Source organism: Lacibacter sp. H375 (assembly GCF_037892425.1).
Classification (GTDB): Bacteria; Bacteroidota; Bacteroidia; order Chitinophagales; family Chitinophagaceae; genus Lacibacter.
The window spans coordinates 3,978,791-4,036,461 of sequence record NZ_JBBKTT010000001.1; the positions used below are offsets into that span (position 1 = coordinate 3,978,791).

Sequence of the window (57,671 nt, forward strand, 5' to 3'; positions counted from 1 at the left end):
TTCCTGTTACGCTTGATTCTATGGTTTATGAAAACCTGAAATTCGGCGCATTGCTTGGATACCCTACATTTAACCTGGATAACCGTGATAATTATTTCTACAAACATGTTTACCTGGGTTGTTTACGTGCCAACGATTTTATTTTCTCGTTGCCCGAGTTTGATGGAATGAACCTTATGGTTGCAGGCGGAAGCCAGGGAGGCGCATTGTCAATTGTAACTGCGGCGTTGGACAAACGTGTAAAAGCACTTTCCTGTTTTTATCCTGCGCTGAGCGACTTAAACGGATATCAAAACGGAAGAGCAGGAGGCTGGCCTCACATGTTCAATAAAAAGGAAAATGCGAGCAAAGAAAAAATTGAGACTTCTCGTTATTATGATGTGGTGAATTTTGCACGTTTAATTATTGTGCCCGGATTTTATTCTTTTGGTTATAATGATGAAACCTGTCCGCCCACATCTATGTACGCATCTCTTAACAGTATATCAGCCCCTAAAACTTTTTATATTGTTAAAGAAACCGGGCATACCAGCAGTGCGGAACAACGAAATCAACAAACGGAGTTTATAGTAAAAGCGTTGAATGCTTCTAACGTGACAAAATAGCAATGATAATGCGAACCCGGTATTTTTAGACAAAAAGAAATAAACAAGCAAAAATTATCAAATGCAAAACAAACTTTCTTTTTACATGCTACACTTTGGGCTGTTATGTCTTGCATCGATAGCCGGTTATTCGCAAACAATGAAAGTTGAAAAAAAACCAAACGTATTGTTTATTGCTGTTGATGATTTAAAGCCATTATTAGGATGCTACGGCGATGCCATTATCAAAACACCTAATATTGATCGTATTGCCAAAAGAGGTACAGTTTTCATGTCGAATTATTGTCAACAGGCTGTTTGTGGTCCCACACGTGCCAGCATCATGACCGGCATGCGACCCGACTATACCAAAGTATGGGATTTGAAAACTAAGATGCGGGATATGAATCCGAACATTCTGACAATGCCCCAGCATTTTGCTGCCGATGGATATAGTACCCAAGGCATTGGAAAAGTATACGACCCACGTTGCGTGGATAATAAATCAGATGCTCCATCATGGACGGTTCCGTTTTACAACTCCAGCAGCAATTATTTTCCAACCGAAAACGGACGACCGGCTTTGGGTCGGTATCAGTTAAAAGAAACAAAGGAATTAGCTGAAAAATATCGAAAGGAAGGACTTGAGAAAGGATTGAATCAGAAAGATCTTTCCGATTTTGTGGTAAGTAAAGTTCGACCCACTGTGGAATATGTTGATGTGCCGGATAACGCTTATGAAGATGGCGCTAATGCTCTGCAATCAAAAGATATTCTGGTTCAGTTAAAACAAAAAAATCAACCTTTCTTTCTTGCAGTTGGTTTTTCAAAACCACATCTTCCTTTTGTGGCACCAAAGAAGTATTGGGATATGTACAACCGTGATCAATTACCTCTCGCACCGCATCAGGAAAAACCGCTAAATGCAGTTGATATCGCTTTTCATGATGCGGGTGAAATACGTGCTTACACTGATATTCCACAAATAATCGAAACGACTAAACAGAAAAATTTTGGGCTCACGTTGCCCGTTGACAAACAAAGGGAATTAATTCATGGTTATTATGCAGCCGTTTCATACATGGATGCACAGGTAGGTATTTTGCTTAATACACTCGATTCATTGGGACTTACTGAAAATACCATTATTGTATTATGGGGCGATCATGGCTGGCATTTAGGCGATCATAATCTGTGGTGCAAGCACTCCAATTTTGAACAGGCAACCCGCACGCCGATGATTATTTCAGCACCAGGTATAAAACCTTCTGTTACAAATTCGAGTTCTGAATTTGTCGATATTTTTCCAACACTTTGCGAATTGGCTAAGATTGAAGTGCCAGTGCATCTGGATGGAAAAAGTCAGGTAGCAGTTATGAAAAATCCGGCGCTAAAAGTGAAAGAGTTTGCTGTAAGCCAATATCCACGAAGTATGAAAAAAGAACAAGCTGCTCAATTGGGGTATAGCAATACAAGTTTAATGGGCTATTCTATTCGCAATGATCGCTATCGTTTTACCGTTTGGATGGGAAATAATTTTCGCAGTAATCTGCCATACAACGAAAAACTTTTAGTTGCCACTGAGTTATACGATTACGAAAAAGATCCATTGGAAAAAGTGAATGTGGCAAGCGAAAAACAATATGCAGCTGTAAGTAAAGAAATGAAAATGCAAATGCTGGTTTTTTTCAAATCGCAGGAAAGAAGTAATTAAATATTTACAATCGAAACAGTCATGTTCATATTGCTGAATACTTTGCCAAGAAGAGCTGAATAAAATATTTGTTATGATGTTACATTCGCAACATAGTAGTTCAAACGGCAATCTTCGAATCATGGTGCATCATATTTATGGTGCACCATTTTTATCAGTCATGTAGAAGAAGTGAATGTTCTTATATCATCACCTGTGGTTTATTGCTTTTTAACTGTGCCAAATACAAGGAGCCTGGTTGTAATCCATCTTTTATTGCTTCCTTTCCATTCAACATCTGACCTGCCTTTCAAACAGCCATCATTTTTTTCACTTTTTAATTCCATTCAAAAAGTTTTGTAAGAAAAATAATGAAAGGAGTAAATCCACTATTTTTTTAATGCGAAAATGAAAATGGCAAGTACAGATCGGGTGAAAAAATAAATTCTCATTATAAGATTTCGTTTTTTTTGATGATATGAACATACATGCAAGAATTGCTGAATAGTTAGCTAATATCACGCCTTGGGTTTTCCCTTTCAAAAAAGAACTTCGCTTTCATAACAAAGTACGTACGCTATAGAATTGGCATAAATCCCAATTATAACAGAAAGTATATCCGTTTATCTGTTACAGCGTAAGTGCTCATCCAACACTATCTGAGTAAAATTGTTTTGCGCAGCAGCAACAGGAAACTGATCAGCAAAACAACAATGAACAGATACTACCCAATAATCACACATTAATAGAAAAGAGTTGTAAAGGCGATTGCCGTTCCATGGCTTTTCATTAACCATGTATTGATTATTTATTATAAACCACTAAAAATTGTTTCATGAAAAAACTTTTATTAGCACTTATTATTTGTTGTTTTTTACACGGTGCAAGGGCACAAACATTTAACAGCAGCACAATTCCTACGCTCTGGACAACATCGGGCTCAAACACTTTGTCCTTAAGCAGCACTCATTATAAAGGAGGAACTCAATCGCTAAAATGGGCAGCAATACACGACCAGGTGCTAACTGTTGATATAAACTATACTGCATCTCAAACCGGTTCAAGTAACGCAATCACACATTTTTATTTATACTCCAGCGGGGCCACAACCGACACACTATACCTGAGGTTTTTTGACGCCGACGGAAGTGTCAAGCGAACCGGTCGGATATTGCTCAATTTTAATGGCTGGCGAGATTACCATAGAAGCCTGGTTGAAGATTATGGAGGAAATAATAATTTGCCCGGGTTTAATCTTGATAAGATTGAGTTTACTTTTAAACGATCAGGATCTTTTGAAAGTGCAAAAAATATCTGGATAGATGAAGTGAAGTGGATTGGTGATTCCGGAAGACGTTTCCCCGGTCCGCATATGCAATTGGATCTTGATCAGTTTGATGTAACATCTTCGATGGCCGGTGGCTGGCCTTTAGAGAGCTGGTTAAACAGCCCAGATATTCCTGAAACGAGTCCTACTACTGCGGAGATTAACGGCATAAGTGCTGTAGCTTCAAGAGTTAGTACTGCAACCAGTCCATCCGGTTTGCCAAGTTTACAGCAAGCAATCAGTTATTATAATACAAGCAACATTTCCGAAAGCAATGGGGTAATAATCGGCAGAGGATTATTGTATCTGCATGATCAGGATACCTTGACAAAGCTCGCCGCTTATTGCAGCAGGTTTGCAAGGGAAGGCGATAGCTCTCGTTTGGTTTTATTTACAAAGTATCTGATTGATCAAGGTTTGGCAGAAGGTGGCAGAAATGTAATGGAAACAAATTCTTACACAAATGCAAGAAACTTCAGTAATTACTTTTTCGATGCGCTGGCTACAGGTTATTATACAGGATCAGTAAGAACTGATGTGATCAAGATGTTGAAATGGTCGAATGAGTACAATAAAATCTATACAAGTGGATTTATAATCAGGAATAACACTGATTATTTGTATGTGAAATGGAATCATGTTCTTCGTTTAGCGCTATTAGGTAACAGTGCACAAGCAACCAGAGATTTAAAATCTATTTCGAGATATATGGAGTTGTTTATGGAGCCGTATGATGGCGGAAGAGACGGATTAAAACCAGACGGGGTGAGTTTCCATCACCGATCGCAGTATGCGCATTACATGTATGCTTATGAAGCATGGATAGCCGCTGCTGACCAGTTTAAAGAAACACCATTCCGGATTTCCAGAAAAGCCTATGATCTCATAACGTTTGCTGTAAAATCGCTTTACCTCGAAGGTAATAAAGGCGTGGTTCGGTCTAATGCTTCTTCGGGAAGACTTCCGTTTACATCTAATATAGCAGTAGACGGTACGTTCTTCAAAAGGCTGATTACGGTGGGAGGAGATGTGCTTGGCCGGTCTCAGGATGATAGCCTCGCAGCTCATTACAATTACTTTTTTAAGAACCAAACTTATACAGGAGTGCCGGTTATAAATTTAGATGGTTTTCATCAGTTTAATTATGGTCAGATGGGTGTTAAGCGGCATCAAAAATGGATAGCAGTACAAAAAGGCTTAACTGATAAAATGTTCGGTTCAGAAATTTACTCTAGCGATAACCGTTATGGCAGATATCAAAGTTACGGGGCATTAGAAGTTTTATATGAAAATCTTGATACAACTGGTTACAGACCCAATGGAGCAGGATGGGATTGGAATGTGGTGCCCGGTGCTACAACGGTTCATCTGCCCTACACAAGCTTAAGGCCATATGCGGGAGGCACACGAACAGAATATCAGGCAGCCAGTTTTGCCGGAGCCTTAGCAGCAGGTGCTCACGGAATTTTTGCGATTGATTTTGTGCAGGATCCGAATAGTAATTATGATGGTAACAATCTAACTTTCCGTAAATCGGTTTTTACTTTTGATACAATAATGGTTTGCCTTGGTTCAAAAATTAGTGGAAATGGTGGAACCAGCGGACTAGTAGCAACTAATCTCTTTCAGTCAATCGATACGTTGAAGCATCCGGGTATTTATATCAACTCAGCAACGCTAACAACAACATCAACCTTAAATACAACGCTGTCATTATCTCAGGCAAACTGGATTGTTAACGCACAAACTACGGGCTTTTATGTTCCGCAAGGTGCTGGTGAAATAAAAGTCTTCAGAGGTAGTCAGACCACACCTCTGGAGTCGAGTAACTCAGGTTCTGCAACTGCAACAGCAAATGCAAGCAAAGCTTGGATCAGTCACGGTGCCAGTCCGGTTGATTCCGGTTATCTGTTTGCAGTGGTGCCGGGAACTACTCCCGTTAAAATGTCGGCACTTGCCGATTCGATTGAGCAGGGCAAGGTTTACGAAGTATTGGCTAAAACAAACAACCTGCATGTTGTAAAATACATACCTGAAAAAATTACCGGATATAGTTTTTTTGAGGCCGATACTGCCGTAAACATTGGTTTTATAAAAAGTGTAAGCAACCATTGTTTAATAACCGCCAGAGAATCGGGTGATACATTGATTTTACGAATTGCTAATCCGGATTTGAATACTGTTCCGAATGCAGAACCTACCATCGATTGGCTTTCAACGCCGTCAAATGTTTCTGTTACATTGTCGAGAAGATGGCGGGTGTTGGGAAGCGTTTCCTCCGGCACCGGAAATTCTGTGAATTCACTTAATAATTTTGACGATATCAAGCTCGACTTTGTGTTAAACCAAGGAAATTATACAGAGGTAAAACTTATAAGAGATGAATCTGAAATGGGATATGGTGTATGGGATGCAGGCGAGGATATCTGGTTTTACGATCTTTCTACTGTAACAGAAAATGGAAGCACAATATTTAGTTCTGCAACACCTGTCGCATCTGTCTCATCGTCTACTGCATATGGATTTCTGCCTTATCCACCGTCGCCTTCATTATCAAGAGTAAGCTTAGGCTCGCAAGGGAACGGAAGCTTTGAGCGAATTGGTTCAGGATTCAATAAAAAAATCAGGATTGTTGCAAACTCAGCAAGTTTGAACAAATTATCTGCTTACAATATTGGTGGCAGCAGTGTGACCAGTATGTTTTTTACACTTACGTTTGCACAAACAGGGACAAACGGCAACTGGATATTAGGTATTGGAAATAATCCAATTACTTCATTGTTTACCAACAGCACTAATTTGAGCTCAAATACGTATACCGACGGTATTTTCGGAGCACTTCGGTTTGATCTTGGTAGTAGCAATATCTCTTTCAAATACCGAAAGAAAGATGCTTCAAATACTGTTTCATTTGTAGAAGTGAATCAAACCACGTTTGTAAGAACGAACGAAAATTTCGTTGAATTTTATGTGAACAACTCAAGCTCATCAAAAAGCTACACACGCAGAGGGCAACCATATACTGTCTCAGCTGGTTGTTATCATTTGTGGGTTAATAACAGCAGGGTATCTCTGCCGGTTGTGAATTACAACATACCTTCTACCGAGCTGGCAATTGGCAACCCGGTGAATGCATTTTTTATCACCAGTACCGGTAACACATTGCCAAGCAATAACAGCGCAACATTAACAGTGGCTGATATGCAGGCGAGATATCAAAATGAAGGACAGTCGTCTTCAAACCTGCCCATTGTTAACGTAAGCGGTACAGGAAATTCATCAGACAGATGGCCGGGAGTTATTCCTAACATAGACGGAGATCTGCAAGTGTATCCTAATCCTGCATCTGGTTTAGTTAATGTACAGTACTATTCAACTGTTTCGAAACGTATACCGATTAAACTCGTTAACACGACCGGTGTAATTTGTTCTGAAAATATTGTTGAAGTAAAAGCGGGTGTGAATGTTTTATTGCTGAATCTTAAAACAGTTACACCAGGGATATATATCGTTCAGGCCGGTGAAAAAAATGTCAGATTGGTTGTTCAATAAGATTTATTTGGAGCAACGGGAGAGCCAGTCGAAAGGGCTGGCTCTCTTATAAAAACCCTGGCAAATATCTAGAACTAAGTAAAGTGAAAGTTTAAAGCTGTACAGGACTGTTATTTACATAAAGCATTTTTACGACGATTAACATTCGATCTGAAATGTTTGTTTAGTTTATGCTTTATACCAATTCATATAAAAGTGTGCTCTAAAAAGCTCATAATACCACGATTTAAAATATTCGCACTAGCGGTAGTCATCCCGACTGTAAAAGAGCTTCACTGCAAGGTGAGGCTTTTGTTTTTCTGAGCAATTGCTGTCGCCAAGATGCGAAATAGAGACGACCAGATTGGCAATCAAAGCAACCAACGCAACTCTTCAAACGATATATAATCACAAAAAAAGCCTGGCCACATTTTAAAGCATTGCCATTTGTATGTTGGTGCTTCAAAATGTAATCAGGCTCAAAAAAATAATAGTGACCAGACTGGTTTAAGAAAACTGCTCCTTTACGCCGGCTTTCATTGAAGCAGCTTTCTCTTTTCCGGCCTGCATCAAATCACCTGTCTCTTCTTTAAGATCTTCGTATTTGTTTACTAAACCATCTTTTACGTTGCGATACTTATCACCGACAGTTCCTTTGAACTTATTCAGCTGATCGTTTACACCGTTCATTAAGTCGGTGCTCTTTTGTGAAATTGCTTTCCTGGTTTCTGAGCCTTTATCCGGCGCAAATAAAATTCCCAATACTGCACCTGCAGCTACACCTGCTAAAAAGCCCGCTACTACGTTGTTTGCTTTCATGACTGTTTGATTTAAGTGTTTACTAAATAGTTGTAATTAGAATAACATCGAAACATGTTTAATAATGGTTAAAGCGCAATTTGTTCAATAACATAATTTTCTTAAACGCCAACCTGGTAGCGTATAATTGATACGTGATCATATCTTGCAAATTCTTATCGGGAATAAATTCTGCAAGCGCTTCTTCGTAGAGTTTATTAAATCTTGACTCACAGTTTTTGCAAATGGCTGCTATTTCGCCACCTTCGGTCAAACTCCTTTCATCATCGGTTATACTTTTTTCAATTTCTTTCCACGCCTGATCAGTATAATCAGCCTGGAGTGAGATATGGAAATGCATCAACTCATTGTTGATTTCGCTTGCATACTGACAACTCTCTACTGCCAAAGCCTGTAGTGCTGTTTTCAAATTGTTATTATCTATTTCTTCGGCTACGTCTTCAAATTCTTTGTGAACCTGATTCAGGAATGTAACCAGTCGTTTCAATTTAATCTGCAGCGATTTATTGATACTTAGCATTAAATGTTGCATACATCATTGTTTTATTGGTTAACAGGAATCTGCGAATACTCTTTGATTGTATTTAATACGCATTTCATTTCACTTAGTTGCCGTTCCAATATTTGCCTGAGTTCATTTCCCTCGTCAATTTGTTCAATGGCTTTTGTATAATTTTTTATTGCCGTTTCTTCTCCCTTGATGCAGGCGTGCAGGATGGTTTCTTTCTTTCCAAACTTGAACGACGTTTTTAAGTCCATCCAGGTACGGTGTAGCAGGCTTAAAGTAAACTGATCAATAGCCGAGGGAACTTTTAATTGAGAAACAATGTTTTTCAACTCACTGCTGTATCGGCCCCTCTGATAACCGAATCGTTCAAATAAAAGTGATAGAACATCGTCTCTTACTTTCTCCGATGCAGTAATGTACCCTTTTTTGGCATCTTCCAGAATAGCAATAAGATGGTAAACAGGTTGAATGTTGGCTTCTTTCGTCATTAACATGGCAAGTTATTTTTGGATTCCTGAATGGATTTATTTGTAAGGCAATTTGCATACCATAGTTGATCAGCTATTACTGGAGCTCACAATGGAGAAAAAGTGTGTAAATAACTTTCTACTTGTGTATCTATTTCCCCTCTTTTTGTGCAGTGGTAGTTGGCTGTTAGCAAAGCTCTTCTTAGCTACCAATGTTGGAAGCTGTTGGTGAATTATACACGTTTTATACTACCGGCAAAACAAACATTACAACTCCCTGCCTAAAATTGATGTAAAAAACCTGCAGTGCTTTAAACTTATTTATTACAGCTGCTGCACTCTCATTGGTATAAAATTCTTTTTTAAGACCTAAGTCAGACATTATTGAACACTTTCCGGAAGGGTTTAGGGAAAAGGAAACCTATCGTTTTAAAATGAATATGTAATTGAAGAAACATTTGAGTTAGCGACCCGGGAAAAGAATTTCAGACCTACTCAAAAAGTAAAACCTAGAGAACGTAGGTGACAGGTTGACGCCATTGTTTGTTGTACACCACATCAATAAAACATACCAGCCCGGGCACACTTTGTGAAACCCGGGCCGGTATAAATAGCTTATTGCGTTTACTTAACTTTCTTTTTCTGCAGGTTCTTGCTCCGCTTCCCAATTGATATTATTTTCTGCTATCCCGGAGAGCAAACTGTCGGCTTCTTTTTCTTCTTCCAGCGTAGTATTTAAAATTTCGGCAATATCTGTTTTACCCATTGTTTGAGCAAGACTTGCCAAAGTTCCATATGCGGAGATCTCATAATGTTCTACTTTCTGCGAAGCCATGATAATGCCTGCATCACGTGTCATTGTTCCTGCATCCGTTTCTTCCAGTATAGATGTTCCTTCTTTTAATAAACCTTCCATTCCATCACATTTTTTTGCCTGCGCCTTCTTGCCCATCAGTTCAAACACCTGTTCTAAACGTGCAACATGTTCCTCGGTTTGTGTTTTGTGCTCATCAATAGCATCTTTTAATTCCTGCGTAGTTGCTGCCTTACTCATTTTAGGTAATTCCTTTACGAGATGTTTCTCAGCCCAATAAAGATCTTTCAGTGCATCACCAAAAAGTTTTTCGAGTTGAGAATTTATTACAGCCACTTCAAGTGAATTGGAATTTTTACGCCTGGCTGAAGATGTCTTCCTGGTTTTTGTTGCTGGCATAGTTTTGTGTTTTAATGTTTTTAATAGATAAATGTATTGGTTGATGTCAAAGGATATGCCAGCTGTTTAACAGGTGAATGTTTGACCAGAACGCAGCCTGATTTGCTAACTCTCTTCACTTTCAATATCACGCAAATGTTTGATCCTGTCATGAGAATCTTTAATGGTGCGCATTTGTGTTTGGAGCATAAAACGAATATCAGCATCCAATTCACTATCCTCTTCCAACACTGTGCTGTATGCTCTTAGTGCAGCATCTTCCCCAAACTCACAAGATGACAAAACAGATTTTCGATCATCAGTGCTCAAGGTATTTTTCACATCCATCCATGCACGATAGAGCTTGCCTCGTACTGTTGTACTTTCGTCGGGTTCATCGAGGTAAGGCTGGAGTTCGCTGATAAATTGTTGGCTTTGTGCAGCCATATCTTTAAAAAGGGTGCGGAGATCTTCGTCTTCCTCTTCAAGAAAACCTGCTGCTTTTTCGTAACCGGCAATACGATCGTTATTAATTTCAACAAGGTCGGCAATTGCTTCCCGATTTTCTTTTGTTGTGTTTGCGTGTTGCATCTTAATTATTGTTTTAAATGAATAGATGATTCGTGTGAGGCATGGGTTCTACATTATATTTCCCGAAGAGGATCGTGAACTTCTTCAATCACAAGATTCGATGGTTCGCTGAGCCTTTAATAATGTATGTTGTATTGAAATGGAAAAAACCGTACCAGCTTTGCGGTTTATTTCCGGCGGCTCTGTTCAGGTATTCGCAAACCGGAAAAATGCTGTAATTACAAAAGACATTTTCATCATGAAAGAATAGGAAACAACTTTACTGCTCCACTTATGGCACAGTTTTTTCAGCACAATAAGTATTATGTTTCTGGAAGGGGGTGGCCTGCAAATCAGGTCTGAGAATACACCCCGAAATACCTGATCTGGATAATACCAGCGTAGGAAAAAAAAGAAACAACAGGGACTCTGGTTAACGCCAGAGTCTTTTTTCTGCAGCTAATAAAACATTCAGTTGCCCAATTATCAATCATAAGGGGGCAAAAACTCCCCAATAGCACCGAAATAGAATTCCTGCAAAAGAAAAGGCAACATCGAAACCTTATTGATTTATTGAAGGTAACAGCCTTGCAATGCAGCAAAGTGAAGCATTTTCTAAAATGTGTTGGTGTCAAATTTGTTTACTGTCACTAAATAAAGCTTACCGGATAGAGATAAAATATCTCTGGGGGTTAAGTAGTGAATCTTTCTTTTATAAAATCTAAAAACAGAAATTATGAAAAAGAACACAATCAGTTCTGTGTCAGGTGTAAAAGCACAAAAAGACAGGCACATGCGACCAGAGAATAAAGACAATCTTGATAGCAGACAAAATGAAGAACAGGATTTTAAAGGCGATGATATAACGAATAATAAAAAGGAAGTAAAGAGTCAAAAATCATTTCAAACCAAACCAAGGAAATGATTGAAGAGTGATTGCGTTGAACAAGATAATTAAAAACAAATGCAACAGCACCTGGTCAATAGTAGCTACATAGTGAATGATGTAGAAGCCTCCATTATATTCTACACAACATGTCTCGGTTTTAAGCTGAGTATTACCGCTGCCCCTGCATTTGCTGTTGTTACATCGGAAAACATGCGCCTGTTGTTAAATGCGAAAACAAGTTCTGCCGGCAGGTCTTGGTTTCCGTAATAAAATAGTAACAGTTCCTGGAGGATCGCAAATACTGCTGATTGCCCCTTCAGGCAATTTCATTGAATTGTTTCGACCAACTATGAATACTGAAATGTTAACCACGAATGATAACAAGAGCGAAAAAACACTAGTGAAAAATGAATAGAAAGTTTGCTTACATCGGAACCTATCCTCCAAGGCAATGCGGCATCGGCACATTTACCCGGAACAAGCTTTTGGCTATGACGGGTAATAAAAATGCTGAGGAAAGGCATGAGGGAGTTGTTATTGCTTTGGATGAAGATGGTCAGCAATACGATTATCCAACGGAGGTGGGATTTGTTATAAGGCAGAATGAACAGGACGATTATATGGAGGCTGCAACGTTCATCAATAACTGCGGTGCGGATATTTGTATTCTTGAACACGAGTATGGCATATTTGGCGGTGAAGACGGCGTGTATATTATTTCATTACTTCAGCGATTGAGAATTCCTTTTATCGCTGTTCTCCATACCATAGTGCGTGAACCATCTTACCAGCAAAAAAAAATATTGCAGCAGATAACGGCACTTTCGGCAAAGGTTGTGGTGATGACGCAAAAAGCTGTTGAACTGTTAACTGCTAATTACCCGGTCCGCAAAGAACAAGTGGTTATCATCGAACATGGAGTTCCTGATATGCAATTCAATCAGGCGGGTTGCAAAGAAGAGTTAGGACTTGCCGGTAAAAAACTGATGTTGACATTTGGTTTGATCAGCCGCAATAAAGGAATTGAAACAGTAATCAAAGCATTGCCACCTGTTGTTGCCAAACATCCCGATCTTGTTTACGTGGTGTTAGGCAAGACACATCCTGCAGTTGCACGGCATAGCGGTGAAGAATACCGAAATGAACTTACTGCACTTGCCCAACAGTTGCAACTTGACGAACACATTCAGTTTCTTGATGAATTTGTTGATGAAGAAAAACTCGTGAAATTTCTTTGCGCAACGGATATCTACAGTACGCCTTATCTTAACGAAGCACAGATTACAAGTGGCACGTTGGCTTATGCTGTAGGATCTGGATCAGTTGTGCTTTCAACAGCCTATTGGCATGCAGCAGAACTTGCTACAAAAGGAGTCGTACGTTTATTCGATTTCGGCGATGCGGAAGAATTATCAGCCATGTTGCTCGATTTGCTGGATCATCCTGAAAAAATGCACAGCCTTCAGGAAAAGGCAAAAAGCTACGGACGACAAACCGTTTGGTCTGCTATCGGAAAAAAATATATTCAGTTGACCGATAAGATCATTCAAGAGCTTGTTCCCGGTTTAGCAAAAAGAGCGGCAATGGATAGTCCTTTGCTGCCCATCTTTTCATTAGATCATGTTAAGCGGCTTACAGATCATCTCGGTATTATTCAACATGCTAAATACACTGTGCCCAATTGGAAAGAAGGCTATTGTTTAGATGATAATGCAAGAGCACTACTAATGACAGTAATGGCAGGAAAAGAAAAACCTTCTTCCGACCTGGCAATGTTAACGCATGTGTACCTGGGGTATATTCATTACATGCAAAAAGATACCGGTGACTTTTATAATTTTCTAGGATTTGATCGACAGCTGAAAAATACTGTGTGTTCAGAAGATGCATTTGGACGAGCTATTTGGGCATTGGGCTATTTGCTTGGTAATCCATCCAGAGAAACCTACGATGATTTGGCAAAAGAAATATTCTTCCGTGCTATTCCTCATTTCAACGAAATACGCTCGCCAAGAGCTATGGCCAATATCATGATTGGCATAAGTTATTACCTGCGCCATAGTCCTGCTGATCAGCATATGCGGAACTTATTGCGTAGTTATGCGTCGCAGCTTGCAAATCTTTACGAAGCACACAGCAGTCCTGGTTGGAAATGGTTTGAACCTTACGTTACATATGATAACGGTCTGTTGCCACTATCGATGCTGCATGCCGCTGTTGTATTTAAAGATGAACGTTTCAAAGAAATTGCGTTGGAAAGCACGGGCTTTCTCGCAGACATTACTCTCGACAAAGGTTATTTTTCGCCAGTTGGAAATACACAATGGTATGTAAAAGACGGAAAGCGCTCTGCATACGGGCAACAACCGGTTGATGCGATGGCGATGGTACTTCTCTTTCGTAAAGCGTTTCAAGTAACGGGGCAGGAGAAATATCTGCAACAGATGATGACAAGTTTTCGATGGTTCCTCGGGCGAAACGAACTTTTAACCAGTTTATATGATCCTGAATCAAAAGGTTGCTCTGATGGTCTTGAAAAACATGGCATCAACCGCAACCAGGGAGCTGAAAGTACACTGGCATATCTTATCTCTCGTCTTGCAGTTTCACGGGTGGTAGAAAAAAAGCAACCAATCGAAAAAGAGAAAACGATGAATGGAACAGGAACAAAATCCAGGGCATAACATGCGTTGATCAGGCAAGCTTTGTTTTTTTTAACGATGCCAACAAATCAGTGAGATCAATTGTGGCATAGGTAGAGGAGTAGTCAGACATTGCATAGGGAATAATAAGGCTATCGTTATGTATGATCGAACCACAGGAGTATACCACATTGGGCACATAACCTTCACGTTCCCGTTCATTCGGAGTAATCAATGGAACAGGCAAACGTCCAATCACTATCTCAGGATGTTCAAGATCCAGCAAAGAAATGCCAATGGAATATTCACGCACCGGACCAACGCCATGAGTTAGCACCAACCATCCATCCGGTGTTTCAATGGGTGAACCACAGTTACCCATTTGCACCAATTCCCAGGGATACTTCGGACCTTGTAACGGAGCTGACTTTCGCCACACGTTGATGTTATCAGAAAAAGAAATTGAATTATTAACTCCATCATTACGGCACAACATCACATACTTTCCATTTATTTTTCTTGGAAAAAGTGCCATCCCCTTGTTCTGTGCTATTTCACCATGAATCGGCATTACTTTAAAATGATAAAAATCTTTTGTAGTGATCAGCTTCGGAAGTACAGTGAACCCATCATATGCAGTATAAGTGGCATAATAAGTAATATCTCCATCATCATCTGTAAACTTCACAAACCTTGCATCTTCAATGCCTTTCATTTCAGCATTTGCAATAGGGAAGATCACCCTTTCAGAAATAGAAGTATCTACAGAAAAATCGATTTCATAATGAGAGGAAGCAAGCCACATTACTTCACCAAGCAACACAAGATCAGCGGTATTATTAAGTTCTACTTTCGCTTTTTCTACATACTCTTTTAATTCCTCGTAAATAAAAGTATCCGGAAGAGATTCTTTCATAATGCTATAAACAGCACTTCCACCATCCTGCATCTCTTTTAGCTTTTGAAGAAAGCTGTCTTTGTGGTAAGTGTGATTACGTATATGCTCAGGCGATTCAAGCATTCTTCCAGGTGGTTCAATAAGTATATCGTTTTTCTGATCTAATACACCTGAGCGGAAAACAACCGAAGAGATATGACCTTCTCCGGTTGCCCTGAAACTGATGATCACTCTTTTCTCACCGGGAGCCAATGCAGATTGATCTGGATCTTCCATAATTGACGGATTGAAAAAAGCTGCTGCTTCAATTGAATATTCTAATGTAAAATATGAACCGATCAATCCTTTCTGAGTTGTACTAAGCGAGGCTATATCAATACCTATCTCCGGTAACAAACGACTTACTCTTGCAAAATTCTTTTCAAATACACGGGAGATGCTCCTGTGACGTTTTGAAAAATCTCTTAATACCTGCACAAGCGTTTCCCGCTGTTCCCTTTCACTAAGCGCAAGCACACCCTGAATCAATGCTTTACCCCTTTGGTCACTATGATAGTGAAAACGGGCAATTACCCTGCTGGGATCAGGCTGAAAGAAGATATTCTTACGGATTGCGTTGATAAACATAAAGCAACATTATGCAAAATTTATTCCACGCTGCATTTCTTTAGGGGAAGGCGTGGGAAAAGCCTGCCGATTCGCTGACAATACCAGCAAAACACCGGAACTCAGAAAAAGGCAATATTATCCTCGTTATGTGGAATAAAAGATGAATAGAAGAATATGCTGCTTGCACAATAAAAGTTATTTACAATGCTTGCAAATTATTTTCAGTTCAGTTAAGTATTCACTTTTAGCATTTCAAAACTGAAATAAAATTGCTCTTCTCGTTTAATCGATCAGCCTTCACGCATCATTCATCTGTGCTATAAAATTTTATATCGCAATTAAACAACAATCAATAACATACAACTAAAAAATAAAAAAGCACCAATCAGCAATAGCTTTTGTCATTCATATATGGCACAGTTTTTTCTAATTAGTAAGTAAGAAGTTTCTCGAAGGGGGTGGCCTGCAAATCAGGTCTGAGAACACACTCCAATTACCTGATCTGGATAATGCCAGCGTAGGAAAAAAAGAAACAACGGAGACTCTGGTTAACACCAGAGTCTTTTTTTAACCTGCGCTAACGAACTGCTTCCTAAGTTATTGAGGATTGTGGCAGTATAATTGTTTAATTCTAATGAATATGAAGCTGTTATTCTTTATTAAAAGAATCGGCTGCTTGGTAACTGTGGAGTTTTTTCCTCGATCTGCGAATGAAAAATTTAGACTGCATAATCTGTTGCTCAAATGTGAGTGGCTGTTTGTATTTGTAAATGATATTGATTCATAAAACAGGTTATGTACATGAAAAAGGATGTAAATGGTAGCAGGGCTTTTGGCTCAAAGCAAAAACTAAAGGATACAGGAGATTATGCAAAGGCGATCATTGAAACAATGCACGAATCGTTGTTGATGCTAACTGGCGACTTATTTATAAGGCATGCCAATAAAGGTTTTTATAAAACGTTTTGTGTAACGCCTGAAGAAACAGAGGGATGTTATTTATATGACATAGCAAATGCTGAATGGAATATTCCTGAACTAAAAGAACAAATGAGCTTATTGCAAAGCAGGGATATCCCCTTTACACATCTTGAAGTAACACGTGACTTTCCGATGGTAGGCAGAAGAACTGTTTGGTTAAATGCAAACAAGTTTCCAATGAAGGAAGGCAAAGGGAGCATGATCCTCTTAGCGATACAGGATATAACAGAACAAAAAATGCTTGAAGAGCGTTTGAAGGGAAATGAAGAACGGCTTTACTTATTGCTGAGAAATGCTTCAGATATAATCACTGTGTTTGATGAACATGGCACAATAAAATATGAAAGCCCGGCTATTGAACCTGTACTGGGCTACAAACCCGAAGAACGTGTTGGTAAAAATATTCACACCGACGCAATTGTACACGCTGATGATCGTTCTATAAAAATTGAACTCTTGCAGAAAGCTATTGAATCGCCCACAGAAAATATTTCAGGTGAGTTTCGTATCAGGCATAAAGACGGGAGTTACCACATCATTGAAGCGATATTCAATAACATGCTGGAAAATAAAAAGATTAATGGTATCATTGCTACTTACAGGGATGTTACCGAACGTAAATCATTAGAACAACATAAAGACGAATTCATCGGTATTGCAAGTCATGAACTAAAAACTCCTGTCACGAGCTTAAAAGCATACTTGCAAATACTTGAAGAAAATATTTTAAAGGCAAATGGTTCACAGTCGGTCGATATTCTTTTTAAAATGAATAAGCAGGTTGACAGGCTTGCAATTTTAATTAAAGACCTGCTTGATTTCACCCGTATCGAAGGGGGCAAACTTAAGTTCAGGGAAGATATGTACGAATTGAACGAGCTTGTACTTGAAATTGTTGATGAAGTTCAGTTAACTACAAAACAACACAAGATACAAGTCCATTTATCACGCCCGGTGCTTATAGAAGGTGATCGTTACCGAACAGGGCAGGTACTTACAAATTTGTTGAACAACGCAATAAAGTATTCACCACAGGGAGATAGCGTTGTAGTTCGTACTAAAGTTGATAAGCAGTCAATAACCATCTCCGTACAAGACTTTGGCATTGGTATTGAGCATGGATTTCTAACGAAAGTATTCGACCGTTTTTTTCGTGTGAATGAAACACAGTACCATCATTTCCCCGGACTTGGTTTAGGACTGTATATAGCTGCTGAGTTTGTTAAAAGGCAGGGTGGACAAATTTGGGTTACCAGTGAGCCAAGGAAAGGGTCCGTTTTTTATTTCCTCCTTCCGATCTTATTATCTAAAGAGCCGGGGAATAAGTAAATAGGCAAGTGTTTATTGTTAGTGAATTTGATAAATTAAACGTGTATGCAACAACGAATTCTAATCGCAGATGATGATGAAGGTATCAGAGATATTTTCAAATTGATTCTGGAAGCAGCAGGATACTGCGTTGATTTTCGATCAAGTGGTGAAGATATTATCAATAATAAATTCATTGTACCCGACCTTTTTTTACTGGATAAGCAATTAGGCGATTACAGTGGCCTCGATTTGTGTGCTTACCTTAAAAAACGTGAAGACACCAGGGATATACCTGTGATCATGATCTCTGCATCGCCTGATATTGCTAAGCTGTCGATAGAAGCAGGCGCTGATGCATATATTGAAAAACCATTTGAGATCGATTACCTGCGAAACCTTATTCAATTCTATATAGAAAGACCATCTGTTTCTTCAACAGGGGAAACATCTGATGATGTTGTTTCGCAACCCACCAGCTGATTGATCTTTACCACCAACTTCCTCTGCAAATAGATAATAAGAATGCCGGGTTACCCCGGCATTTGAATGCGTACTACACACAAACAACAGACCCCGTTAAACACTGTCCTTACTGCTTCCCGGTTACTGCTGCCCTGATGAGTAGTCTATCGTTAAGCACCCACGCTTTTTCCCAACGCTAACGTTGGTAAAAGTGTTACATACATGAAAACAAACTATGGGCCATCTCGCCGTCGGGCGCCATGAAATCGATATTTTTTTTAACCAATACTCACCGGAAATAACAACAAGCCTGGTTTGAAAATGGCATCGTGCTTGTTCTTTTTTTAAAGAAAATAATTACGAACAATTAAAAAAACTGACGATGGCTAAGTATTCAAAAAAAGCCAGGCAGGAAGTAGCCAAAGCCATGCACGAAAAAAAGGCGGGGATACTAAAGTCAGGTAGCGGAAAAAAAGTTACCGACAATGACCAGGCAATTGCAATTGGCTTATCAAAAGCAAGAAAAGCTGGTGCAAAAGTGCCTCGTGAACAATAGAAAAATATGATCCATTCATTAAAAAAATTAAAAGTAATTTTTTCTCCCAACATGCAATAAATAAACTGTTGATTCAGCTCAACATAAATACAACAGTGGTTGGGAAACAAATTCCCCAATGAAAATGGCAATCTAACTGTTAAAAAACGGGTTGGCTATTTTGCCGAATGCCAATGGTTTCTTCATCATGCATGGCATATTGTTTGTTCCTGTAGATAAAAATAAAACTAAGCACCGGGTGTTCAGTATTATTCTTGACAACAAGTTATAATATCAAGGGTATCCGGGTCTAGATAGCAAAGCCTGTTTTTTCAACAGGCTTTTTGCATTCAATATAAAAGCCCCTGTAAAAACAGGGGCTTTTATTAAGACCAAAACTTACAAGTTCTCAACTATCACTTCTCAACAATCAATAGATGTAAATCATAATCAATAGATGTAATTCAACCTTTTCCATTTGTTACAACAAATTCACTTTTATATATCCTCGTGAGGATAATGATGTAACTGATCAGCAACGGCCCGAAAATAATACCTATAAAACCAAATAAACCTAATCCAACAATAATGCCTAACACGGTAATAACAGGATGAATGTCGCCGATGCGACGCATAATAGTGATTCGTGCAACGTAATCGATATTGCCGGTAACAATTGCACTATAAATCAGTAAGCCCCAGGCGTGCCCGTTTTCACCAATGCTGTATAAATAAACAACCAACGGCACCCAAATAACCAACGTTCCTATAATTGGGAAAAAAGCAAACACACCAGTAAGAAATCCAAACAAAGCGTACTCTTCAATGCCAAACAAATAGTAACCCAGCGTTGCGGCAGCACCTTGTATTGCTGAAATAATGGGAATACCCAATGCATTTGCTGTAACCATTTTCCTTGTCTCTGCAGCCAGTAAACTTGTATTGTCATCCTGCAAAGGAATAAACCGGTATAGCTGCTTTTCCATTTCACTACCATTGTAAAACATATAGTAGAGTAGAAACAACATGATCGCTAAATTCGAGATCAACGTTACCGAGCTGTTTAACAGAACAGGAATTGCTCCCACAATTTTTTCAGAATATTCGGCAGTTGAGAAATCATGCAACCAGTTAATACCAGTTGAAGCTTTTAATTGTTGGGTGATGGCAGTTATTTTCTTGATCCATACACCAGGATCCTCCATAAGTTTTTGCAACTTGGGACTCACCAGTTTAATCATGAGCATTACGGGTATGCCTAAAAGCACCAGGTAAGCAATTACAAAAATGAATGCGGTAAATCCTTTGCGCCATTTTTTTTGATACACGTAATAAAAATAACTACGGCGGCTTAAGATATAAAGTGTTAGCGCTCCCAATAGACCGGGAAGAAAAATGCGCATTTGAATTACCGAAATAACAACAAGGAAAAGGATCAGCAATAATAAAAGCAGGCGTGTTATCCGTTCATGAAATGGCATCATTGAGAAAGAGATTTATCTTGGCCATATTACAGTGTTATATTAACAATCAATCGATACAATAAAACATTTATTTTTTCGCCCGCAATGCTTTCTTCTGGATTATATTAGAAGTAATATTTTTTATAACGAATGGCACAAGCATTCTCGTTATCCAACCAGACTTTCTCAAAATCCATTTATTTACAACCAGGTCTACAGCCAGGTTAACGCCAGTATTTAATAGGGTATTATTGGTTTTAGCCCGGGTTAAAGCATTTTCGGCAAGCCGCATACCTATCACGGCAGGTTGTAACGACATTTTTAAATGTTGCCACCTATCAATGATGCGTTCCCGGTGAAACTTCAGATTTTCTTCTAACTGTTGTTCTTCCAACAGGAGTTTATCATATGCTTTCATCTTTTTTTTCATTCATGCGGGTGGTTAAAAGATTTCTCAAATAGGGAAGTATTTTCCTCTTTTTAAGAAGCACCAGAAATATAAAAATTGTAAGATAAAAGCAACCGACCCATAAAAATCCTTCGCTGGTATTTTGCACATATGTACCAATCCAAAAGGCAGCCGCAATACTTAAAAAAAGTAAACTGATAAGACCGGTGATCATCACTGAAAGATCAGCAATGAGTCCCGCAATGATCGTTGCTACTTTTCGGCTGACTTTAAGCGTTATCAGCTGATACATCGTTTTTACATAATCACCGGCTTCTTCTAAAAGGTCGGTTGCCTGCGTTCGCACATTAGTATACATACACGATAAAATTGAACTATACTGTTATTTCGCTTACTCTGCTTTGAGCTTCGTCTTTCGCTTTGCTCAACATTTCCTTGCCTTTTTCAAGGAGGCTACCTGCAACATCTTTGATTTGCCTGCTTACTTCGTTGCCTTTTTCGGTGCGCAGGAGGTAACTAATGATTACCCCGGCTGACACAGCTACTGCCACACCCACTAAAATTCTTGAACTTTTTGTCATGCTAATAAGATTAATGATGAAGAGAAAATAAATAGTTCCCTAACCTCTCGTTTTTGTTGTTCGGCCAAAAAGCAGAGAAAGTAAAAACAGAACTATAAAAATGTAAAAGATAATTTTTGCGATTGATGCAGCACCGGCAGCAATGCCTGTAAATCCGAATATGGCTGCAACTATTGCGATCACGATAAATATGATTGTCCAGCGTAACATAGAACTAAATTTTAGTGTGAAGAATACTGACTGTCTGATCAAGTATATTGGAAAATCATGCCATGATCTTTCATCTTCAATTCCGTATGCCAGCATGTTGATGTTCTGCAACAGCATTCAGTGCAATAAGTTTACTGTATTTCACCAGTTCAATATTTTTATCGAGCTTATTTAACTGTGTTAAAATAAGATCATGTACTTCTCCGCTGCAAACAGGCTGTTCATCGAGCAGTTGGTGATAAACCATACAAGCCGATTTTTCGTTCTCTTCGCAAAAAACCACCAATTCATATTCATTGCATCCTGGTTTTATTTTGGGAATGCCGCTCCACTGATGATAGATTTCTCCAACTACTTCAATTCGGCCGGCAGGGTCGGGGAGTCCCGAATGCAAACAGGTTCTTAACTCCAGCATAAACAACTGCGATTGCTGGCAAAGATCATTTACAAGCGCAAATAACCGCTGATCAGTTAACCATTTCTTTATCTGTGCGTACGCTGCTAATCGTTCATGATGAATGTGGATGAGATCATGAAGAGTGCTTTCTTTCTCCAATTGTGTTTCCATATACTGCTTTTTAAGATGTTGCCCGTAATTGCTTTCGAAATGCCACGGGTCTCAAGCAAACCCTTCTTCAATTTTATTCAAGTGGCTCAAAAAGTGTGTTATTTGTTTTCCTAAGAATTCCTGAGTAACAGAAATATTATTGTCAGTTATATACGCATAATTCGCATGGGATACAGAACATTTTGTAAAGATCAATGGCAAAATACATAATCAACAAAGTGGCGGTTTGATTGGGGAATTTGTTCCCCTTTCAATTTCAACCTCCACAATCACAAACTAATGAAGATTAAAAAAAGGAGTTCCGGCAAAACCGAAACTCCTGAAGTGTCAAAATTTGCCGAAGCCTTTTGAGGGGCATTGGTAAGCTGAACGTTATTACTCAGAATAAATCGAAAGATCTTTTCTGAGTTTCTAAAACTCAGTTTGAAACTTCAATGATAATGCTGAAAAAACTGTGCCATATACTTTAAAACAACAAACAAAAATGCCTGAAATAAAAACTAAGTGGCATGAAATTTCCATCGTCATTTTAAATCATGTGAGTAACACTAAAAAAAGATTGTATGAAACAAAAAATAATCGCATTGCTCCTGGGTTTTGCCATACTTATGTCCTGCAATATGGACGAGAATAAAGACAACGATGACAGCGTTGAAAAGGCAGATGCAGCAAATGAACAGTTGCACGACACATCCTTAACTGCAACCAGCCAGGTTGTTGATGAAAAAAGTACTGACTTTCTTGTGCGTGCTGCAAATTCATCAATGACCGAACTTGAGATGACCCGCATTGCCACACAGCAGGCATCGATGCATCAAGTAAAAGATTTTGCAACCCAATTGGGTAAGGAGCACAGCAATCTGAACGCCGAGATCAAGTCCCTGGCCGGCAAAAAGAATATCACCTTACCAACTGCAATTTCAACAGAAGCACAAAAAGATGTTGATGACCTTGCAAAAAAAGAAGACAAAAAAAATTTCGACAAATCATTTGTGAATGAAATGATCGATCGCCAGAAAGAATGTATTCGTTTGTATGAAGAGGCATCAAAAGATGCAACAGATATTGATGTAAAAACTTTTGCAAATAACTCATTGGTAAAGTTGCGTGTACGATTAGATTCAGCGCAGGCATTTAAGAAAAGACATTGGTAAAAGATAGCGGTAGACTTCTGTATCCTACATTTTTCTCATTCATCGTTTTAAAAGCAAATAACTCCAAAGGTTTAGATTATTTGTAACGCCACGACCGTAGAAATAATAATCATAAACATCCTGACTGGCCGTACCCTTACATCAGAAGAAAGCCAGGTATTTACCTGGCTTTTGTATTTGACTTAAAACTGTATTAAATGCACTTTTAAAAACGATCAAGGTCAAGCAACTGCCATTTCCTTTTTTTGTTGCCATGAGTAGGGTTGTTCCTGCTCGGCTTTTACATTTATAAAAGATTCGGCAATCATCGTTAATTCCTGATCCGTTTCTTCTTCTTCCTGCAGTGTTTTTTCAAGAACGTCTGCAGCACGATCCAGATCCATTGTAAGTGCTAACTGAACAAGGCTTCCATATGTTGCGATCTCATAGTGTTCTATTTTCTGCGCTGCAACTATCAAGGCAGCATCTCTCGTGGCAGTTCCTTCTTTTGTTTCACTAATTATTGAACGTGCTTCGTTAATGAGCCCATCAATAGCTTCACACTTTTTAGTGCCTGCTGTTGCGCCGATAATCTTGAACACTCTCTCCAGACGTTTCATATGCCGTTCAGTCTGTTTCAGATGATGCTCAAATGCATCTTCCAATTCTTCGGTTGTTGTCGCTTTCTGCATTTCCCCCAAAGCCTTTACCAATTGTTGTTCGGCATAATACATATCCTTTAACTGATTGATAAAAAACTTCTCGAGGTAGGGCGTACCAGACGCCTCTTCTGTTGCAGCAGCGTTCTTTGTTGTTGTTGACATTCTTAAAAGAATTTAGACTTGAAATGATAAGTGAAATGAACGTACTACTACCAATTTCCTTGGTCGTTACGCCTGTTTGAAGAGCCGTAACCACTTCTGCCCGTGTTTTGTGAACGGTTACTGCGGCGTTCATTTTGTCCTGAACTACCATAGTCACTCATGTTGCCCCAACCACCAGACTGTGAAGAATATCCATGTGAACTCCTGCCTCTGTCAGAATACTGATTGCCCCGATCTTGACGGAAACCACCTGATCCCTGTTGGTAAGGATCGTTGCTTACACCACGATAAGATCTGCCTTGTGAAGAACCGGAACCGGAACGGTTGCCATAACTTGGGCGTTGAGGTTGACCAGAATTGCCTGTACGATAATAACCACTTTCATCGCCTCCACGGTTTCGGCTTCCATAGTAGCCACCTTCGTTTTCTCCACGACCTTCACGACTTCTGCGGAATGATTGTTCATCTACATCTTCATCATCATTGTATTCGTTGTAACCGGTATCCTGGTAAGAGCGGCTGTCTTCAAAACGACCTCTGTTTCCATAACTACCAGTGTTCATAAAACGATCATCCATGTCATCATCATAGTAGGCATCATTGGTACTTTCAAATTCATCGTCATAATTGTCTTCTTGTCTGCCATAGCCCTGCCTGTTTGGACGATTGCTGTTGCTGCTTCGTTCTTCATTTCCATAAGAAGAACCGAATCCCCTGCGTGAATAATTTCTGTTTGTCATACTGTTTGTTTTAAAAGATGATAAAATCAGATTATCACGTTTTTGGAACAAACAATATGCCTGATGGTAATAAAAGAAAAGTGAGTAACTGAAACAGAAATTTTCCTATAATCAGTTACCCACTTTGGGAAATTATGTGTAAATATTTCCACCCTTAAGAAGATGATTGCAGATTGTGTAAATGCTTTAATTTATTGTAAAGAGTTTTACGATCGATCTTCAATATTTCAGCTGCTTTTTTCTTGTTAAAATTAACTTGTTGCAGAACCGCAAGTATCGTTTCAAATTCAGCTTTATTTACAGCCGATTTTAATTGATCAGTATCTACTGCGACTTCGGTTTTAGCAGATAGAAACCGATCTTTGAAAAGCAGATCAGATTTTTCCTGCAGTACGCCACTCATTTCTTCCGGCAACGAACATGCTTTGATCAACTGACCTTCAGGTGTAAGTAAAACAGCTCTTCGTATCGTATTTCTGCATTCTCTTAAATTGCCGGGCCAACTGTAATCAAGAAACATTTGTTTCACTTCATCTGTAAAACCAGTTATGTGCCTGTTTGTTTCTTCATTTGTTACCTGCAAAAAATATTCTGCTAACGGAATAATATCATCTCTGCGGTCACGAAGTGCCGGCAGATGAATAGGGAATTCATTAAGACGATGATATAGGTCTTCACGGAATTTTCCGGTCTGGTAAGCCTCCTTTAAATTTTCATTGGAAGCAACAATGATCCGCACATCAACAGGCATTTCTTTACTTCCACCAATGCGTTTATATTTTCGTTCCTGTATCACTCTTAACAATGATGCTTGTATTTCAAGTGAGAGGTTTCCGATCTCATCCAGGAACAGTGTGCCGCCGTTTGCCATTTCAAAATGACCTTCTTTATCGAGCAAAGCACCGGTAAATGATCCTTTTGTGTGGCCAAATAATTCACTACCTGCCAGTTCTTTTGATAACGTGCCGCAATCTAACGCTACAAATGGTTTATTTGCCCGTTGACTTTGTTGATGAATGGTTCGGGCAATCACTTCTTTTCCTGTTCCGCTTTCACCGTATAACAATACACTATAGTTGGTGCCCGCTACAATATCAACCTGATTATAAAGGCCAACCGTTGTTTTTGAATGGCCTTTGTAAAATGGTAGTGGCTGATCCTGCGGCTTGGGTGTAGTTGTTCCATGCGCATGTGACGTATTCTCGCCATTTGCCTGAACAGGGAACTGGTTATTGTTTTTCCTGTTTAAAACATCCTTCAGGATTTTCAATACTTCGTCTGGAATTAAGGGCTTAACGAGATAATCGTAGGCACCCATTTTAATAATTTCAACAGCAGTTTTTATAACCGAATAAGCAGTAATTACAATAATGGCGACATGGGGATCTTTTTGTTTTAATTCCGATACAAGCTTAATTCCGTCCATATCTCCAAGGCGGTAATCGCAAATAACAACGTCAAACTTTCCTGCTGTATAAGCAGCCAATCCTTTGTTCCCCGAGTAAGCGGCTTCAGCCTCAAACCCATTGTTCTTTAAAAACCTGACCAGCAGAGTGCAGAGATCAGTGTCATCATCAATAATCAGAATTTTTCCGTTCATAATTGGTCATTTTAAAAAATGATAAAAGTTAAAAAGGGTGTAGGTGTGTGCACGGCCTAAAGAGATTGTTTTCATTGGAGATTCATCGAACGAAAACGTAAAACAATGGTTGTTCCATCCGGAGGGTCGCTATGAACGGTGAAGCTTCCCCCGTGGCTGAGAATTATCGCTTGTGCAATGTTAAGTCCCAGTCCACGTCTTCCACGTTTAGTAGTAAAATACGGTTCAAACATCTGTTGTTGCTGATCATCAGTTATTCCGGCACCGTTATCCTTAATTTCAATTACCGATTCATTCTCATCGTTCCAGATACTTAGCTCTAACAATCCCGTGGCTCCATCCATCGCTTCAACAGCATTAGTAACCACTTGCATCAATGCCTTTTTCATACGTGACTCATCAACATTTACAAGATATTCACCCCCGGGATAATTTCGCCTGATCTCAATTGCAGCAGCGCTTACCTGTTCATTCATCATCAATAAAACTTCATCCAAAAGTTTGCAGATGTTCACCGGTGATATTTCTAACCGGCTTATATGTGTTGCATCTACTAATTCTGTAAGAAGCTGGTTAATACGGTCAGTATTTCGGCTGATCATTTCAACAAAACTTGACTGCTCTTCAGTCAGGTTCATGTCTTTCAAAACTGTAGTGGAGAGTAAAATATTGTTTACGGGGTTTTTCAATTCATGTGCAACGGTTGCGCAAATTCGCTCAGTGGCAGCAAATGAATGTGACCTCTGCCGGTTGCCCATAACATCTGTTTCATTTGTAAGAAAATCTGTTGCTCTCATGCGATTCAATTTAATAAGTTGATTCCAACTTTTTTTGTTTTCATTCGTCCTCCAGGGTCAAACTTAACATCAGTAATTAATTTTTTCACAAATTGATACAGATGCAATGCGTTAATTGTCGAATATCAAGAACACTAAATACTTAATATCTTTTCGCTCAAACCAACACTGGCAGTGGATTTTTGGGACAGCGGAGAGCAAAATAAACGATGCCAGAGGCAACAAGTTACACTAAAAAAGAAAAAATATCCAAATACATCTGCAAAAAAATTTTCGGAAAAAACCATAGATTTTTTTCATAAATGGTATGCCCATTGAAGTCTTACATAATAATTTGAAATAGTTACATAATTAATAAGTAACTAAGTAAATAAAACGGGTACAAAGGCAACACAAGCGTGACAATTGTGCAGCATTACATTTGAACGATTCAGTTGTAATAACAATTGTAAAAAGGATGACGGCGATAAAAAAGGAGGGTAGTCGGAAGTAAAAACTGAACTTATTTATGGACAGGTTCAAACGAAGCAAGAACTTCCATCCACGTGCTGGCTCCACGTTTCCTGCGTTTTAACCAATAAATGCCAGCTACTTTCAGGAACATCATTTTTTTATAATTGCTTCTTCCGGCAGTAAGACGTCCCTTTACCAGGAAGATACCATCATCGGATAGCTGTGTAAAACTTGCCGGTCGGTTACGTAACATCGAGGAGATTGCCGATGAGTTTTCCAGATTCAACATCGATGGAGAACTATCGTCACGCAATTGTAAGAGCATAGATCTTTTTTGACTCCCGTCTTTAAACCGCAATAAGCCCTGTTTAACGCCTTTTATGCGTGCCATCAGTTGCCCCGGTTTAATAGCCATACTGGTTTTCTTTCTTAGGTTGAAACAGTTGACGTAGTTTTTCAATTACCTGGTGTTGGTACTCTTTCAACAATTCGCCCCACTTTTTTTCCTTGCAGTAGTTCATATGCAACGCAGATGGTTTCACTTTTAAAAGCAAGGTATCATGCTGGTGCATAGGAAGACCATCAAGCAAAGCAACACCTTCCACTTCAATAAAATAATCAACTGATTTGCGGAAAAAACAAAGTTGTACGGGAAACGAAGTTTCGAGGTAGGGAGTTTCGAATTTCGGATGAGCAAGAGAAACCCAGATTTGTCCCTGGTCATCCATACACTCAAATTGAACAATGTCGTTTGGCAAATGTTCGGGGCGCTCACTTAAGTTGTACATCACCGCACACCGTATTTGCTTCAACTGTTCACGAACGATGTCCCGTTCTTCTTGTGTAGATTCTTTTTTCATAATTCAGTTTTTTTATTACGTATCAAAAGTCAAATCTGATACCAAAAAAATAATCAATGCTGGTATGGTTTTTTCTCATAATAGTGTGGAGTAAAAGGATAGAAAGCATAACAAATATCAATGCCTGCCGGGTTTTCGTGGGCAAAAACGAGAGAAACTGTGGAATCAATTCCACAGAAAGGCAATATCTGTTCATTAAAAAAACAAACACATGGAACACACTACAACACGAACTGAACATGAAAATATGCTGAATGATATCATTCAAATTAATAACGATCGTATCGCCGGTTATGAAAAAGCAGCTAAGCATCTCAAAGAAGCAAACGACGATCTATACAATATTTTTAATGCAATGGCTTTACAAAGCAGGCAATTTGTAAATCAATTGCGGGTGCAATTAGGTAAACAGGGCGATCAGCCTGATGATGCAACAACAGTAAAAGGTAAGATCTATCGTGCATGGATGGATGTGAAAGCTACATTCAGCGGCGATGACCGCAAAGCAGCACTTGAGTCTTGTGAATATGGAGAAGAAGCTGCTCTAAAGGCGTATTCCTCTGCATTGGAAGACTCAGACCTTAATCCTGAATGGCGTGCTATTCTTGAAACACAAAGAAGTTTTATGAAAGAGTCGCATGATAAGATCCGCAATCTGCTTAATAAAGAAAGACAATAATTTTTTACACCGCAACCGGTTAGGCCGTATGGCAGAACCGCTTGTTTTTAATTTTTTACAATGCAACAAGATAGTAAAACAGATATGTCTACGCTTCTTACCTGCATGAAAAAAGCAAAAGAAGAAGGCTATAAATTAAGTTTTAGTGTAACTGACCGGGGACTCACAAAAGCAGATGAAGAGGGTTCGAGATTTTATACGCCTGAAGAAACGACTATTGATAATTTTTACCGGTTTGAAGGAGAGAGTGATCCTTCCGAAAACTCGATCCTTTATCTTATACATACTGTTGATGGTGAAAAAGGGACACTCCTGAATACCTATGGCATGTATGCAGACCCGTTGATTTCTCCATTTGTTGAAAAGGTGGAAGAGATATCGAAAAAGGTAAAACAGGAGTGAGCATGTATGCGTTCTTTTTTGAACGCATACAATTTGCTCTCATCAGGTGTATCATACTACATGATCTAAAACCCGGCCAAAACTACTTGTTTGACGCAGTAGGGTCTTATGAACAATTAAAAACCGGTTATAAACGATAACCGGCTTTATTCAAACTTCCATCCGTCTTCTCTCAGATTAATTTTTCGTGAAGAACTTCCTTGAAGTAAAAAAACAGCATGAACAATGAAAGGATGGAGATGAGTTATGTTGTTACGAGATTAGAAAAGGATTTATTCCGTTGTGCATCGGAAGAGATGCCTGGAGTAAAAAGATAATAATAGGCCGTTTCGCATGTGATTGTTTTAATAAATGAGGAAACAATTTCATGCCAGAGGTGCTTGACGAGCAAGGTAGCGCCTCGCCGATTTGTAAACTGGGTAATTTTTTCTTCATTAAAGGGTTGAGGTGCGAAAAAAATACCCAGTTGATAGTGATCGTTCATTTTTATAAACTGTAAGCAATGCAAAATGTAAATAAAAAAGCCAGTATACGTCCTCCGCAAAAACAAAGAAAACCCGGTTCTGAAAGAAAATTGGTTCCGCTGCCAGTTTTTGACTATCCTGAAAAAGAAGGCTCGGAAAAACTGGATGGTAAAATTGCGCTGATCACAGGCGGCGATAGTGGTATTGGGAAAGCAGTGGCCATTTTGTTTGCGAAAGAAAGAGCCCGGCTGTCACTTTCGTATTTACGGGAACATGCTGATGCAAAAGAAACGGAACATGTTATTACGGAGACATATGAACGGGACTGCCTGCTGATTCCCGGCGACATAAGTAAAGAAAGGCATTGTAAAAAAGTAGTTGCGAAAACAATTAAGAAATATGGCCGAATAGATATTTTAGTGAACAACGCAGCTATACAATTTGAAGAAAAAGATTTAACCAAGCTGCCAAGTGATCAATTATTGAAGACATTCGAAACAAATATTATCTCGATGTTCTGGTTAACAAAGTTTGCTCTTCCTTATATGAAGAAAGGATCCGTGATTATTAATACAGCATCTGTAACTGCTTATCGGGGCAGTGGCTCGTTACTTGATTATTCTGCAACTAAAGGAGCAATTGTAGCTTTTACCAGGAGTTTATCAGCCAATCTTTCAAAAAAAGGAATTCGGGTGAATGGAGTAGCGCCCGGTCCTGTGTGGACACCTCTAATTGCTTCTGGCTTCTCACGTACAAAAGTTGCTTCGCATGGCAGCGATGTACCATTGGGCAGATCAGCAGAGCCGGCTGAAATTGCACCATCGTATCTCTTTCTTGCAAGTGATGATGCAATTTATATGACGGGGCAGTTTCTTCATCCAAACGGAGGGGAAATCATTAATGGATAATGTGACGCAATAGGATCTTTTGAAAAAGTATGTTGAGATTTCCACCTCCGGTTGATATATTTACCTCTTCTTTAATCATTACAGAGGAGACGTAGATTGCTTTGCCTCTTTAATGCCGTGGTCATACATTTCTCCATCTTCAGATGATTTAAACATTTTTGCAATACTGTCTTTCCATTTGCCAGAATTCTCCATAATTTTTTTACGTGTTTCACTTCCCTTGTCAGGTGCAGTAAAATAACCGATCAACAGGCCGGCAGCAAGTCCGCCGGTAATACCTAAAATTAATTTTGCTTCAGAAGTCATAGTTGTAAATTTTAATAGTGATGCCTATAAAAAAACCGTACCAATTTGACATGTTTTTTGCGGATGTTTTTCGTCACATCATTGATAGTAGCAACAGCAACTAAGTCAATCATCTTTTAAATATTTATTTTTTTTGCTGGTTCACTGTCTCTTAAAGGCATATCGTTTGTTGCAAATCTTCCTGTTAATTCATTTTCAACTTACATCTGTCAATTATGCCAAACAGAAGGAACATGGATGAGGTCCGTCGTTACAATAAGAATGAGATACGCCGTCGTGCAGATAAAACCATACCCATCTATAATGGAAATAAGCATGAAAGAAGAAATGAAGATCGTCGTAGCGGAGCGGAACGACAAAGAAGTAGCGGTCGTGGTGAAACTCATCGTGGCCGGAGAAGCGAACGAAACGGCGGACAAAGAGCTCAGCGAAATGATCAAAACCGCCTGCCGGGCAGATCAAAGAAATTTTCCTGGTGGAAAGGGAGCATCTTTTGGAAATGGCCTTGGTATAAATGGTTCCTGCGAAGGAAATAGTTTCATGAAACCTGTTTACATAAAAAAGCAATTCATTTTCCTGAATTGCTTTTTGTTACCGGCCCCCAATAATTTCATCAACGCTGTACCAGCCGGATTTCACCCCCATTTTTTGCCTCAGCATTTCTAAACTTCAAATCGAAAATCACATCCTTTTTAAAAGATGAACCGGGATTGATCAATAGGCTATTACTTATGATTTTACTTTCGATGGCTTCCCGAGCTTTAATTGCCCGAACTTTCTTTGCTCTATAAGTTTTGGAGACTGTTCCCGCAATTGTTCCTTTCACTTGCTCTTCAATAACGAATGCTGAAAGTAAAAACAAAGACATCAGCATGGCTATAAAATCGAATCGTTCTTTTTTCATGCAATCAGTTTTAGACATGAGGTATTATAATCTTCGAGAAAAATACAAGCATCATGCCATTGAAACGATTGCAATATTGCCGAACAAGTACTCCGACGTCGTAATTGGAGCTGATCAAATGTATTTTATGAAAACATATATTTAATATGCAGAGATCTATAGAATGTGGGAGAGAGTTGTTTTCTAAAAAAACAATTCTTTACATCTAAAAAATCTGCGTTCAGGAAAAAATCCATGTTCTCACATTGGAGAACTTTGGAATTACAAAGAAAAGATGAGGAGGAAATTCCACAGTAGAAAAGTAACGGTTGGGAAAATGAACGTCGTAAAAAACTAAAAGAGCAAGTTTAAAAGTTAAAACATAAAGTTTCTGATCTCCCTTACAACGAATCTCTCAACGTCAATGAAAAGGGAACTTCCTCATGTTTGCGCTCATTGCTTAAAACAGCCTGTGCCGCCATTTCACCCATCTTTTTAAAATCGGTTGAAATGGTGGTGATGCCATTGAGGATAAAACGTTTCCATGGTGTTTCGTTATAGGAGATAATGCCAATGTCTTTTCCCAACTTCAACTTTGTTTCCTGTATTTTTTCAAGCAATACAACCAGGTCATCTTCCATTAAATTGATATAGGCTTCACCTTTACGAATCGGTTCAGCAGCAATTTCATGTACAATCCGGTAAGCAAAAGCATACTCCGTACAAAAACGTTCGAAGCCTTCCAGTATCTCATTCGGGAAATAAGTGTAAGATGGAAACACGATTTTCAAGGTCTGGTAATTACTCAACTGCGGCAGCGCTGCTTTTAACGCATTGAAAATATCTTTCTCAAAATTTTCATACACGGCGCCGTATTCACCTTTAATACCGGGAATAATTTTATCGAGCAGTATTAATGAGCCTTCATCAATTTCATTGATCACTTCATGCGCATTTTCACCGCCTTCCAGGAAATGCGGGATGATGACATAATGCGTATAACCTTTCTTACGACTTTGCATCAACTTTTTGAATAACCCGTAATCATTATTATAAATATAAAAGTCGATGGCCGCCTGATCGCCGATGGTTGCCACAAACGAATCATAAATGATCTTTTTGTGCGCACTCAGTTTATTAAACAGCAGAAACACCCTGATGTCTTGCCTGATGTCGGTCTTGGAAATAAAATATCCTTTGCCCGGCACCGAACCAACCACTCCTAATTGTTTTAATTGACGGTAGGCCTTTTCGGCTGTATCACGTGCAATACTCAATTCAAAACTCAGGTCGTTTATGGAAGGAAGTAAATAATCTTTACCGATACTACCCATTTCTACAGCCTTGAGAATAGAGTTCACGATTTGGACGTACTTGGGTGTTATCGACTGTTCATCGATAAGAATATGGCGGTAAATGTTATCAGACATAATCAGTTTATACAGGTGGGTTTAAAGCATGATCGTAACCTAAAATTAATGGTTCTGAAGTTATTAAGCAGCAGTTACACATATTCATTGATGCTCAGGATAGTGCATGACGGGATTTCTGGCTAGCCGCTTTACTTTTAACTTCAGATGTTTGCTATATAAACAATTACAATGCAGGTATTACTCGGTGTTATTTTTCATTTCATAGGCGGTTTCGCATCAGGCAGTTTTTATATTCCTTACAAAAAGGTAAAAGGTTGGCATTGGGAAAGCTACTGGATTGTTGGTGGTTTATTCTCCTGGCTTATTGTTCCGCCTGTGGCTGCTTATTTAACCATTCCCGGTTTTGCAGAAATTATTCAAGGTGCAGCCTTCCCGGCTTTATGCGCCACATTCATCTTTGGTGTATTGTGGGGCATTGGTGGTTTAACCTACGGACTGGGTGTTCGCTATCTCGGCGTGTCGCTGGGTAGCAGCATTATCCTTGGGTTGTGTATGGTGTTTGGTGCCATCATCCCGGCTATTTATTACGATTTTAGTCCTGTTGCAGGAAAAGATACCTTCAGTGCAATGGTTGGCTCCACCTGGGGACTTACCATACTTGCTGGCCTTTTGCTTTGTATAATAGGTATTATCATCAGCGGTAAAGCTGGTGTTATGAAAGAGAAAGAATTGAAGACTGCCGCTACCGATCCTCATGGTGCAGAAACTTCTGTTGAATACAAATTTGGTCTCGGTATGTTCGTAGCCATTGTTTCAGGTGTGTTAAGTGCCTGTTTCAATTTTGGTTTAGAAGCAGGACAAGAGATGGCAACTGTTGCAAACGAAACCTGGAAAGCAGCTAATCCGGGCGAAGGCGAATTCCTTTACCGGAATAACGTTATTTATGTGGTGTTGCTTTGGGGTGGCTTAACCACCAACTTCATTTGGTGTATGATCTTAAATGCACGCAACAAAACATTTGGTGATTATACCAATCAGAAAACTCCGTTGTTACGCAACTATTTGTTCTCTGCTCTTGCAGGCACAACTTGGTTCTTACAATTCTTCTTTTATGGCATGGGCGAAAGCAAGTTAGGAAATGGTCCAAGCTCATGGATCTTACACATGGCCTTTATTATTCTGGTGGCCAACATGTGGGGACTTGTGTTGAAAGAATGGAAAGGTGTAAGTAAAAAAACAATTTCTACAATTATTATAGGCATCATTGTCATTATCCTCTCCGTATTACTGGTAGGGTATGGTAACAGCCTTCATGTTTAATATTAACTGAAAAGAAAGCATATGTCAGTAGCAACAAAAGATTTCAAACACGTAAGTTATTTGTGGGATGATGCAAAAGCAGCAGAGCTGGCTGGTGATGAAGTGGCATTACTCGTGTATCGTTCTAATTTATTGGGAGCCGATCTCCGTTTAACCAACTATGGTGGTGGTAACACTTCGTGCAAGGCAATGGCCAAAGATCCACTTACAGGAAAAGAAGTAGAAGTGATGTGGGTGAAGGGTAGTGGTGGCGATCTTGGCACCATGAAGCGTAGCGGATTAGCAGCATTATATGTTGATCGTTTACGCAGTTTAAAAAATATCTACCGTGGTATTGAGCACGAAGATGAAATGGTAGAACTCTTCAACCATTGTATTTATGATCTTGCTTCTAAAGCACCGTCTATCGATACGCCTTTGCATGGTTTTCTTCCATTCAAACATATCGATCACTTACATCCGGATGCAGCCATTGCAATTGCAGCTGCAAAAGATGGTGAAAAGATCACCAAAGAATTATTCAACGGAACAATTGGTTGGGTAAAATGGCAAAAGCCGGGCTTTGAACTGGGGTTGATGTTAAAGCAATGTTTGGATGAAAATCCAGGCATCCGTGGTATCATGCTCGGCTCACATGGTTTATTTACATGGGGCGATACAGCCTACGAATCATACATCAATACACTTGAAGTAATTGAACGTTGTGCTGAATATTTACAGGATAACATCAGCAAACAAAACGCAGTTTTTGGAAATGCAAAGATCAACTCATTGCCTGATGCTGATCGTAAAACTCAAGCAGCTGCATTAGCACCGGTGTTAAGAGGCTTCTGTTCATCACAACAAAAAATGATCGGTCATTTTACAGATGATGCACGTGTATTGGAATTCATCAACTCAAATGATCTTGATCGGTTGGCTCCATTGGGAACAAGCTGTCCCGATCACTTCTTGCGCACAAAAATTTCTCCGCTTGTATTAAATCTTGAACCGGGTGAAGATCTGAGTGATGTAAAAAAGATCAAAGAAAAAATAAAGCCGTTGTTTGAAGCATACCGTGCAATGTATGCTGAATATTATAACACTTGCAAGCATGCAAACAGTCCTGCCATGCGTGATCCCAATCCTGTGGTGATCCTTTATCCGGGTGTTGGTATGTTTACGTTTGCAAAAGACAAACAAACTGCAAGGGTAGCAGCAGAATTTTATATCAATGCTATTAATGTAATGAAAGGTGCAGAAGCAATTTCTTCATACACTTCATTACCACGCCAGGAAGCTTTCAATATTGAATACTGGTTGTTGGAAGAAGCAAAGCTTCAACGTATGCCTAAGCCAAAAGCATTGAGTGGAAAAATTGCACTCATTACCGGAAGCGGTGGTGGTATTGGTAAAGCAATTGCAAAACGTTTTGCTGAAGAAGGTGCATGCGTTATTCTGAATGATATGAATCCTGAACGCTTAAGCGAAGCAAAAGAAGAATTCGTTAAGCAGTTTGGTAAAGATGTGGTGGCTGCAGATATTCTTGATGTAACTGATACCACAACTATTGCATCTACACTTGCAACATCAGCACTTGCATTTGGTGGTGTTGATATTATTGTAAACAATGCCGGTCTTTCAATATCAAAATCAATTGAAGATCATACCGACAAAGACTGGGATCTTTTATATGATGTATTAGTAAAAGGTCAGTTCCAGGTAACACAAAAAGCGGTTGAAGTAATGCGGAAGCAAGAACTTGGCGGCGATGTGTTGAATATTGTAAGTAAGAATGCGTTAGTGAGTGGCCCTAATAACGCAGGTTATGGTTCAGCCAAAGCAGCGCAATTGCATTTATCAAGATTGAACGCAGCAGAATTAGGAAAAGATAAGATCAGAGTGAATGTGGTGAATCCTGATGCTGTTATTGCAGGTAGTAATATCTGGAGTGGTGGTTGGGCCGAAGGTCGTGCCAAGGCTTACGGTATTACAGTTGAAGAATTACCTGCATACTATGCCGGACGAACATTACTAAATGAAATCATTTTACCTGAAGATATTGCCAATGCATGTTTTGCTTTTGCAGGAGGTTTACTAGGCAAATCAACCGGTAACGTATTGAATGTAGATGGCGGTGTTGCCAATGCATTTGTACGTTAAGAATTTTCTCATAATCAATAGTAGTTAAAGGGTTGATAGTTCTCTATCGACCCAATTTTTAAATTTGATTAACTTGTTATATAAACTTGCTTTATGTTGTTAGAAAAAAACAGGATCGCTGAGTTTAACGGAATACACGCAGCAGATCACAAACGCAAATTCGATTTCGTTTCTTCAGAAATAAATAATGTGGAAGAAGTGCTGCAAAAGCTCATCGACTTCCAGGTGGCAATTCCCAGTTGGGCATTAGGCACAGGCGGTACACGCTTTGGCCGTTTTGCAGGTGCAGGTGAGCCGGGCAATCTTGAACAAAAGTTAGAAGATGTTGGTTTGCTGCATGCACTCAACCAATCGAGTGGTGCAATTTCTTTACACATCCCTTGGGATATTCCTGAGAACTATGCATCCATTAAAGCCACTGCTGCACAGTTGGGTTTAAAGTTCGATGCGGTGAACTCTAACACATTCCAGGATCAGAAAGACCAGGAGCTGAGTTATAAATTCGGTTCATTGCAACATGTAAACAAGGCTGTACGCAAACAAGCCATTGATCATAACATCGAAGTTATTAAACATGGTGTTGAGCTTGGTTCAACTGCGTTAACAGTATGGTTGAGCGATGGCAGCTGTTTTCCCGGTCAATTGAATTTCAGAAAAGCATTTCAGAATACATTGGAAAGTCTGCAGGAAATTTATGCAGCTTTACCGGCTGATTGGAAAGTGTTTGTTGAATACAAAGCATTTGAACCAAACTTCTACTCAATGACGGTAGGCGATTGGGGACAATCATTGTTGTATGCAAATAAACTCGGACCAAAAGCATATACATTGGTAGATCTTGGTCATCATCTTCCGAATGCAAACATTGAACAGATCGTTGCTTTGTTGTTAATGGAAGGCAAGCTTGCCGGTTTCCATTTCAACGATAGTAAATATGGTGATGATGATTTAACTGTGGGCAGCATCAAACCTTATCAACTGTTTTTAATTTTTAATGAACTGGTTGAAGGTATGGATGCAAGAGGAATGGATCATACAACTGATCTCGGCTGGATGATCGATGCAAGCCACAACGTAAAAGATCCGTTAGAAGATCTCTTGCAATCTGTAGAAGCCATCATGATCGCTTATGCACAGGCGTTAACTGTTGATCGTAAGAAATTAAATGCTGCACAGGAAGCAAATGATGTGGTGGCTGCACAGGAAGTGTTGCAGAATACATTCCGTACTGATTTGAGAGCATTGGTTGCTGAGGCAAGATTGAGAAGTGGAGCAGCGTTATATCCTTTACAGTTTTTCCGTGAGCAGAAACTCAGGGATCAACTGATCAAAGAAAGAGGCAGTAAGACTGTGGCAACAGGACTGTGATGAGTAAGATTCCCGTTATAGCGATTTTTGACATTGGTAAAACCAACAAGAAACTCTTGTTGTTTGATGAACATTATAAAGTTGTTCATGAAGAAAGCAGGCAGCTGAATGAAGCTAAAGATGAAGATGGTTTTGCATGTGAAGATGTGGAGCTGCTTGCACAATGGGTAAATGATTCATTTGAAACTTTATTGAAAGATGATCGCTTTCAAATCAAAGCGGTTAACTTTTCTGCCTACGGCGCAAGCTTTGTTTATCTCGATAAAAACCTCAAAGTTATTCCGCCGTTATATAATTACCTGAAGCCATACAATCCTGCATTACAGAAAAAATTCTATAAAGATTATGGTGGCGAAAGTCGTGTATCGAAAGAAACAGCATCACCTGTTTTAGGTAATCTTAATTCAGGCATGCAGTTATACCGGTTAAAACATGAAAAGCCGGAAATATTTGCTGAGATCAAATACGCACTGCATCTTCCACAGTATTTGTGTTTTCTGCTTTCCGGCAAATTGCATACTGATATTACAAGTATCGGTTGCCATACAAATCTCTGGGACTTCCAGGAAAAGCATTACCATGATTGGGTTAAGAAGGAAGGAGTTGCTGAAAAATTTGCGCCGGTTTTAAAAAGTAATGCTGTAGCTGGTTATACTGATAAAAAGATTCCGGTAGGAGGAGGTTTGCACGATAGTTCTTCTGCACTGATCCCTTACCTCGCATCGTTTCATGAACCGTTTATTCTGTTATCAACAGGCACATGGTGTATCACGTTAAATCCGTTCAACCATTCACAATTAAGTGATCTGGAATTACACCAGGATTGTCTCTGTTATCTATCATACGAAGGCAATCCCGTAAAAGCATCCCGTTTGTTTGCAGGTTACGAACATGAACAACAAACAAAACGATTAGCAGCCTTCTTTAAATTACCTGAAGATTATTATAAAACAGTTGAGTGCGACGAGGCCATCATTGATCAACTTGAGTTAGGCAAAACTGCTATGAAAAAAGGTGCTGATGAGGTGATGATCCAACAATCTGTTTTTGCTAAACGGGATCTGAAGAAGTTCAAAAATTACGAGCAGGCCTACCATCAATTAATAGCTGATATCATTACACAGCAATTATATAGTACCAATCTTGTTTTGAAAGGAACTCCGGTGAAACGTATTTTTGTTGACGGTGGTTTTGGAAAAAACCCCATCTTTATGCATATGATGGCGGAAGTGTTTACCGGAATTGAAGTTTATGCAGCATCGGTAGCTCAGGCTTCGGCATTAGGGGCAGCGTTGGTGATGCATAAACATTGGAACAAAAAAGTATTACCAACCGACATCATAGAATTGAAATATTACTCTGAACAACAGAAACGATGAAGTGGAAAAGCGTATGAAAGTTGGATTATTTATTCCCTGTTATATCGATCAGTTTTATCCGCAGGTAGGTATTGCCACTTTACAACTATTAGAAAAACTGGGATGCAACGTTTCTTTCCCTCTCAATCAAACATGTTGTGGTCAACCAATGGCCAACAGCGGATTTGCAGCCCTGAGCAAAAATTGTGATAAAAACTTTGTAGCCAATTTCCGTGGTTTCGATTATATCGTTGGCCCATCGGGCAGTTGTGTGTTGCATTTAAAAGAACACCTCCACGATGAGCAACATCCGGGTGAAGCTGAGCACATTCGCAAACATGTATACGAGCTTACTGAATTTTTAGTTGATGTATTGAAGGTAGAAAAGATCGATGCATCATTTCCTTACAAAGTTGGTTTGCATAACAGTTGTCATGGCCAGCGTGGTTTGCATCTTTCATCCATGAGTGAACGGATGTTACCTGCGTTTTCAAAACCACAGCAATTGTTGAGCATGGTTAAAGGTTTGCAACTTACACTCCCTGTTCGTAGTGATGAGTGTTGCGGCTTTGGCGGAACGTTTTGTGTATTTGAAGAAGCAGTGAGTGTGAAGATGGGAAAGGATAGAATAACTGAACACTCTGCCAACGAAGTTGAATACATTACCGGTGGTGATGTAAGCTGTTTAATGCATTTAGAAGGTATCTTGAAGCGAAATGGAAGTAACGTGAAAACAATTCATATTGCAGAAATTTTAAACAGCCACGCATGAGTACAAGTAAACTTTCCCATGCTGATGCTGCAGAACAGTTCATTAAAGACGAACCAAGAACTAATTGGCATGATGAAACGCTTTGGTTCGTTCGGCAAAAAAGAGATAAGGCCGCTCATGGTTTACCCGAATGGGAACAGTTGAGAGAATGGGCTTCGCAAATCAAAGATCATACGCTTTCCAATCTCGATAATTATCTGTTGGAATTTGAGCGCAATGCAAACACCAATGGCGTTACTATCCATTGGGCAACAGATGGTGCAGATCATAACCGCATCATTTTCGACATCATTCAGAAAAATAATATTCAGAAGATCGTTAAGAGTAAGAGCATGCTTACGGAAGAATGTGGGCTGAATGAATTTCTGCATGCAAAAGGAATTGAAACAGTTGATACAGATCTTGGTGAACGTATTGTGCAGTTACGCCACGAAGCACCAAGTCATATTGTATTGCCCGCTATACATTTAAAGAAACAAGATGTAAGTGATACATTTCATGAACATCTACATACAGAAAAAGGGAATAACGATCCGCAATATTTAACCGAAGCTGCACGCCAGCATCTGCGTGAAAAATTTATTGAATCAGAACTTGCTATTACAGGCGTCAACTTTGCTATAGCAGAAACAGGTGGCTTTGTAGTTTGCACTAATGAAGGCAATGCCGATATGGGCGCACATGCTGCAAAAATTCATATTGCCTGTATGGGTTTTGAAAAGATGATTCCGAAAGCAGAACATCTTTCCGTGTTTCTTCGTTTGCTTGCAAGAAGTGCAACGGGTCAACCGATCACCACATACTCCAGTCATTTTCACAAACCAAGAGAAGGGCAGGAGATGCATATTGTGATTGTTGATAATGGAAGAAGCAGGCAACTTGGTCGTGCTGATTTCAGAAATTCATTGAAGTGCATCCGCTGTGCTGCATGTTTCAATACTTGTCCTGTTTACAGAAGAAGTGGCGGACATAGTTATCATACAGCTGTAGCTGGTCCCATTGGTTCTATACTCAATCCGAACATTGATATGCGTGCAAACGCTGATCTTCCATTTGCATCAACACTCTGCGGCAGTTGCAGCAATGTATGTCCGGTGAAAATTGACATTCATGACCAGTTGTGGAAATGGCGGCAGGTATTGGTTTCAGAAGGTTTTGTTGATACAACAAAGAAAGTTGGTTTGAAAGGAATGGCTTTTGTTTTGGCAAGACCGGGCTTATACCGCTTTGCAGGTAAAGCAGGAAGAGCAATGATGCGGATGTTCCCCTGGTTGCTAAATAACAAACTCAATCCCTGGTACAAGCAACGGGAAATGCCTGCACCGCCTAAGGAAAGTTTTCGTGATTGGTACATCAAGAACAAACAACAATGAGCGCAAGAGAAACGATATTAAAAGCTATTACAGCGAACAAGCCAACCTTGGTTGATCTGCCTGCAATTGATCTTGCTGAAGTAATTCAATACAACGATCTGTTACAGCAATACAAAACAGTTTTACAAAGCATTGGTGGTGGTACAGTTGAATTGCAGGACCTCACTTCATTAAAAGAAGAACTGCAGACAAAAAAAGCAAATGGCAATTTTGTTGTAAACAGAATTCCAGCGTTAGGAGAAGTAGAGGAATCAATCGCCCACTTAACAGCAACTGATCTTGCTGCAGTTGAAACTGCTTACTTGGAAGGAACAATTGCTGTAGCCGAGAATGGTGCCATCTGGTTGTATGAAAGCCAGATGGGCAATCGCTTACTGCCATTCATTTGTCAGCACCTCGTCATTGTAATTGAAAAGAAAAATATTGTACCAACAATGCATCATGCCTATCAGCAAATTGAAAGTGACAAAGAAGGCTTTGGTGTTTTCATAGCCGGTCCATCCAAAACAGCCGATATTGAACAATCATTGGTCATTGGCGCACATGGAGCAAGAAGTTTGATCGTATACATTATTTGATAGTTAAGAAGAAACCTTCCAATACCAATACCAATCACAACCATTCGTTAGGGTTTTAATTTTTCCGCAGTAACAATCTTTCTGTTTCTTTGTAAGGAACATCCATTTACTGTTAAAAAAATTGCTGATGCGTATCGTGATTGCCTTGTTATTCATTGTTACATTCTGTACTTCTGTTGCTGCACAAGTAGGTATTACAAGTCCGGATAAAAAAATAACAGTACAGATTGCTGTAAATGCTGAAGGCGCTATTAAATACAGCCTACGTCATAATCAAACAGAAGTTTTACTTTCCTCTTCGTTAGGACTAACGACAACATCTTCCGATTTTTCAAAAGGAATGGAACTTGTGAGTGCATCAACTGTTCAACCGGTTAGCAGCAACTACACAATGATCTATGCCAAGAGAAAACAAAATACTTATACAGCAAATAAACGCACCATTAAATTCAGGAACAGCAATGGCCAATTGATGGATATTGTTTTCCAGGTATCGAATAATGCAGTTGCGTTTCAGTATGTTATTACAAACAAAACAACTGTTGCCGAAAACATAACTGCCGAATTAACAACTTATCATTTTCCGCTTACCGCAAAAGCCTGGTTACAACCCATGCAGGTTTCAAAAACAGGATGGGAGCAAACCAATCCTGCATACGAAGAACATTATGTACAGGATGTAGCTGTTGGAACGAAATCACCTTCAGCAGCAGGATGGATCTATCCCGCCTTGTTCCGCAATAATAATACCTGGGCATTGATCACCGAAGCGTCGGTTGATGCGACTGATTGTGCAACAAGGTTAAAAGCTGAATCGCCCGATGGAGAATATGCTGTCGTATTTCCAGATCCGAGAGAGATCATCACAGGTAAAGGATTGTTACCAACATTTCAAGCGAACTACACTTCTCCTTGGCGCATTATCAGTATTGGAAGTTTGGCGACTATCATTGAATCAACAGCAGGAACAGATCTTGCTAATCCATCGGTCGTAAAAAATACTTCATTCATCAAACCCGGTAAATCATCGTGGAGCTGGATCAATTCAAAAGATGATTTCATTGTGTACGATGAACAGAAAAAGTATATCGACTTTGCTGCAAAGATGAATTGGCAATATTGTTTAATTGATGCCGACTGGGATCGTAAGATCGGCTATGAAAAAATTAAAGAGTTGGCTGATTATGCAAAGACAAAAAACGTTGGCTTGTTGCTGTGGTATAATTCTGCAGGTGATTGGAATACGGTGAAGTACACACCACGAAATTTATTGCTCACGACGGAAAGTCGTTCAAAAGAATTTCAGCGCTTGAAAGACATAGGCATCAAAGGAGTGAAGATCGATTTCTTTGCAGGCGACGGTCAATCGGTGATTGCTTATTACTTAGATATTTTAAAAGATGCAGCGAAGTATGAGTTACTGGTAAATTTTCATGGTGCCACATTGCCTAGAGGCTGGTCAAGAACTTTTCCGCACCTAATGACAACGGAAGCGGTACGTGGTTTTGAAATGATCACGTTTGGGCAGGGTGATGCCGATAAAGAAGCTACACATTGTGCCATGCTACCATTCACACGCAACGCATTCGACCCAATGGATTTTACACCCATGAATCTGTATAAGATCCAAACGAAAGTTCAACGAAAAACAACTTCAGCTTTTGAATTAGCAACATCGGTATTATTTCTTTCAGGCATTCAACACTTTGCTGAATCACCCGATGGCATGGAACATGTACCTGCAAATATTCAGCAGTTTTTAAAGGAATTACCAACAACCTGGGATGATGTAAAATTCATTGATGGATTCCCCGGGAAGTATGTAGTAATTGCCCGTAAGTACAAAAACAAATGGTATATCGCAGGGATCAATGCACAGCAATCTTCGCAAACGATCGACCTAAATCTTTCTCTGTTCAAAAAGCAAAAGGCAAGCTTAATTACAGAGGGTGACGCCCCATTATCATTCATTGAGAAAAAGCTGACCGGCAAAGGGAAACAGAAGATTTCCATTCAACCATCGGGCGGATTTGTACTGGTGCTGGAGTAAATAATGGAAATAATGAATTATTCCATTAAGATGCGAAATAGTGCAGTAATAAGCGAATAAAATTGAAACTTGGTGGCTTCCAATTCTCTATTTTTACGACCCCAAACATATTTTCATGAGCATGTTTCAATTAACAGGTAAAACAGCAATTATTACAGGAGGCGGCAGCGGTATTGGCCGGGCCATTTCAACTATGTTTGCTAAGCAGGGCGCTGTTGTTTTTATTTTTGATTTAGATGAGAATGGTTCTGCTGCAACAGTAACTGAAATTGAAGAGAAAGGTGGAAAAGCAGTAGCTGTGATTCTTAACATCTCTGATCAGCAGGCGATCAAAACAGCTGTAAAAAAAATTATCGATCAACATCAACACATTGATATTTTGGTGAACAATGCTGGTGTTGCACATGTGGGAACTGCCGATTCAACCAATGAAGAAGATTTTACCCGACTGTTTAACATCAATGTAAAAGGTGTTTATAATTGTTTGCACGAGATCATTCCGTTTATGAAAGCACAACAGAAAGGTGTGGTGCTGAATATGTGTTCTATTGCAGCGTCTGTAGGTATTACTGATCGCTTTGCATACAGCATGAGCAAGGGCGCAGTGTTAGGTATGACGCTGTCTGCAGCACGTGATTATCTCGCATACAATATTCGTGTAAACAGTATTTCTCCTGCACGTGTGTTTACTCCGTTTGTTGAAGGGTTTATTGCAAAAAACTATCCCGGTAAAGAAGAAGAAATATTCGATAAGTTATCGAAGAGTCAACCACTAGGACGTATGGGAACAACTGATGAAGTAGCGCATTTAGCCTTATATCTCTGCAGTGATGAGGCAGGATTTGTAACTGGTTGTGATTACCCATTGGATGGTGGTTTTATAAAACTAAATAACTGATCAAAAAAAATCTACACTTAAACACATAAACTGAAGAAATGAAACTGATACGTTTTGGAGAAGCCGGCAAAGAAAAACCAGGTGTCATGTTAAGCACTATTTGCTACGATGTTTCTGCACATGTAAATGATTACGACGAAGACTTCTTTGCAAATGATGGTTTGAAAAAATTAGAACAGCTGGTTGCAACAGCAAAATTGCCGGTTGTAACTGTTGATCGTTATGGATGTCCAGTAAAACGTCCTTCTAAAATTGTATGTATTGGTTTAAACTATAGTGATCATGCAAAAGAAACAGGAGCAACACCACCGCCGGAACCTGTGATCTTCTTTAAAGCAACCACAGCTATTGTAGGTCCCAATGATGAAGTAATGATTCCACGTGATTCTGTAAAAACAGATTGGGAAGTAGAGCTGGCAGTAGTGATCGGTAAAAAAGCTTCGTATGTAGATGAAGCAGAAGCGATGGATTATGTAGCAGGTTATTGTTTGCACAACGATATCAGCGAACGTGAATTTCAATTAGAACGCAGCGGCACATGGGATAAAGGAAAAGGTTGTGATACTTTTGCACCAATTGGTCCATGGCTTGTTACAAAAGATGAAGTAGAAAATGTGCATGCACTTCGTTTGTGGTTAACATTGAATGGAGAAAAAATGCAGGACGGCACCACAGCTAACCTCATCTTCAATGTACCTTTCCTTGTTTCGTATGTAAGCAAATTCATGACACTGTTACCCGGCGACATTATTTCAACCGGAACACCTGCTGGTGTTGGTTTGGGAATGAATCCGCAAGTGTATCTCAAACCAGGCGATGTAATGGAACTCGGCATTGACGGCTTGGGAACATCGAAACAAACTGTAATTGCATTTAAAAAATAAACAAACACCGTCTGATGCTTCTCAGACGGTGTTAAGCTTTCTAACAAAAAAATCTTACTTAAAACTTAACGATAGCTCCATGACTGATCAAAAAAATAAGCCGTACCTCTTTGCGTTTGCTTTAGTAACCAGTTTGTTTTTTTTGTGGGGGTTCGTACACAACCTCGATCCAATTTTGATTCCGCATCTGAAACGGTCATTTACTTTAACAACAACACAATCTACCCTGATTGATTCCTCTGTTTTTATTGCCTACTTCGTAATGGCATTGCCTGCAGGATTCATTATGAAACGATTCGGTTATAAGGTCGGCATCATTTCCGGCTTGTTGTTGTTTGCAATTGGGTCATTTATGTTTTTACCTGCGGCCGATTATCAATCCTATACTTATTTTCTTGTTGCCTTGTTCATTATTGCCTGCGGTTTAACTATTCTTGAAACAGCGGCAAATCCTTATGCTGCAGTTTTAGGTGATCCGGCAACATCTACACAACGACTCAATTTTGCTCAATCATTCAATGGATTAGCCGCAGCATTAGCACCAGTAATCGGCGCACGTATTATTTTAACAAAAGGACACAGTGATGCCGAATTAAGTGTTATGACAGATGCTGCAAGAAAACTGGCTTTAGCTTCAGAGGCTGCATCGGTAAAGATGCCGTATATGATTCTTGGAATTGTTTTGGTAGTAGTAGCTATTTTATTTGCTATTACCCATTTGCCCAAACTGAATACCGATCCTACACATACTTCCAGCAAGAGTATTTTTCATGCGTTTAAACACAAGCATTTAACATGGGCTGTAATAGCGCAATTCTTTTATGTTGGTGCACAGGTATCTGTGTTTAGCTTGTTTATTCTGTATGCTGAAAAGTCCGCATCATTAACACAAGTTACAGCAGCCGATTATTTGGGCGCTTGTGGAATTGCATTTTTGATCGGCCGTTTCTTAGGAACATTTTTCATGCGCTATATTTTACCTGAAAAACTATTAGCGATTTATGCAGCAATCAGTACAATACTTTGTCTCGTTGCTATTTTTGCGACAGGAATGATCACGGTGTACGCAGTCATTGGCATCTGTTTCTTTATGTCAATCATGTTTCCAACGATCTTCTCACTCGGTATTAAAGACTTAAAGGGTGATACTGAATATGGAAGTAGTTTAATTATTATGTCAATTGTTGGAGGTGCCATTCTTCCAAGGTTTTTCGGAAACATCAGTGATTGGACGGGAAATATCCAACACGGTTATATCATTCCGTTAATCTGCTTTGTAGTTATTCTATTGTTTGGCTGGACAGGACACAAAGTGGTTTCAACTGATAAATAAATTGATTCATGAAACGTTTTTGTTTAGCCGTTGATTTAAAAGAAGATGCACAGCTCATTGCTGAGTATGAAAAATACCATGAGCGTCTATGGCCGGAAATAGAAGCATCCATTAAAGATTCGGGAATCATTGGCCTGGAAATTTATCGAATTGAAAATCGTCTTTTCATGATCATGGAAACAAACGACAACTTTTCGTTTGAAGTGAAAGCTGCTGCTGATGCTTCCAATGAAAAAGTACAGGAGTGGGAAACGCTTATGTGGAAGTATCAGCAGGCATTACCCACAGCGAAGAAAGGAGAGAAGTGGATCATGATGAAAAAAATATTCGACTTAAATAATCAGCCATGAAGATCATCGATACACATCAGCATTTCTGGAAATACGATCCGGTGAATTACAGCTGGATCAATGATGATATGCAGGTGATTAGAAAAGATTTTTTACCGGGTGACCTTGCTGTTGTTGTTAACGAACATAAACTAACTGGCACAATAGCTGTACAAGCCGATCAGACAGAAGAAGAAACCGATTGGTTATTAAAACTGGCAGGAAACAATGATTTTATTCAAGGCGTTGTTGGCTGGGTGGATCTCCGGAGCAGCAATATTGACGATCGTTTGCAGCATTACCAACAATTCAAAAAACTGAAAGGTTTTCGTCATGTGTTACAGGGCGAAGAACCTTCGTTCATGTTGCAGAAAGATTTTCTCAAAGGCATCAGTAAACTTAATCAGTTTGGTTTTGCCTATGACATCCTCATCTTTCCTCAACATCTTGAAGCTGCCTTGCAATTGGTTGCACAATTTCCACAGCAGCGTTTTGTTGTAGATCATGTTGCAAAACCATACATTAAAGATGGAAAGATCGATGAATGGAAAACAGGTATGAAGCAACTTGCACAACACAGCAATGTTTATTGCAAAATCAGTGGCATGGTTACAGAAGCTGACTGGAAAAACTGGACTGCAGGACAACTGAAACCATACATCGATGTCGTGGCTGACAGCTTTGGTCTCGATCGTATTATGTACGGCAGTGACTGGCCTGTATGCCTGGTTGCATCATCGTACAAAAAATGGTTGCAAACTGTAAAAGATTATTTCAATTCATATTCCGCCGAAGAGCAGGAAAAAGTTTTCAGTGGTAACGCTATCAAATTTTACAATCTCTAAATCAGAAATCATAAATCCTACATCATAAATTATTTTTCATATGAATCTCCAGTTAACAGATAAAGTAGTCATCGTAACAGGCGGTGCAAAAGGCATTGGCAAAGGCATTGTAGATGTATTGGCAAAAGAAGGAGCAATACCTGTTATTGTTGGCAGAAGTGAAGCAGACAACCTGCTTGCAGTAAAAGAAGTAGAAGATGCCGGCGGTAAAGCCTGGCAAGTGGTTGCTGAATTGGCACAACCAGAAGAATGTGAGAAAGCTGTAAAAGCAGTCATCGAAAAATTCAACCGCATTGATGGGCTCATCAATAACGCAGGTGTAAACGATGGTGTTGGTTTGGAAAGCGGCGATTACAAACGGTTTATGGAAAGTTTGCACAAGAACGTTGTGCATTATTATTTGATGGCACATTTTGCATTGCCTGAATTAAAAAAATCAAAAGGCAGCATCGTCAACATCACTTCTAAAACTGCTGAAACAGGACAGGGAAATACATCTGCGTATGCGGCAGCCAACGGCGGACGTAATGCTCTAACCAGAGAGTGGGCTGTTGAGTTAGCTAAATATTCTATTCGTGTAAATGCATTGGTGGTTGCAGAATGTTATACCCCGCTGTACGATAAATGGATCAAAACATTACCGAACCCAGAAGAGAAATTAAAAGAGATCACTTCAAAAATACCGTTCGAACAACGCTTTACCACGGCTGAAGAAATTGCGAACATGACGGTATTTCTGTTATCGCCTGTATCGAGCCATACAACCGGTCAGTTGATTTATGTTGATGGTGGTTATGTGCATTTAGACAGAGCAATGGCCAACGCTTAGGCAATACAGTACAACACGAATAAATTACAGCATTTGTAAAGCTTTTGTGAAAAAGAGTTTTACAAATGCTTTTCTTTTTATATCCTGCGTTGGGTCGTGTGAAATTGCCGAGTTGCTGCATCTTCCTCCTCAAACAAGAACATGAAGAAAACCATCATCCTGCTTTTTTGCATTCTGCTTATTATCATAATCACTATTTATCTATTCAATACCGTTTATAATAAGTCATCGCCTGCCACCACCAACAAAGAATTAAAGAAAGAAAGTCCCGAAAACATTACTGGAAAAGCTTTGCATGCAAAAGCTGTTGCAGCCAGGCAATTTGTAAAAACAAGTAATTACAATCAGCGTATTTGTTTTCTTATCGACATGAAAATCAGATCAGGGGCAAAACGTTTTTTTGTTTATGATCTGAAAAACAATTCAGTTCTCCAATCAGGCGTTGTAACACATGGCCGTTGCAATGAGCGTTGGCTCATCGGTCGTAAATATGGTAATGAACCGGGCTGTGGATGCACCTCGCTGGGAAAGTATAAGATCGGTAATGCATACATGGGTCGGTTTGGACTTGCCTACAAACTCCATGGCCTCGATTCAACAAATAACAATGCATTTAAACGTTTTGTGGTACTGCATGCACATGATTGTGTTCCAGAAAATGAAGTATGGTCGGATATTTGCCAGAGTGATGGTTGTCCCACTGTTTCACCGGGTTTTCTTGACGACCTAAAAGCAATGATCAATGAATCAAAGAAACCGATACTATTATGGATCTATGAATCAAAATAACCTTGAAAAGGCTAAGGGCAAGGGTTGCAAACCATTTTTCGAAACATCTTATTTTTGTATTCTATGCACCAACCTACTTTGTACCTTATAATAAGTGCGGCATTCATGCTGCTTATGAGCAGCTGTGCGGTAAGCAAACAACCGGAAGCTGTTCGTTTCCGTGCATTGCAGAAAGGAAGGATTGCAGACGACAGTAGCTACGTGTATTCATTGCCTTATGAAACAGGCAAAAAACATTTGATCGTTCAGGGATATTTCAGCAGGTTCACACATCGCAACCGGGCCGCTATTGATTTTAAAATGAAACGGGGTACGCCAATTTATGCCGCAAGGGGTGGAGTGGTAACAAGAGTAAAAGAAGATGGCAATAAGGGTGGGCTCGACAGAAATCTTCGTCAATACGGAAACTCTATTGTCATCAATCACAACGATAATACACGTGCCGGCTACTGGCATTTGCAATACAATGGCGTTGTGGTAAACGTTGGTGATACTGTGAAACAAGGTCAATTGATTGGCTATAGCGGCAAAACAGGTTACAGTGCTTTCCCTCATTTGCATTTTATTGTATGGCGATCAGAAGCCGGCAACTGGCGACAGATCGGTACCCGTTTTCATACAAAAAATGGTGTAAAATACCTGCGCCCTTTCAGAAGCTACAGACGACCAATCGAACAGAACTGATTTCCCTTAATTTCGCTGCATGACTCCCGAACGAAGAGAACGCTTACTATCGGTGTTAAATAAACGACAGCCCGATCTTACAGTTGTACTGGAAAATGTATTTGATCCGCATAATATTTCTGCGGTGATGCGTACTTGTGATGCAGTGGGCATCCAGGAAATTTATGTGTTGACGAATAAAATTCCAAGACATAAAAAATGGGGTGCAAGAAGTTCATCCAGCGCAGCCAAATGGCTAACGGTTCATCAATTTGAAAGTGCCGAAGAATGTTTTACTGCGTTGCGAAAGAAATATAAAAAGATCTACACCACTCATCTCAGCAGCGATGCAGTGAGTTTGCATGATATTGATTTTACAGAAAGTGTTGCATTGGTTTTTGGCAACGAACATGCAGGTGTAAGTGATGAGATCATTGCGATGGCCGATGGCAATTTTATTATTCCACAGATGGGCATTATCCAATCGCTCAATATTTCTGTAGCATGTGCGGTGAGTATTTATGAAGCCATGCGGCAGAAGAAAAATGCCGGTCATTACGATAAGCAACGATTAGATGACAGTACGTTTAACACATTATTGGATGAATGGGGATTTCGGGCCGACGATCTGGATGCTATTAAACAGGAAGAGCAGTAACTTTAAACAATGAAGCGACTTCTTTTTATATCGGTTCTTATCCTGATTATTACAAGCGCTGATGCTCAACCCATCAAACGATGGAAGATAGATGACCTGTTGCAATATGCTGATTCAAACGATTCAGTGCTGGTCATTAATTTCTGGGCAACCTTCTGCGGACCATGTATAGCGGAGATTCCATATTTCCACAGCATCACCAGCAAATACAAAAAGCAAAATGTAAAACTGTTATTGGTTAGTCTTGATTTCAAAGAATACTATCCTAAACGCATTCGTGACTTTGCAAACAAACGAAAATATACAGCAGAGATCGTTTGGTTAGATGAAGAAAAACCTGATGATTTTTGTCCACGTATTGATAAGAACTGGACAGGTTCGATGCCAGCCACTTTATTCATAAATAAGAAAACAGGATATCGCAAATTTGTAGAGGCAGAAATGAAACCGGAAGACCTCGAAAGAGAAGTTCGTCTTGCTGCTGACGTAAAATAAGATGAGTGATTGGCTGATTTATGCAATGTTGTTTCTCTCTTTCAGAAATGCTATTTGCGTTACATCATAATTGATAGCTGACGTTGTGCCCGCCGTTACATCAATTGTGCAACCGGTGATAGTAGCTGCCATATTCGACGCCAGGAACACAGCCGTATTCGCAACATCTTTCATCAAGGGCAGTTTTTTCAACATTGTATCATCTCTCAGCTTTTTTAAAAATTGTGGAACCAGTTCACCGCCTGCATCAATAGCTTCCTTGAATACTTTCGAATCAGGAGAACCACCAGAACGGATATTCACCACCCGCACACCATAAACTCCAAGCTCTGATGCCAGGTTGCGTGAAAAACTTTCTATCGCACAACATGCCACACCAAATCCACCGGTATTAGGATAGCCAATGCCACCGGGCGTTGCAGTTAACGAAAGAATTACACCTGTTCCTTGTTTCGACATGATTCTGCCAGCGGCAGTAGAGGTAATAAAATTTGATTGTGTTGAAATCTTGATTGGTTGTAGAAAATCTGCCAATTGCATTTCAGTCAACGGAAAATTCTGCACATCTTTCCAGCCAATGGCATTAAATGAAACATCAATGCTGTGACCATCTGCAACTAAACCAGATAAATATTGGTTCACCTGCTCTTCATTCATCGCATCAACTTCTGCAGCAAATGCTTTCCCGCCTGCAGCATTTATTTCATTGGCAAGTTGCTGTACAGGTTCAATTCGATGACCTGTTATATATACTGCTGCACCAGCATCGGCAAATGCACGTGCAAAAGCACCACCTAACGATCCACCAGCTCCGTAAATAACAGCATTCTTATTTTTCAGCAACATAACGTTTGGTTTTAAGTTTCCTAAAATTAATACCATAATACATCAACATGCAAGTGCAAAAGCGACAATTGTAAGGGTTAAATGCGAAGTAGGGCAATAAAAAAACCTGCTTCGTTTCCACAGCAGGTTTTCATTTTAAGTGAATCGTTATTTATGATTTACGTTTAATACCGCAGCCCATTGCTTTTGATGTTTTCATGCTCACATCTTTTCCTCCCACCATTTCATCGATCGCTACTTTTAAATGATCCCGTGTACTTGCTGATGGTGTTTTTGGATTATCAGTAATTGCTCCATGATAAACCAGTTTCATATCCTTATCAAACAAATAACATTCAGGTGTAACACGTGCACCAAATGCATCGGCCATTGCACTGTTATCATCCATTACATAAGGATATTTATACCCTTGTGCTTTCGCATATTCTTTCATACGTTCCTGCGAGTCGTCGCTGCCACGTGATGTTTCATTAGAATTTAAAACAATCACACCAACTTCTTTGCCCAGTGCATAACCAAATCCCTCAGCTGCTACCTGCTGATTTTTTATTACCCACGGACATGTATTACAACTAAATACAACCAGCAATCCATTCTTTTTCTTTACATCAGCAAAAGAATATTCCTTACCGGAAATATCTTTCATCTTTTTTGTTGCGTTGGGAATAGCAGCTCCAATGGTCAGCTCATCGGGTAATGCCGTAAAGGCAACAAGTGCAACCAGCACTGTCAATGATAAGAGGATCTTTTTCATAATAATGTGTTTGCTTAAAGTTACGAAGCTTCTTTTTTGTTTTCAGCACCACTCATCTCTTCATTGAGCCTTTTATCGCTCTGGCGCTTGAGTAGCCGGATGCTGAGATTTAATTCAAAGCCAATTAACAATACAAGTGAAATAAAATTTACAAAGATCATCAGGATCAGGATAGTACCAATGGATCCATAGATCGTGTACGTTGCAAAATTATTTATCCAATAAGAGAACATGAAGGTGAAAAGGATAATGAGAGCACTTGCCACAATAGAACCCGGCGAGATCAGCTTCCACTTTTTCTCAACCGATGGTGCATGCCTGTAAATAAATGCAATGGAATAAAAAAACAACCCAACGATCACTACCCAACGTACAATTATGATGAGCCATTTGATGAATACACTGTCGATCTTTAATAACAGCAACAACCAATTGAATAATGCACCTTGTGTGATGAGTAGTAAAATACTGGCGATGAAAATAAGAATGATCACAAAGGTTAAACGGATGGCTTTCCAACGATAGGCGAAGAATGCTTTGCTTTCTTTTTCATGGATCGATTGATTAAAGCTATGAATGATCCCCAATACTGCATTAGACGAAAAGTAAAGTGATGTAAGAAAACCAATCGAAAGCAAACTGTTCTTGGGACGCTTAAAAAAATCGGCCAGGAAATTTTCCACGGCATCACGTGTAGCAGCATTCGGTGTTATTTCCCGTACAAACGAATTCACTTCGTTGTAAAACTGATCTGCAATAGGAAAGAGCGGCACCAATGAAAATAAAAAGATACAGGCAGGCGGCAGGGCCATAATAAAGTTGAACGAAATAGCTGCGGCACGTTGATTTAAACTGCCTTTCTTGATCTGCTGAACAAAGAAACGGGTCACCTCGAACAACGAAATACCTTCGAACCCAAAAGGCCGGAAACGTTTACTGAAACGGATGATCGTCCGTATAACAGGCAGGCGGTAAATGAGTTCTTCAATCGTCATGCGACCCTAAAATACTTTATTTCCCGATTACCTGATGTTTAAACTATCGAGCCATTGTTGATAAGCCTTTGCATTTTTGAAATGATCTGTTTCATTTGATGCAAAAGCATGGTAACCGTTACCGTTAGGCTTTGCACAGAAGAACAGGTAATCGGTGGCAGCTGCATTCAGCACGGCATCGATGGTTGTTTCAGACGGGGTGCAGATAGGGCCTGGAGGCAATCCTTTATTGCGATAGGTGTTGTAAGGCGATGAAGCGGTTGAATTGATATGACCAAACAAAAGCCGTTTGATGGTGAAATCGCCAATGGCAAACTTCACGGTTGGGTCGGCTCCAAGGTTCATATCTTTTTTTAAACGGTTGAGATAAACACTGGCAATGGTCGGCTTCTCATCGTTACGAAGTGTTTCCTCCTCAACAATAGATGCCATCGTGTGCACCTGCTCTGGAGTTAAGCCAAGTGCTGCGGCTTTTTGTTTTCGTTCAGCTGTCCAGAATTTTGTGCGCTGCTCATGCAACTTGCGGAAGATGCGCTGCGGACCGGAATTCCAAAGCAGGGAATAGGTATTTGGGAATACAGATGTCATCACTGTATTTGTATCAAGTCCAAATTTCTTTAATGAATCGTTGTTGATGAGATAGGCGAGCATAGTTGCAGAGTCGGTTTCGAACTTGCGGCCGATGAGTGCTGCCAGATCTTTTCTTGTCCGCAGTTTAGTGATCACAAGATTCACCGGCGTTTGCGAACCATTCCGCAACTTACGTGCAAGCGTAAACAAGCTGCTTCCTTTTTCAATTTCATATTTACCGGGACGAAGACGTTTCCATACATCTAAACGACCAGCTACCATTTCAAACAAACCGGGATTCTTTAAAAAGCCCGAATCGTTTAACGATTGCATCACTGCTTTTTGGTTGGCATTACCTGTATAGACGTAAAGATATTTTTTTGATTCATTGAATGCTGTGCCGCTGCCGAAAAATTTCCACGCAAAAAACAAAGCAACAAGTGATAAAAGAAGAAAACTGTAGCCGATAACTTTTTTCATTTTGACAGGTATGGTTTATTCAGAGAATTGGTTCTAGAGAAATTATTGTGCCAATAAAAATGCAAAGGAAAAATCCTATTGCCGAATTGTGCGACGCCAATGCAGCAGATCATTGCACAACTGCCGGATTCAATCAAAATAAAACAAAAACCCCGACGCAATGGTCGGGGTTTCAGAAAATATTTTAAACGATTACTTTGCAGGAGCAGGGGCTGGTACTGCAGGTGTAGTTGTTTTTGCAGGAGCCGTTTGCACCGGTTGATTGGTTGCTTTTTCCAGGTTACCTGAACCGTTTGAACCGGCGGTATCTGAAATAAACAGTGAAGAAACCAGGCAAAGAATACCGATAATGGCTGCAAACAACCAGGTACCTTTTTCCAGCACATCTGTGGTTTGTTTAACACCCATGAACTGGTTGCTAAAACCGGCAACTGAGCCACTTAAACCACCACCTTTGGGGTTTTGAACCAACACTACAAATCCTAATAATGCACTGGCCAAAACTACCAGTATGATAAATAACCAAATCATTGTTTATTGTTTTAATTCGTCAATTCGGGAGGCAAAATAAACGCTTTTTTCGGGATGCAGCAAACTTAATTTACGGTACAAATCAATGGCTTGCGTCTTTTTACCCTGTTTCGCCAGCACTTCAGCCATGGTTTCAGTCACTACTTCGGTTTGCTGGTTACTTTCTGTAGCTATAGAAACCACTTCTTTCTCATCGGTTAAGTTCAGGTCTTTTTTCTCTTCCACGTAGATCTTCTTCATGGAACGGAGCCATTGAGTAAAGCTTTTTACTTGCTTACCCAGCTGATCGTTCTCAAGTTTTTCTTCCCGAAGTTTAATTCCTTGTGAAGCGAAATAATCAACCGTGTGAAAAGGCTCAAACGTAAATACCGGCTTTTCTTCAACCGATTCAGGTTTTTGTGCATTCATTAATTCTTCTTTTGCAAAATCTGAACCAATCGTTGCTTCGGCGGCCAATTCAGCATCAGTGTTTGTGATGAAATCAGCAACTTCACGTTGGGAATCGGCTTCAATCATTGCTTCCGCCTGTTCTTCTATTTCCGCATCTTTTAGCAACTGTTCTGTTTCTTTATCTGCCTCAGCCTGTAAAACAAATTCAACATCAAGTACCGCATCTGTTACTACGTTTGCTTCTTTCACATCACGTATATCTTCTGCTTCCACAATTGCTTCTGCATCCAATGACGCATCAGTTTCATCAATTTCAATCAAAGCATCTTTTTCTTCAACTTCCTTTATTGTTTCAGTTTCTTGTACTGCTTCAACAGTAGCTGGTTCTGCGGCTATAAACCTGTTGAGTTGTGCACCCGACCATAGAGGTTGATTGAAATAGATCATTGCTTTCTGCACCTGCTTATCAGCATTGAGAGCTCCTGTTTGTTTTTGCTTTGCTGCCAGGAGGAGTTGTGCAGTTCCAAACCATGGGTATTGATAAGCCATCATTTCCAGATCAGCTACAGTTGTTTCTTTCAGCAACGAAGGTTGCTGCAGCAATCGATTCAAAACATCTGCATTCATCATTGGGGCAAGGTAAAAGAAAATATTACCAGTTGGAGAAAATGCGGTTAAAAATTTCGTCGGTCATATTCTGCACGATCAGATCAGTTAATTCAGCTTCGGCTGCTGATAATGATTTTGAGG

61 protein-coding genes (2 of these 61 running past the window's edge) are annotated in these 57,671 nt (G+C 39.6%); 33 read left to right on the forward strand and 28 right to left on the reverse strand.

Going from position 1 to position 57,671, the window contains the following annotated elements:
• The 3 genes from WG954_RS16925 to WG954_RS16935 form a co-directional block, all read left to right on the forward strand.
• On the forward strand, positions 1-605 hold the 3' end of the coding sequence (locus WG954_RS16925) for an acetylxylan esterase (RefSeq protein ID WP_340437937.1). 784 nt of this gene lie to the left of the window's left edge; only the last 605 of its 1,389 coding nucleotides appear in the window; its start codon lies off the left edge, out of view; it ends in the stop codon at positions 603-605.
• A gap of 61 nt (positions 606-666) precedes the next feature.
• The gene (locus tag WG954_RS16930) at positions 667-2,298 is read left to right on the forward strand and encodes a sulfatase (protein ID WP_340437938.1); all 1,632 of its coding nucleotides are present in this window, start codon (positions 667-669) and stop codon (positions 2,296-2,298) included.
• Positions 2,299-3,112: 814 nt separating this feature from the next.
• Positions 3,113-7,156, forward strand: coding sequence for a polysaccharide lyase family 8 super-sandwich domain-containing protein (locus WG954_RS16935; RefSeq protein ID WP_340437940.1), 4,044 nt, complete (start codon positions 3,113-3,115; stop codon positions 7,154-7,156).
• Positions 7,157-7,642: 486 nt separating this feature from the next.
• On the opposite strand, the gene WG954_RS16940 is transcribed toward WG954_RS16935, so the two are convergent.
• The 5 genes from WG954_RS16940 to WG954_RS16960 form a co-directional block, all read right to left on the reverse strand.
• Positions 7,643-7,954, reverse strand: coding sequence for a YtxH domain-containing protein (locus tag WG954_RS16940; protein WP_340437941.1), 312 nt, complete (start codon positions 7,952-7,954; stop codon positions 7,643-7,645).
• A gap of 58 nt (positions 7,955-8,012) precedes the next feature.
• Positions 8,013-8,486 (reverse strand): hypothetical protein, encoded by a 474-nt coding sequence (locus WG954_RS16945; protein ID WP_340437942.1) that lies wholly within the window; start codon positions 8,484-8,486, stop codon positions 8,013-8,015.
• A gap of 11 nt (positions 8,487-8,497) precedes the next feature.
• Positions 8,498-8,956 (reverse strand): PA2169 family four-helix-bundle protein, encoded by a 459-nt coding sequence (locus tag WG954_RS16950; protein ID WP_340437943.1) that lies wholly within the window; start codon positions 8,954-8,956, stop codon positions 8,498-8,500.
• A gap of 601 nt (positions 8,957-9,557) precedes the next feature.
• Positions 9,558-10,142, reverse strand: a complete 585-nt coding sequence (locus tag WG954_RS16955) for a YciE/YciF ferroxidase family protein (protein ID WP_340437944.1) — start codon at positions 10,140-10,142, stop codon at positions 9,558-9,560.
• Between the two features lie 105 nt (positions 10,143-10,247).
• Positions 10,248-10,712 carry a ferritin-like domain-containing protein gene (locus tag WG954_RS16960; RefSeq protein ID WP_340437945.1) on the reverse strand — a complete coding sequence of 155 codons (465 nt, stop codon included), beginning with the start codon at positions 10,710-10,712 and terminating at the stop codon, positions 10,248-10,250.
• Positions 10,713-11,427: 715 nt separating this feature from the next.
• Here WG954_RS16960 and WG954_RS16965 point away from each other — a divergent pair.
• From WG954_RS16965 to WG954_RS16975, 4 genes are read left to right on the forward strand one after another with little or no spacing between them, the layout of a single operon-like run.
• Positions 11,428-11,616 (forward strand): hypothetical protein, encoded by a 189-nt coding sequence (locus WG954_RS16965; protein WP_340437946.1) that lies wholly within the window; start codon positions 11,428-11,430, stop codon positions 11,614-11,616.
• A gap of 39 nt (positions 11,617-11,655) precedes the next feature.
• Positions 11,656-11,847 carry a VOC family protein gene (locus WG954_RS21665; RefSeq protein ID WP_445298459.1) on the forward strand — a complete coding sequence of 64 codons (192 nt, stop codon included), beginning with the start codon at positions 11,656-11,658 and terminating at the stop codon, positions 11,845-11,847.
• Positions 11,807-11,995, forward strand: a complete 189-nt coding sequence (locus WG954_RS16970; protein WP_340437947.1) for a hypothetical protein — start codon at positions 11,807-11,809, stop codon at positions 11,993-11,995. Before WG954_RS21665 ends, WG954_RS16970 begins: the two co-directional genes overlap by 41 nt.
• Positions 11,988-14,264: a glycosyltransferase family 4 protein gene (locus WG954_RS16975; RefSeq protein ID WP_340437948.1), complete on the forward strand. Its 2,277-nt coding sequence runs from the start codon at positions 11,988-11,990 to the stop codon at positions 14,262-14,264. The genes WG954_RS16970 and WG954_RS16975 overlap by 8 nt, the downstream gene beginning before the upstream one ends.
• A gap of 10 nt (positions 14,265-14,274) precedes the next feature.
• Here the strand turns inward: WG954_RS16975 and WG954_RS16980 are convergent, their stop codons facing one another.
• On the reverse strand, positions 14,275-15,747 hold the full coding sequence (locus WG954_RS16980; protein WP_340437950.1) for a glycoside hydrolase family 130 protein: 1,473 nt from the start codon (positions 15,745-15,747) through the stop codon (positions 14,275-14,277).
• A 783-nt stretch (positions 15,748-16,530) separates the two neighbouring features.
• Between WG954_RS16980 and WG954_RS16985 the strand changes: the two genes are divergently transcribed.
• The 3 genes from WG954_RS16985 (at position 16,531) to WG954_RS16995 (ending at position 19,039) form a co-directional block, all read left to right on the forward strand.
• The gene (locus WG954_RS16985; protein ID WP_340437951.1) at positions 16,531-18,039 is read left to right on the forward strand and encodes a PAS domain S-box protein; all 1,509 of its coding nucleotides are present in this window, start codon (positions 16,531-16,533) and stop codon (positions 18,037-18,039) included.
• 45 nt (positions 18,040-18,084) lie between these two features.
• Entirely contained in the window at positions 18,085-18,501 is a 417-nt protein-coding gene (locus WG954_RS16990) for a response regulator (RefSeq protein ID WP_340437953.1), read from the forward strand.
• A 364-nt stretch (positions 18,502-18,865) separates the two neighbouring features.
• Positions 18,866-19,039, forward strand: a complete 174-nt coding sequence (locus tag WG954_RS16995; RefSeq protein WP_340437954.1) for a DUF6496 domain-containing protein — start codon at positions 18,866-18,868, stop codon at positions 19,037-19,039.
• 443 nt (positions 19,040-19,482) lie between these two features.
• On the opposite strand, the gene WG954_RS17000 is transcribed toward WG954_RS16995, so the two are convergent.
• From WG954_RS17000 to WG954_RS17025, 6 genes are all read right to left on the reverse strand, one after another.
• Positions 19,483-20,502: an AI-2E family transporter gene (locus WG954_RS17000; RefSeq protein WP_340437955.1), complete on the reverse strand. Its 1,020-nt coding sequence runs from the start codon at positions 20,500-20,502 to the stop codon at positions 19,483-19,485.
• A 67-nt stretch (positions 20,503-20,569) separates the two neighbouring features.
• Positions 20,570-20,911, reverse strand: a complete 342-nt coding sequence (locus WG954_RS17005; protein ID WP_340437956.1) for a hypothetical protein — start codon at positions 20,909-20,911, stop codon at positions 20,570-20,572.
• Complete coding sequence (locus tag WG954_RS17010; RefSeq protein ID WP_340437957.1) at positions 20,886-21,248, reverse strand: hypothetical protein; 363 nt, start codon at positions 21,246-21,248, stop codon at positions 20,886-20,888. The genes WG954_RS17005 and WG954_RS17010 overlap by 26 nt, the downstream gene beginning before the upstream one ends.
• Before the next feature lie 16 nt (positions 21,249-21,264).
• On the reverse strand, positions 21,265-21,471 hold the full coding sequence (locus WG954_RS17015) for a YtxH domain-containing protein (RefSeq protein WP_340437959.1): 207 nt from the start codon (positions 21,469-21,471) through the stop codon (positions 21,265-21,267).
• Positions 21,472-21,510: 39 nt separating this feature from the next.
• Complete coding sequence (locus tag WG954_RS21670; protein WP_445298460.1) at positions 21,511-21,798, reverse strand: DUF1328 family protein; 288 nt, start codon at positions 21,796-21,798, stop codon at positions 21,511-21,513.
• Positions 21,758-22,249: a hypothetical protein gene (locus tag WG954_RS17025; protein ID WP_340437961.1), complete on the reverse strand. Its 492-nt coding sequence runs from the start codon at positions 22,247-22,249 to the stop codon at positions 21,758-21,760. Before WG954_RS17025 ends, WG954_RS21670 begins: the two co-directional genes overlap by 41 nt.
• Positions 22,250-22,812: 563 nt before the next feature.
• Here WG954_RS17025 and WG954_RS17030 point away from each other — a divergent pair.
• Positions 22,813-23,403, forward strand: a complete 591-nt coding sequence (locus WG954_RS17030) for a DUF4142 domain-containing protein (protein WP_340437962.1) — start codon at positions 22,813-22,815, stop codon at positions 23,401-23,403.
• Between the two features lie 221 nt (positions 23,404-23,624).
• Here the strand turns inward: WG954_RS17030 and WG954_RS17035 are convergent, their stop codons facing one another.
• From WG954_RS17035 to WG954_RS17060, 6 genes are all read right to left on the reverse strand, one after another.
• Positions 23,625-24,206: a YciE/YciF ferroxidase family protein gene (locus WG954_RS17035; RefSeq protein WP_340437963.1), complete on the reverse strand. Its 582-nt coding sequence runs from the start codon at positions 24,204-24,206 to the stop codon at positions 23,625-23,627.
• 47 nt (positions 24,207-24,253) lie between these two features.
• A complete protein-coding gene (locus tag WG954_RS17040) occupies positions 24,254-24,946 on the reverse strand; it encodes a hypothetical protein (RefSeq protein ID WP_340437964.1) in 693 nt (230 codons plus the stop codon).
• A gap of 154 nt (positions 24,947-25,100) precedes the next feature.
• A complete protein-coding gene (locus WG954_RS17045; RefSeq protein WP_340437965.1) occupies positions 25,101-26,546 on the reverse strand; it encodes a sigma-54-dependent transcriptional regulator in 1,446 nt (481 codons plus the stop codon).
• Between the two features lie 71 nt (positions 26,547-26,617).
• Entirely contained in the window at positions 26,618-27,343 is a 726-nt protein-coding gene (locus WG954_RS17050) for a sensor histidine kinase (protein ID WP_340437966.1), read from the reverse strand.
• Between the two features lie 502 nt (positions 27,344-27,845).
• Positions 27,846-28,187, reverse strand: coding sequence for a hypothetical protein (locus tag WG954_RS17055; RefSeq protein WP_340437967.1), 342 nt, complete (start codon positions 28,185-28,187; stop codon positions 27,846-27,848).
• Positions 28,188-28,200: 13 nt separating this feature from the next.
• Positions 28,201-28,656 carry a hypothetical protein gene (locus tag WG954_RS17060; RefSeq protein ID WP_340437968.1) on the reverse strand — a complete coding sequence of 152 codons (456 nt, stop codon included), beginning with the start codon at positions 28,654-28,656 and terminating at the stop codon, positions 28,201-28,203.
• Between the two features lie 211 nt (positions 28,657-28,867).
• Here WG954_RS17060 and WG954_RS17065 point away from each other — a divergent pair, with 211 nt between their 5' ends.
• The 3 genes from WG954_RS17065 (at position 28,868) to WG954_RS17075 (ending at position 31,109) form a co-directional block, all read left to right on the forward strand.
• Complete coding sequence (locus WG954_RS17065) at positions 28,868-29,335, forward strand: ferritin-like domain-containing protein (RefSeq protein ID WP_340437970.1); 468 nt, start codon at positions 28,868-28,870, stop codon at positions 29,333-29,335.
• Positions 29,336-29,395: 60 nt separating this feature from the next.
• Positions 29,396-29,737 carry a hypothetical protein gene (locus WG954_RS17070; protein WP_340437971.1) on the forward strand — a complete coding sequence of 114 codons (342 nt, stop codon included), beginning with the start codon at positions 29,396-29,398 and terminating at the stop codon, positions 29,735-29,737.
• A 502-nt stretch (positions 29,738-30,239) separates the two neighbouring features.
• Positions 30,240-31,109, forward strand: coding sequence for an SDR family oxidoreductase (locus WG954_RS17075; RefSeq protein WP_340437973.1), 870 nt, complete (start codon positions 30,240-30,242; stop codon positions 31,107-31,109).
• 78 nt (positions 31,110-31,187) lie between these two features.
• On the opposite strand, the gene WG954_RS17080 is transcribed toward WG954_RS17075, so the two are convergent.
• Positions 31,188-31,415, reverse strand: a complete 228-nt coding sequence (locus WG954_RS17080) for a YtxH domain-containing protein (protein WP_340437974.1) — start codon at positions 31,413-31,415, stop codon at positions 31,188-31,190.
• 233 nt (positions 31,416-31,648) lie between these two features.
• Here WG954_RS17080 and WG954_RS17085 point away from each other — a divergent pair, with 233 nt between their 5' ends.
• Complete coding sequence (locus WG954_RS17085; RefSeq protein WP_340437975.1) at positions 31,649-31,951, forward strand: hypothetical protein; 303 nt, start codon at positions 31,649-31,651, stop codon at positions 31,949-31,951.
• Positions 31,952-32,028: 77 nt separating this feature from the next.
• Here the strand turns inward: WG954_RS17085 and WG954_RS17090 are convergent, their stop codons facing one another.
• Both WG954_RS17090 and WG954_RS17095 read right to left on the reverse strand, forming a co-directional pair.
• Positions 32,029-32,319 carry a hypothetical protein gene (locus WG954_RS17090; RefSeq protein ID WP_340437976.1) on the reverse strand — a complete coding sequence of 97 codons (291 nt, stop codon included), beginning with the start codon at positions 32,317-32,319 and terminating at the stop codon, positions 32,029-32,031.
• Positions 32,320-32,699: 380 nt separating this feature from the next.
• Positions 32,700-33,728, reverse strand: coding sequence for a substrate-binding domain-containing protein (locus WG954_RS17095; protein WP_340437977.1), 1,029 nt, complete (start codon positions 33,726-33,728; stop codon positions 32,700-32,702).
• Positions 33,729-33,899: 171 nt separating this feature from the next.
• On the opposite strand from WG954_RS17095, the gene rhaT reads away from it, so the two are divergent.
• The 18 genes from rhaT (at position 33,900) to WG954_RS17185 (ending at position 52,355) form a co-directional block, all read left to right on the forward strand.
• Complete coding sequence (rhaT, locus tag WG954_RS17100; protein ID WP_340437978.1) at positions 33,900-34,991, forward strand: L-rhamnose/proton symporter RhaT; 1,092 nt, start codon at positions 33,900-33,902, stop codon at positions 34,989-34,991.
• A gap of 21 nt (positions 34,992-35,012) precedes the next feature.
• On the forward strand, positions 35,013-37,133 hold the full coding sequence (locus WG954_RS17105; protein WP_340437979.1) for a bifunctional aldolase/short-chain dehydrogenase: 2,121 nt from the start codon (positions 35,013-35,015) through the stop codon (positions 37,131-37,133).
• Positions 37,134-37,226: 93 nt separating this feature from the next.
• Complete coding sequence (locus WG954_RS17110; RefSeq protein WP_340437980.1) at positions 37,227-38,501, forward strand: sugar isomerase; 1,275 nt, start codon at positions 37,227-37,229, stop codon at positions 38,499-38,501.
• Entirely contained in the window at positions 38,501-39,880 is a 1,380-nt protein-coding gene (locus WG954_RS17115; RefSeq protein ID WP_340437981.1) for an FGGY-family carbohydrate kinase, read from the forward strand. Before WG954_RS17110 ends, WG954_RS17115 begins: the two co-directional genes overlap by 1 nt.
• Before the next feature lie 13 nt (positions 39,881-39,893).
• Entirely contained in the window at positions 39,894-40,631 is a 738-nt protein-coding gene (locus WG954_RS17120; RefSeq protein ID WP_340437982.1) for a (Fe-S)-binding protein, read from the forward strand.
• Positions 40,628-42,004: a lactate utilization protein B gene (locus WG954_RS17125; protein ID WP_340437984.1), complete on the forward strand. Its 1,377-nt coding sequence runs from the start codon at positions 40,628-40,630 to the stop codon at positions 42,002-42,004. The genes WG954_RS17120 and WG954_RS17125 overlap by 4 nt, the downstream gene beginning before the upstream one ends.
• Positions 42,001-42,582 carry a LutC/YkgG family protein gene (locus WG954_RS17130; RefSeq protein ID WP_340437985.1) on the forward strand — a complete coding sequence of 194 codons (582 nt, stop codon included), beginning with the start codon at positions 42,001-42,003 and terminating at the stop codon, positions 42,580-42,582. Before WG954_RS17125 ends, WG954_RS17130 begins: the two co-directional genes overlap by 4 nt.
• A gap of 127 nt (positions 42,583-42,709) precedes the next feature.
• Positions 42,710-44,632 (forward strand): glycoside hydrolase family 97 protein, encoded by a 1,923-nt coding sequence (locus tag WG954_RS17135; RefSeq protein WP_340437986.1) that lies wholly within the window; start codon positions 42,710-42,712, stop codon positions 44,630-44,632.
• A 115-nt stretch (positions 44,633-44,747) separates the two neighbouring features.
• Complete coding sequence (locus tag WG954_RS17140) at positions 44,748-45,530, forward strand: SDR family NAD(P)-dependent oxidoreductase (RefSeq protein ID WP_340437987.1); 783 nt, start codon at positions 44,748-44,750, stop codon at positions 45,528-45,530.
• Positions 45,531-45,568: 38 nt separating this feature from the next.
• Complete coding sequence (locus WG954_RS17145) at positions 45,569-46,414, forward strand: fumarylacetoacetate hydrolase family protein (RefSeq protein WP_340437988.1); 846 nt, start codon at positions 45,569-45,571, stop codon at positions 46,412-46,414.
• A 79-nt stretch (positions 46,415-46,493) separates the two neighbouring features.
• Positions 46,494-47,747 carry an L-fucose:H+ symporter permease gene (gene fucP, locus WG954_RS17150; RefSeq protein WP_340437989.1) on the forward strand — a complete coding sequence of 418 codons (1,254 nt, stop codon included), beginning with the start codon at positions 46,494-46,496 and terminating at the stop codon, positions 47,745-47,747.
• A gap of 8 nt (positions 47,748-47,755) precedes the next feature.
• Positions 47,756-48,097, forward strand: coding sequence for an L-rhamnose mutarotase (locus WG954_RS17155; RefSeq protein WP_340437990.1), 342 nt, complete (start codon positions 47,756-47,758; stop codon positions 48,095-48,097).
• The gene (locus WG954_RS17160; protein WP_340437991.1) at positions 48,094-48,921 is read left to right on the forward strand and encodes an amidohydrolase family protein; all 828 of its coding nucleotides are present in this window, start codon (positions 48,094-48,096) and stop codon (positions 48,919-48,921) included. Before WG954_RS17155 ends, WG954_RS17160 begins: the two co-directional genes overlap by 4 nt.
• 40 nt (positions 48,922-48,961) lie before the next feature.
• On the forward strand, positions 48,962-49,750 hold the full coding sequence (locus WG954_RS17165) for an SDR family oxidoreductase (RefSeq protein ID WP_340437992.1): 789 nt from the start codon (positions 48,962-48,964) through the stop codon (positions 49,748-49,750).
• 141 nt (positions 49,751-49,891) lie between these two features.
• Positions 49,892-50,539 (forward strand): murein L,D-transpeptidase catalytic domain-containing protein, encoded by a 648-nt coding sequence (locus WG954_RS17170; protein WP_340437994.1) that lies wholly within the window; start codon positions 49,892-49,894, stop codon positions 50,537-50,539.
• Positions 50,540-50,653: 114 nt separating this feature from the next.
• A complete protein-coding gene (locus tag WG954_RS17175) occupies positions 50,654-51,223 on the forward strand; it encodes a M23 family metallopeptidase (protein ID WP_340437995.1) in 570 nt (189 codons plus the stop codon).
• Positions 51,224-51,242: 19 nt separating this feature from the next.
• A complete protein-coding gene (locus WG954_RS17180) occupies positions 51,243-51,860 on the forward strand; it encodes a TrmH family RNA methyltransferase (RefSeq protein WP_340437996.1) in 618 nt (205 codons plus the stop codon).
• 9 nt (positions 51,861-51,869) lie between these two features.
• A complete protein-coding gene (locus tag WG954_RS17185; RefSeq protein WP_340437998.1) occupies positions 51,870-52,355 on the forward strand; it encodes a TlpA disulfide reductase family protein in 486 nt (161 codons plus the stop codon).
• Positions 52,356-52,373: 18 nt separating this feature from the next.
• Here the strand turns inward: WG954_RS17185 and WG954_RS17190 are convergent, their stop codons facing one another.
• The 7 genes from WG954_RS17190 to WG954_RS17220 form a co-directional block, all read right to left on the reverse strand.
• Positions 52,374-53,201, reverse strand: coding sequence for an SDR family NAD(P)-dependent oxidoreductase (locus WG954_RS17190; RefSeq protein ID WP_340438000.1), 828 nt, complete (start codon positions 53,199-53,201; stop codon positions 52,374-52,376).
• A 151-nt stretch (positions 53,202-53,352) separates the two neighbouring features.
• Positions 53,353-53,955 carry a redoxin family protein gene (locus tag WG954_RS17195; protein WP_340438001.1) on the reverse strand — a complete coding sequence of 201 codons (603 nt, stop codon included), beginning with the start codon at positions 53,953-53,955 and terminating at the stop codon, positions 53,353-53,355.
• A 20-nt stretch (positions 53,956-53,975) separates the two neighbouring features.
• The gene (locus WG954_RS17200) at positions 53,976-54,950 is read right to left on the reverse strand and encodes a YihY/virulence factor BrkB family protein (protein WP_340438002.1); all 975 of its coding nucleotides are present in this window, start codon (positions 54,948-54,950) and stop codon (positions 53,976-53,978) included.
• A 27-nt stretch (positions 54,951-54,977) separates the two neighbouring features.
• On the reverse strand, positions 54,978-56,000 hold the full coding sequence (mltG, locus tag WG954_RS17205; RefSeq protein WP_340438003.1) for an endolytic transglycosylase MltG: 1,023 nt from the start codon (positions 55,998-56,000) through the stop codon (positions 54,978-54,980).
• A 192-nt stretch (positions 56,001-56,192) separates the two neighbouring features.
• Positions 56,193-56,531 (reverse strand): preprotein translocase subunit SecG, encoded by a 339-nt coding sequence (secG, locus tag WG954_RS17210; RefSeq protein ID WP_340438005.1) that lies wholly within the window; start codon positions 56,529-56,531, stop codon positions 56,193-56,195.
• Positions 56,532-56,534: 3 nt separating this feature from the next.
• Positions 56,535-57,551: a DUF8458 domain-containing protein gene (locus tag WG954_RS17215; protein ID WP_340438006.1), complete on the reverse strand. Its 1,017-nt coding sequence runs from the start codon at positions 57,549-57,551 to the stop codon at positions 56,535-56,537.
• 22 nt (positions 57,552-57,573) lie between these two features.
• Positions 57,574-57,671, reverse strand: the end of a protein-coding gene (locus WG954_RS17220; RefSeq protein ID WP_340438007.1) for an LptE family protein. It continues 484 nt past the right edge of the window; the window shows 98 of its 582 coding nt (coding positions 485-582); the start codon falls outside the window, past its right edge — the gene reads right to left on this strand; it ends in the stop codon at positions 57,574-57,576.

Excerpts from the sequence above, each read along its gene's own strand:
- WG954_RS17140 (WP_340437987.1), top strand. The coding sequence starts at position 44,748 with ATGAGCATGTTTCAATTAACAGGTAAAACAGCAATTATTACAGGAGGC.
- WG954_RS16950 (WP_340437943.1), bottom strand. The coding sequence starts at position 8,956 with ATGTTAATGACGAAAGAAGCCAACATTCAACCTGTTTACCATCTTATT.
- WG954_RS21665 (WP_445298459.1), top strand. The coding sequence starts at position 11,656 with ATGCAACAGCACCTGGTCAATAGTAGCTACATAGTGAATGATGTAGAA.
- WG954_RS17035 (WP_340437963.1), bottom strand. The coding sequence starts at position 24,206 with ATGTCAACAACAACAAAGAACGCTGCTGCAACAGAAGAGGCGTCTGGT.
- WG954_RS17065 (WP_340437970.1), top strand. The coding sequence starts at position 28,868 with ATGGAACACACTACAACACGAACTGAACATGAAAATATGCTGAATGAT.
- WG954_RS17085 (WP_340437975.1), top strand. The coding sequence starts at position 31,649 with ATGGATGAGGTCCGTCGTTACAATAAGAATGAGATACGCCGTCGTGCA.
- WG954_RS17125 (WP_340437984.1), top strand. The coding sequence starts at position 40,628 with ATGAGTACAAGTAAACTTTCCCATGCTGATGCTGCAGAACAGTTCATT.
- WG954_RS17095 (WP_340437977.1), bottom strand. The coding sequence starts at position 33,728 with ATGTCTGATAACATTTACCGCCATATTCTTATCGATGAACAGTCGATA.
- WG954_RS17180 (WP_340437996.1), top strand. The coding sequence starts at position 51,243 with ATGACTCCCGAACGAAGAGAACGCTTACTATCGGTGTTAAATAAACGA.
- WG954_RS17170 (WP_340437994.1), top strand. The coding sequence starts at position 49,892 with ATGAAGAAAACCATCATCCTGCTTTTTTGCATTCTGCTTATTATCATA.
- WG954_RS17090 (WP_340437976.1), bottom strand. The coding sequence starts at position 32,319 with ATGAAAAAAGAACGATTCGATTTTATAGCCATGCTGATGTCTTTGTTT.
- WG954_RS17215 (WP_340438006.1), bottom strand. The coding sequence starts at position 57,551 with ATGATGAATGCAGATGTTTTGAATCGATTGCTGCAGCAACCTTCGTTG.
- WG954_RS17010 (WP_340437957.1), bottom strand. The coding sequence starts at position 21,248 with ATGTATACTAATGTGCGAACGCAGGCAACCGACCTTTTAGAAGAAGCC.
- WG954_RS17050 (WP_340437966.1), bottom strand. The coding sequence starts at position 27,343 with ATGAGAGCAACAGATTTTCTTACAAATGAAACAGATGTTATGGGCAAC.
- WG954_RS16930 (WP_340437938.1), top strand. The coding sequence starts at position 667 with ATGCAAAACAAACTTTCTTTTTACATGCTACACTTTGGGCTGTTATGT.
- WG954_RS16945 (WP_340437942.1), bottom strand. The coding sequence starts at position 8,486 with ATGCAACATTTAATGCTAAGTATCAATAAATCGCTGCAGATTAAATTG.
- WG954_RS16990 (WP_340437953.1), top strand. The coding sequence starts at position 18,085 with ATGCAACAACGAATTCTAATCGCAGATGATGATGAAGGTATCAGAGAT.
- WG954_RS16975 (WP_340437948.1), top strand. The coding sequence starts at position 11,988 with ATGAATAGAAAGTTTGCTTACATCGGAACCTATCCTCCAAGGCAATGC.
- fucP (WP_340437989.1), top strand. The coding sequence starts at position 46,494 with ATGACTGATCAAAAAAATAAGCCGTACCTCTTTGCGTTTGCTTTAGTA.
- WG954_RS17145 (WP_340437988.1), top strand. The coding sequence starts at position 45,569 with ATGAAACTGATACGTTTTGGAGAAGCCGGCAAAGAAAAACCAGGTGTC.
- WG954_RS16980 (WP_340437950.1), bottom strand. The coding sequence starts at position 15,747 with ATGTTTATCAACGCAATCCGTAAGAATATCTTCTTTCAGCCTGATCCC.
- WG954_RS17000 (WP_340437955.1), bottom strand. The coding sequence starts at position 20,502 with ATGATGCCATTTCATGAACGGATAACACGCCTGCTTTTATTATTGCTG.
- WG954_RS16985 (WP_340437951.1), top strand. The coding sequence starts at position 16,531 with ATGAAAAAGGATGTAAATGGTAGCAGGGCTTTTGGCTCAAAGCAAAAA.
- WG954_RS16965 (WP_340437946.1), top strand. The coding sequence starts at position 11,428 with ATGAAAAAGAACACAATCAGTTCTGTGTCAGGTGTAAAAGCACAAAAA.
- WG954_RS17110 (WP_340437980.1), top strand. The coding sequence starts at position 37,227 with ATGTTGTTAGAAAAAAACAGGATCGCTGAGTTTAACGGAATACACGCA.
- WG954_RS17070 (WP_340437971.1), top strand. The coding sequence starts at position 29,396 with ATGCAACAAGATAGTAAAACAGATATGTCTACGCTTCTTACCTGCATG.
- WG954_RS17015 (WP_340437959.1), bottom strand. The coding sequence starts at position 21,471 with ATGACAAAAAGTTCAAGAATTTTAGTGGGTGTGGCAGTAGCTGTGTCA.
- WG954_RS17025 (WP_340437961.1), bottom strand. The coding sequence starts at position 22,249 with ATGGAAACACAATTGGAGAAAGAAAGCACTCTTCATGATCTCATCCAC.
- WG954_RS16935 (WP_340437940.1), top strand. The coding sequence starts at position 3,113 with ATGAAAAAACTTTTATTAGCACTTATTATTTGTTGTTTTTTACACGGT.
- WG954_RS17190 (WP_340438000.1), bottom strand. The coding sequence starts at position 53,201 with ATGTTGCTGAAAAATAAGAATGCTGTTATTTACGGAGCTGGTGGATCG.
- WG954_RS17200 (WP_340438002.1), bottom strand. The coding sequence starts at position 54,950 with ATGACGATTGAAGAACTCATTTACCGCCTGCCTGTTATACGGACGATC.
- WG954_RS17195 (WP_340438001.1), bottom strand. The coding sequence starts at position 53,955 with ATGAAAAAGATCCTCTTATCATTGACAGTGCTGGTTGCACTTGTTGCC.
- WG954_RS17115 (WP_340437981.1), top strand. The coding sequence starts at position 38,501 with ATGAGTAAGATTCCCGTTATAGCGATTTTTGACATTGGTAAAACCAAC.
- WG954_RS16995 (WP_340437954.1), top strand. The coding sequence starts at position 18,866 with ATGGCTAAGTATTCAAAAAAAGCCAGGCAGGAAGTAGCCAAAGCCATG.
- WG954_RS17060 (WP_340437968.1), bottom strand. The coding sequence starts at position 28,656 with ATGAAAAAAGAATCTACACAAGAAGAACGGGACATCGTTCGTGAACAG.
- secG (WP_340438005.1), bottom strand. The coding sequence starts at position 56,531 with ATGATTTGGTTATTTATCATACTGGTAGTTTTGGCCAGTGCATTATTA.
- WG954_RS17075 (WP_340437973.1), top strand. The coding sequence starts at position 30,240 with ATGCAAAATGTAAATAAAAAAGCCAGTATACGTCCTCCGCAAAAACAA.
- WG954_RS17120 (WP_340437982.1), top strand. The coding sequence starts at position 39,894 with ATGAAAGTTGGATTATTTATTCCCTGTTATATCGATCAGTTTTATCCG.
- WG954_RS17105 (WP_340437979.1), top strand. The coding sequence starts at position 35,013 with ATGTCAGTAGCAACAAAAGATTTCAAACACGTAAGTTATTTGTGGGAT.
- mltG (WP_340438003.1), bottom strand. The coding sequence starts at position 56,000 with ATGAAAAAAGTTATCGGCTACAGTTTTCTTCTTTTATCACTTGTTGCT.
- WG954_RS17135 (WP_340437986.1), top strand. The coding sequence starts at position 42,710 with ATGCGTATCGTGATTGCCTTGTTATTCATTGTTACATTCTGTACTTCT.
- WG954_RS16970 (WP_340437947.1), top strand. The coding sequence starts at position 11,807 with ATGCGAAAACAAGTTCTGCCGGCAGGTCTTGGTTTCCGTAATAAAATA.
- WG954_RS17185 (WP_340437998.1), top strand. The coding sequence starts at position 51,870 with ATGAAGCGACTTCTTTTTATATCGGTTCTTATCCTGATTATTACAAGC.
- WG954_RS17175 (WP_340437995.1), top strand. The coding sequence starts at position 50,654 with ATGAGCAGCTGTGCGGTAAGCAAACAACCGGAAGCTGTTCGTTTCCGT.
- WG954_RS17155 (WP_340437990.1), top strand. The coding sequence starts at position 47,756 with ATGAAACGTTTTTGTTTAGCCGTTGATTTAAAAGAAGATGCACAGCTC.
- WG954_RS17040 (WP_340437964.1), bottom strand. The coding sequence starts at position 24,946 with ATGACAAACAGAAATTATTCACGCAGGGGATTCGGTTCTTCTTATGGA.
- WG954_RS16940 (WP_340437941.1), bottom strand. The coding sequence starts at position 7,954 with ATGAAAGCAAACAACGTAGTAGCGGGCTTTTTAGCAGGTGTAGCTGCA.
- WG954_RS16960 (WP_340437945.1), bottom strand. The coding sequence starts at position 10,712 with ATGCAACACGCAAACACAACAAAAGAAAATCGGGAAGCAATTGCCGAC.
- WG954_RS17165 (WP_340437992.1), top strand. The coding sequence starts at position 48,962 with ATGAATCTCCAGTTAACAGATAAAGTAGTCATCGTAACAGGCGGTGCA.
- WG954_RS17030 (WP_340437962.1), top strand. The coding sequence starts at position 22,813 with ATGAAACAAAAAATAATCGCATTGCTCCTGGGTTTTGCCATACTTATG.
- rhaT (WP_340437978.1), top strand. The coding sequence starts at position 33,900 with ATGCAGGTATTACTCGGTGTTATTTTTCATTTCATAGGCGGTTTCGCA.
- WG954_RS16955 (WP_340437944.1), bottom strand. The coding sequence starts at position 10,142 with ATGCCAGCAACAAAAACCAGGAAGACATCTTCAGCCAGGCGTAAAAAT.
- WG954_RS17160 (WP_340437991.1), top strand. The coding sequence starts at position 48,094 with ATGAAGATCATCGATACACATCAGCATTTCTGGAAATACGATCCGGTG.
- WG954_RS17080 (WP_340437974.1), bottom strand. The coding sequence starts at position 31,415 with ATGACTTCTGAAGCAAAATTAATTTTAGGTATTACCGGCGGACTTGCT.
- WG954_RS21670 (WP_445298460.1), bottom strand. The coding sequence starts at position 21,798 with ATGCTGTTGCAGAACATCAACATGCTGGCATACGGAATTGAAGATGAA.
- WG954_RS17055 (WP_340437967.1), bottom strand. The coding sequence starts at position 28,187 with ATGGCACGCATAAAAGGCGTTAAACAGGGCTTATTGCGGTTTAAAGAC.
- WG954_RS17005 (WP_340437956.1), bottom strand. The coding sequence starts at position 20,911 with ATGAAAAAAAAGATGAAAGCATATGATAAACTCCTGTTGGAAGAACAA.
- WG954_RS17045 (WP_340437965.1), bottom strand. The coding sequence starts at position 26,546 with ATGAACGGAAAAATTCTGATTATTGATGATGACACTGATCTCTGCACT.
- WG954_RS17130 (WP_340437985.1), top strand. The coding sequence starts at position 42,001 with ATGAGCGCAAGAGAAACGATATTAAAAGCTATTACAGCGAACAAGCCA.